The sequence below is a fragment of the Streptomyces sp. 11-1-2 genome, from assembly GCF_003595545.1.
GTDB lineage: Bacteria > Actinomycetota > Actinomycetes > Streptomycetales > Streptomycetaceae > Streptomyces > Streptomyces hygroscopicus_B.
The window spans coordinates 2644240-2701910 of sequence record NZ_CP022545.1 but is presented as its reverse complement, the minus strand read 5'-3'; the positions used below and the strand labels follow the sequence as shown (position 1 = coordinate 2701910).

At 67.0% G+C, this 57671-nt stretch carries 44 protein-coding genes and 6 pseudogenes (1 of these 50 running past the window's edge); 19 read left to right on the top strand and 31 right to left on the bottom strand.

Annotated features, from left to right (window positions below):
• Genes CGL27_RS11210 through CGL27_RS11190 form a run of 5 tightly spaced genes read right to left on the bottom strand, consistent with a single transcriptional unit; the run spans position 1 to position 5167 of the window.
• Positions 1-1830, bottom strand: coding sequence for an AMP-binding protein (locus CGL27_RS11210; RefSeq protein ID WP_119986318.1), 1830 nt, complete (start codon positions 1828-1830; stop codon positions 1-3).
• Between the two features lie 46 nt (positions 1831-1876).
• Positions 1877-2377: a flavin reductase family protein gene (locus tag CGL27_RS11205; RefSeq protein WP_119986316.1), complete on the bottom strand. Its 501-nt coding sequence runs from the start codon at positions 2375-2377 to the stop codon at positions 1877-1879.
• The gene (locus CGL27_RS11200; protein WP_119986314.1) at positions 2370-3158 is read right to left on the bottom strand and encodes an enoyl-CoA hydratase/isomerase family protein; all 789 of its coding nucleotides are present in this window, start codon (positions 3156-3158) and stop codon (positions 2370-2372) included. The genes CGL27_RS11205 and CGL27_RS11200 overlap by 8 nt, the downstream gene beginning before the upstream one ends.
• A gap of 12 nt (positions 3159-3170) precedes the next feature.
• A complete protein-coding gene (locus tag CGL27_RS11195) occupies positions 3171-3989 on the bottom strand; it encodes an enoyl-CoA hydratase/isomerase family protein (protein WP_119986312.1) in 819 nt (272 codons plus the stop codon).
• Positions 3986-5167 (bottom strand): LLM class flavin-dependent oxidoreductase, encoded by a 1182-nt coding sequence (locus tag CGL27_RS11190; protein WP_119986303.1) that lies wholly within the window; start codon positions 5165-5167, stop codon positions 3986-3988. Before CGL27_RS11190 ends, CGL27_RS11195 begins: the two co-directional genes overlap by 4 nt.
• Positions 5168-5365: 198 nt before the next feature.
• Here CGL27_RS11190 and CGL27_RS11185 point away from each other — a divergent pair, with 198 nt between their 5' ends.
• Both CGL27_RS11185 and CGL27_RS11180 read left to right on the top strand, forming a co-directional pair.
• The gene (locus CGL27_RS11185) at positions 5366-6133 is read left to right on the top strand and encodes a creatininase family protein (RefSeq protein ID WP_205587670.1); all 768 of its coding nucleotides are present in this window, start codon (positions 5366-5368) and stop codon (positions 6131-6133) included.
• Positions 6134-6201: 68 nt separating this feature from the next.
• Entirely contained in the window at positions 6202-6750 is a 549-nt protein-coding gene (locus tag CGL27_RS11180; protein ID WP_205587669.1) for a TetR/AcrR family transcriptional regulator, read from the top strand.
• Positions 6751-7088: 338 nt separating this feature from the next.
• Here CGL27_RS11180 and CGL27_RS53105 read toward each other — a convergent pair whose 3' ends face one another.
• The gene (locus CGL27_RS53105) at positions 7089-7220 is read right to left on the bottom strand and encodes a hypothetical protein (protein ID WP_276147830.1); all 132 of its coding nucleotides are present in this window, start codon (positions 7218-7220) and stop codon (positions 7089-7091) included.
• Positions 7221-7293: 73 nt separating this feature from the next.
• Here CGL27_RS53105 and CGL27_RS11175 point away from each other — a divergent pair, with 73 nt between their 5' ends.
• Positions 7294-9111 carry an AMP-binding protein gene (locus CGL27_RS11175; RefSeq protein WP_162952957.1) on the top strand — a complete coding sequence of 606 codons (1818 nt, stop codon included), beginning with the start codon at positions 7294-7296 and terminating at the stop codon, positions 9109-9111.
• 756 nt (positions 9112-9867) lie between these two features.
• Positions 9868-11166 carry an MFS transporter gene (locus CGL27_RS11170; RefSeq protein ID WP_119986308.1) on the top strand — a complete coding sequence of 433 codons (1299 nt, stop codon included), beginning with the start codon at positions 9868-9870 and terminating at the stop codon, positions 11164-11166.
• 93 nt (positions 11167-11259) lie between these two features.
• On the opposite strand, the gene CGL27_RS11165 is transcribed toward CGL27_RS11170, so the two are convergent.
• The 4 genes from CGL27_RS11165 to CGL27_RS49965 all read right to left on the bottom strand — a co-directional run bounded on the left by CGL27_RS11165 (position 11260) and on the right by CGL27_RS49965 (position 14641).
• Positions 11260-12903, bottom strand: coding sequence for a transporter (locus tag CGL27_RS11165; protein WP_240450464.1), 1644 nt, complete (start codon positions 12901-12903; stop codon positions 11260-11262).
• Positions 12904-13500: 597 nt separating this feature from the next.
• Positions 13501-13839: a VOC family protein gene (locus CGL27_RS11155; RefSeq protein ID WP_037648814.1), complete on the bottom strand. Its 339-nt coding sequence runs from the start codon at positions 13837-13839 to the stop codon at positions 13501-13503.
• A gap of 138 nt (positions 13840-13977) precedes the next feature.
• Positions 13978-14478: a flavin reductase family protein gene (locus CGL27_RS11150; protein WP_078646672.1), complete on the bottom strand. Its 501-nt coding sequence runs from the start codon at positions 14476-14478 to the stop codon at positions 13978-13980.
• Positions 14471-14641, bottom strand: coding sequence for a hypothetical protein (locus CGL27_RS49965; protein ID WP_162952956.1), 171 nt, complete (start codon positions 14639-14641; stop codon positions 14471-14473). The genes CGL27_RS11150 and CGL27_RS49965 overlap by 8 nt, the downstream gene beginning before the upstream one ends.
• 308 nt (positions 14642-14949) lie before the next feature.
• On the opposite strand from CGL27_RS49965, the gene CGL27_RS11145 reads away from it, so the two are divergent.
• The 4 genes from CGL27_RS11145 to CGL27_RS11125 all read left to right on the top strand — a co-directional run bounded on the left by CGL27_RS11145 (position 14950) and on the right by CGL27_RS11125 (position 22321).
• The gene (locus CGL27_RS11145; protein WP_119986303.1) at positions 14950-16131 is read left to right on the top strand and encodes an LLM class flavin-dependent oxidoreductase; all 1182 of its coding nucleotides are present in this window, start codon (positions 14950-14952) and stop codon (positions 16129-16131) included.
• A gap of 100 nt (positions 16132-16231) precedes the next feature.
• On the top strand, positions 16232-17797 hold the full coding sequence (locus tag CGL27_RS11140) for an AMP-binding protein (RefSeq protein ID WP_119986301.1): 1566 nt from the start codon (positions 16232-16234) through the stop codon (positions 17795-17797).
• 891 nt (positions 17798-18688) lie between these two features.
• Positions 18689-21031, top strand: a complete 2343-nt coding sequence (locus CGL27_RS11130; protein ID WP_119986296.1) for a pyruvate dehydrogenase — start codon at positions 18689-18691, stop codon at positions 21029-21031.
• Positions 21032-21658: 627 nt separating this feature from the next.
• On the top strand, positions 21659-22321 hold the full coding sequence (locus CGL27_RS11125; RefSeq protein ID WP_119986294.1) for an adenylate kinase: 663 nt from the start codon (positions 21659-21661) through the stop codon (positions 22319-22321).
• Positions 22322-22519: 198 nt separating this feature from the next.
• Here the strand turns inward: CGL27_RS11125 and CGL27_RS11120 are convergent.
• The 4 genes and pseudogenes from CGL27_RS11120 to CGL27_RS51875 all read right to left on the bottom strand — a co-directional run.
• Positions 22520-22978 (bottom strand): annotated as a pseudogene (locus tag CGL27_RS11120) (acyl-CoA dehydrogenase family protein); the annotation flags it as partial.
• A 372-nt stretch (positions 22979-23350) separates the two neighbouring features.
• Complete coding sequence (locus CGL27_RS11115) at positions 23351-24625, bottom strand: MFS transporter (protein WP_240450462.1); 1275 nt, start codon at positions 24623-24625, stop codon at positions 23351-23353.
• On the bottom strand, positions 24622-25314 hold the full coding sequence (locus CGL27_RS11110; RefSeq protein WP_119986293.1) for a FadR/GntR family transcriptional regulator: 693 nt from the start codon (positions 25312-25314) through the stop codon (positions 24622-24624). Before CGL27_RS11110 ends, CGL27_RS11115 begins: the two co-directional genes overlap by 4 nt.
• Before the next feature lie 726 nt (positions 25315-26040).
• Complete coding sequence (locus CGL27_RS51875) at positions 26041-26208, bottom strand: hypothetical protein (RefSeq protein WP_240451080.1); 168 nt, start codon at positions 26206-26208, stop codon at positions 26041-26043.
• On the opposite strand from CGL27_RS51875, the gene CGL27_RS11105 reads away from it, so the two are divergent.
• Positions 26140-26436 carry an ATP-binding protein gene (locus CGL27_RS11105; RefSeq protein ID WP_240450965.1) on the top strand — a complete coding sequence of 99 codons (297 nt, stop codon included), beginning with the start codon at positions 26140-26142 and terminating at the stop codon, positions 26434-26436. The two genes, CGL27_RS51875 and CGL27_RS11105, sit on opposite strands and share 69 nt — an antisense overlap.
• 256 nt (positions 26437-26692) lie before the next feature.
• Here CGL27_RS11105 and CGL27_RS11100 read toward each other — a convergent pair whose 3' ends face one another.
• From CGL27_RS11100 to CGL27_RS11085, 4 genes and pseudogenes are all read right to left on the bottom strand, one after another.
• Entirely contained in the window at positions 26693-28441 is a 1749-nt protein-coding gene (locus CGL27_RS11100; RefSeq protein WP_119994347.1) for a biotin carboxylase N-terminal domain-containing protein, read from the bottom strand.
• A gap of 53 nt (positions 28442-28494) precedes the next feature.
• Positions 28495-28698 (bottom strand): annotated as a pseudogene (locus CGL27_RS11095) (cobalamin-dependent protein); the annotation flags it as partial.
• A gap of 159 nt (positions 28699-28857) precedes the next feature.
• Entirely contained in the window at positions 28858-29067 is a 210-nt protein-coding gene (locus CGL27_RS11090) for an acyl-CoA carboxylase subunit epsilon (RefSeq protein WP_119986288.1), read from the bottom strand.
• A gap of 36 nt (positions 29068-29103) precedes the next feature.
• Positions 29104-30699: an acyl-CoA carboxylase subunit beta gene (locus CGL27_RS11085; RefSeq protein ID WP_119986286.1), complete on the bottom strand. Its 1596-nt coding sequence runs from the start codon at positions 30697-30699 to the stop codon at positions 29104-29106.
• Between the two features lie 1132 nt (positions 30700-31831).
• Between CGL27_RS11085 and CGL27_RS11075 the strand changes: the two genes are divergently transcribed.
• From CGL27_RS11075 to CGL27_RS11065, 3 genes and pseudogenes are all read left to right on the top strand, one after another.
• A complete protein-coding gene (locus CGL27_RS11075; protein WP_078640389.1) occupies positions 31832-32515 on the top strand; it encodes a TetR/AcrR family transcriptional regulator in 684 nt (227 codons plus the stop codon).
• A 150-nt stretch (positions 32516-32665) separates the two neighbouring features.
• The gene (locus tag CGL27_RS11070) at positions 32666-33901 is read left to right on the top strand and encodes a cytochrome P450 (protein WP_240450461.1); all 1236 of its coding nucleotides are present in this window, start codon (positions 32666-32668) and stop codon (positions 33899-33901) included.
• Between the two features lie 69 nt (positions 33902-33970).
• Positions 33971-34658: pseudogene (locus CGL27_RS11065) on the top strand (integrase core domain-containing protein); the annotation flags it as partial.
• A 101-nt stretch (positions 34659-34759) separates the two neighbouring features.
• Here the strand turns inward: CGL27_RS11065 and CGL27_RS11060 are convergent.
• A complete protein-coding gene (locus tag CGL27_RS11060) occupies positions 34760-35704 on the bottom strand; it encodes a LysR substrate-binding domain-containing protein (protein WP_119986282.1) in 945 nt (314 codons plus the stop codon).
• 52 nt (positions 35705-35756) lie between these two features.
• Here CGL27_RS11060 and CGL27_RS51870 point away from each other — a divergent pair.
• Positions 35757-35882: pseudogene (locus tag CGL27_RS51870) on the top strand (IS3 family transposase); the annotation flags it as partial.
• Positions 35883-35909: 27 nt separating this feature from the next.
• Here CGL27_RS51870 and CGL27_RS11055 read toward each other — a convergent pair.
• The 3 genes from CGL27_RS11055 to CGL27_RS11045 all read right to left on the bottom strand — a co-directional run bounded on the left by CGL27_RS11055 (position 35910) and on the right by CGL27_RS11045 (position 39909).
• Positions 35910-36767 carry a 3-hydroxybutyryl-CoA dehydrogenase gene (locus CGL27_RS11055; RefSeq protein ID WP_119986281.1) on the bottom strand — a complete coding sequence of 286 codons (858 nt, stop codon included), beginning with the start codon at positions 36765-36767 and terminating at the stop codon, positions 35910-35912.
• Between the two features lie 55 nt (positions 36768-36822).
• Entirely contained in the window at positions 36823-38451 is a 1629-nt protein-coding gene (locus tag CGL27_RS11050; protein ID WP_119986279.1) for an acyl--CoA ligase family protein, read from the bottom strand.
• Positions 38452-38667: 216 nt separating this feature from the next.
• On the bottom strand, positions 38668-39909 hold the full coding sequence (locus CGL27_RS11045) for a helix-turn-helix domain-containing protein (RefSeq protein ID WP_119986277.1): 1242 nt from the start codon (positions 39907-39909) through the stop codon (positions 38668-38670).
• A gap of 114 nt (positions 39910-40023) precedes the next feature.
• Here CGL27_RS11045 and CGL27_RS11040 point away from each other — a divergent pair.
• A pseudogene (locus tag CGL27_RS11040) lies at positions 40024-40350 on the top strand (DUF3291 domain-containing protein); the annotation flags it as partial.
• Here CGL27_RS11040 and CGL27_RS11035 read toward each other — a convergent pair.
• Positions 40345-41166, bottom strand: a complete 822-nt coding sequence (locus CGL27_RS11035; protein WP_119986274.1) for a DDE-type integrase/transposase/recombinase — start codon at positions 41164-41166, stop codon at positions 40345-40347. The pseudogene CGL27_RS11040 and the gene CGL27_RS11035 sit on opposite strands and share 6 nt — an antisense overlap.
• Positions 41114-41569, bottom strand: a complete 456-nt coding sequence (locus CGL27_RS11030) for a transposase (RefSeq protein ID WP_205587668.1) — start codon at positions 41567-41569, stop codon at positions 41114-41116. The genes CGL27_RS11035 and CGL27_RS11030 overlap by 53 nt, the downstream gene beginning before the upstream one ends.
• 359 nt (positions 41570-41928) lie before the next feature.
• On the opposite strand from CGL27_RS11030, the gene CGL27_RS11025 reads away from it, so the two are divergent.
• The 4 genes from CGL27_RS11025 (at position 41929) to CGL27_RS11010 (ending at position 47753) form a co-directional block, all read left to right on the top strand.
• On the top strand, positions 41929-43152 hold the full coding sequence (locus CGL27_RS11025) for an ATP-NAD kinase family protein (RefSeq protein WP_119986272.1): 1224 nt from the start codon (positions 41929-41931) through the stop codon (positions 43150-43152).
• Positions 43153-43247: 95 nt separating this feature from the next.
• Positions 43248-44624: an aminomethyl-transferring glycine dehydrogenase subunit GcvPA gene (gene gcvPA, locus CGL27_RS11020; RefSeq protein WP_205587667.1), complete on the top strand. Its 1377-nt coding sequence runs from the start codon at positions 43248-43250 to the stop codon at positions 44622-44624.
• Positions 44621-46177 (top strand): aminomethyl-transferring glycine dehydrogenase subunit GcvPB, encoded by a 1557-nt coding sequence (gcvPB, locus tag CGL27_RS11015; RefSeq protein ID WP_119986268.1) that lies wholly within the window; start codon positions 44621-44623, stop codon positions 46175-46177. Before gcvPA ends, gcvPB begins: the two co-directional genes overlap by 4 nt.
• Positions 46178-46655: 478 nt before the next feature.
• Positions 46656-47753 (top strand): LLM class flavin-dependent oxidoreductase, encoded by a 1098-nt coding sequence (locus tag CGL27_RS11010; protein ID WP_119986266.1) that lies wholly within the window; start codon positions 46656-46658, stop codon positions 47751-47753.
• Positions 47754-47893: 140 nt separating this feature from the next.
• On the opposite strand, the gene CGL27_RS11005 is transcribed toward CGL27_RS11010, so the two are convergent.
• Both CGL27_RS11005 and CGL27_RS11000 read right to left on the bottom strand, forming a co-directional pair.
• Positions 47894-48865: an integrase core domain-containing protein gene (locus CGL27_RS11005; protein WP_240450460.1), complete on the bottom strand. Its 972-nt coding sequence runs from the start codon at positions 48863-48865 to the stop codon at positions 47894-47896.
• Positions 48862-49960: pseudogene (locus CGL27_RS11000) on the bottom strand (integrase core domain-containing protein). The gene CGL27_RS11005 and the pseudogene CGL27_RS11000 overlap by 4 nt, the downstream one beginning before the upstream one ends.
• A gap of 440 nt (positions 49961-50400) precedes the next feature.
• On the opposite strand from CGL27_RS11000, the gene CGL27_RS10995 reads away from it, so the two are divergent.
• A complete protein-coding gene (locus tag CGL27_RS10995) occupies positions 50401-51345 on the top strand; it encodes an integrase core domain-containing protein (RefSeq protein ID WP_119986264.1) in 945 nt (314 codons plus the stop codon).
• An 18-nt stretch (positions 51346-51363) separates the two neighbouring features.
• Here the strand turns inward: CGL27_RS10995 and CGL27_RS10990 are convergent, their stop codons facing one another.
• The 5 genes from CGL27_RS10990 to CGL27_RS10965 all read right to left on the bottom strand — a co-directional run.
• Positions 51364-51606 carry a hypothetical protein gene (locus tag CGL27_RS10990; protein WP_119986262.1) on the bottom strand — a complete coding sequence of 81 codons (243 nt, stop codon included), beginning with the start codon at positions 51604-51606 and terminating at the stop codon, positions 51364-51366.
• A gap of 14 nt (positions 51607-51620) precedes the next feature.
• Positions 51621-54272, bottom strand: coding sequence for a family 78 glycoside hydrolase catalytic domain (locus tag CGL27_RS10985; protein ID WP_119986260.1), 2652 nt, complete (start codon positions 54270-54272; stop codon positions 51621-51623).
• Positions 54273-54324: 52 nt separating this feature from the next.
• The gene (locus CGL27_RS10980) at positions 54325-56184 is read right to left on the bottom strand and encodes a hypothetical protein (protein ID WP_162952955.1); all 1860 of its coding nucleotides are present in this window, start codon (positions 56182-56184) and stop codon (positions 54325-54327) included.
• A gap of 76 nt (positions 56185-56260) precedes the next feature.
• A complete protein-coding gene (locus tag CGL27_RS10970; protein ID WP_162952954.1) occupies positions 56261-57154 on the bottom strand; it encodes a carbohydrate ABC transporter permease in 894 nt (297 codons plus the stop codon).
• A 2-nt stretch (positions 57155-57156) separates the two neighbouring features.
• Positions 57157-57671, bottom strand: partial view of a sugar ABC transporter permease gene (locus CGL27_RS10965; protein WP_162952953.1) — the 3' portion only. Its footprint extends 391 nt past the window's final position; the window shows 515 of its 906 coding nt (coding positions 392-906); the start codon falls outside the window, past its right edge; it ends in the stop codon at positions 57157-57159.

Here is a 57671-nt window from a genome sequence, read left to right as displayed (position 1 = left end):
CTAGTTCGACCTTGAGCGCACGTGGTTCGCGATCGCCGCGTCGTCGTTCGCTCCGTACATGTCGTCGATCAACGTTGCGAACGAGTTCACGATGGCATTGCGCTTGATCTTGCCGTTCGCGGTCCGTTCGCCGCGCTCGACTTCCAGCGGCCGCGGCAGAACGCGGAAGTCCTTCAACTGCTCTACGCGCGCGAGGTCCGCGTTGACCCGAGCGACCTCCGCTCGCAGGCGTTCGGCCAGCACCTCTGCCGACCGGGCGTCTGCGGTTGTGCTCGGTTCGAGCAGGACGGTGAGGTATTTGCGGGCATCGCCGACGATGATCGCTTCGTTGATCAGCGAGCTCTCCTTCAACCGATTTTCGATGGGCTGAGGATTGATCGTTTTGCCGCCTCGGGTGATGATCACGTCCTTCTTCCGGCCGATGAGTCGGATGTCGCCGTGGGTTGTGCGCTCCATCAGGTCACCAGTGCGGAACCAGCCATCCTGGAAAACAGCCTCGGTCTCCGCCGGGTTGCGCCAGTATCCGTCGAAGAGCAACGGCGCGCGGAGCAGCATTTCGCCATCGTCCGCGACCTTCACCTGGAACCGCGGGTCCGGGAATTCCCTGCCGATGAAGCCCGGACGGGGGAACGGCTGGTTGAAATGAGCTATGGGACACCCGGCGGTCTCGGTGAGACCGTAGTTTTCGCGGAGATCGAGCCCCCAGATCTGCCAAATCGCGATGACGCTTTCGGGCATCGAGGCAGATGCGGTGTAGGCAACCCGGATACGATCCATTCCGACGGTTGCCCGCAGTGGCAAGAACACCCAACGAAGTGCGGCAGCGTACGCGATCCGCAACAGTACCGAGGGCCGGCGATGGGACCATCGGCGTTCGGCTACCCTGCGGCCGGCCCACATGGCGGCGTCATAGGCGTAGCGACGAAGGCGCGGCCAGACCTCCGTCTGTGCGATCAGTTCGCCGGCGATCTTCTCGTAGAACCGCGGCGGCCAGAGCACTGCCGTCGGCCGCACCGAGCGCAACACGTCTTGGTAGTCACCAATGGGGCAGTATGTGACCACCAGCCGTGAGAGCAGCGGCGCGAATACCGACACCACCGCCGGCGCTACGTGGGCCAACGGCAGGAAGCCCACGACATCGTGCTCGTGACTGAGGATCTGCGGGTAGAGGCCGACGAAGGTCTGAACCGAGTGCTGAAGCGTGCGGTGCGAGTGTGTGACGCCTTTCGGAACTCCCGTGGATCCCGACGTGTAAAACAGCACGGCGGCATCGTCGAGGGATCCGCCGGCGACCAACTCGGACAGAGGATCGGCGCTGTCGTCGGCGTACTGTGTTCCTTCTTCGCACAGAGCTTCCCACGTCGTCCTTTTGATCACCTCGGGTAGCTCCGGCGGAGTGGCGTCGATTCCGACCACGAGCCGCAGCTTCGGTGTGTGTACGGCGACCTCCGCCACCTTGATGAGCTCCGTCGTCGTCTCGCCGATGAAGGCGACGGCCTCGCTGTGTGCGAGGAGTTGCTTGATCTCGGCAGGTGAGTTGGTCGGATAGACGCCGATCACGGCGCCGCCGACACTCTGCACGGCCAGCGCGGCGAACACCCACTCCGGGCGTGCGCTGCTCATCACCGCGACGCGATCGCCGTGCTGCACACCTTGTGCGATAAGGCCGAGCGCGAGATCTTGCACGCGATCCCGGTACGTCCGCCACGTGATCGCCTGCATGACCCCATCACGCCAGTAACGCAGCGCGACGGCGTCGGGTTCCCTGTTCGCGCGATCGAGCAGCAGCCCCGGTAGCGTCCGGGTTGGCTCGAAATTGGTCAGATCCATGACACGGCCTCTCTTCCAGAGCCGACAAGCCCGGGCCCGATGAGATTCATGCGGCACTCTCCCCGAGGTGCAGGAAGTCACCTCGGTACCACGTCACCGGCTTGCCGCTACCTGTCCGCGCGTCGTGTACACGGCCGATGAGGATTACGTGATCTCCGCCGGGTACGGCTTGCTCCAGTTCGCAACCGATGACTGCCGCTGCATCGGGCAGTAGCGGGTGACCCCTCTCATCGAATTCGAAGGCTCCGTACGCGAACTTGTTTTCACCTTTTGTCGCGAACTTGATCGCCAACTCGGCGTGTGCGGGTGTCACGATGTTGACGATGAACCGCTCAGCTGCCATGAAGACGGGAGAGCAGTCCGCTCCTTGGTCCAGGCACACAAGGACGAGCGGCGGATCGAGCGACAGCGCCGCGAAGGAACTCGCGGTGAACCCGTGGAGCGTGCCTGACGCGCTTCGCGTCGTCACGATCGTCACGCCTGAAGGGAAGCGGGCCAACGCCGAGCGGAAGGCGACCGGGTCCAGCCCTTGAAATTGATCAACCATGATATCCCTCGCGGGCAGCTCGGGCAGCTCGGGCAGCAGGGTCCTTGAAGACCGTGCGCGCGTCGGCAACCGTGACGCGGAGCTGCTCTTCGACCGGCCAACTGGAAGTCCCTGAGTGCAGGGCCCGTTTCAGTGCCGCGAACACGGCAGGTGGTTTCGCCGCTGCCGCCCGCGCGTACGCCATCGCGATCGCGAGCAGGTCGTCCTGCTCGACCACCTGGTCGACGATGCCCATCCGCTCCGCATCGAACGCGTCGACGGGCTCTCCGCCCAGCAGGAGGCGCCGGGCCGCGCGGTCGCCCAGGACCCCGCGCGCTCGAGTGATCCCCTTCACGGCCGGCAGCATCCCGTGGTTGATCTCGGGGAAGACGAAACGCGCCTCAGTCGACGCGTACACCATGTCAGCGAACAGTGCCATTTCGATGCCACCACCGACGCACCAGCCGTTGACCGCGCACACCAGCGGCCGGGCAAAGTCCTCCAGTGCGCAGAGCAGCGCGTGAAACGACGCCATCCGCTCGACCATCGAATCGGCGCCGAAGTCGATGGCTTCCTTGATGTCGCCACCCGCGCAGAAGAAGCGCTCACCAGCTCCCGTCAAGACCACTGCGGGGGTGTCAGGGCCGCTGGCGAGGGTTTCCAGCGTCGTTGTCAGCTCGCTGAGGAGCGAGTTGCTGAGCGCGTTCGCCGGCGGGTGGTTCAGAGTGAGTACAACCACGCCGTCCACTTCGTCGGACGCGTGGACAGCGCTGGGCGCTGTGTTGTGCGAGGCAATGCTCATGCTCGTCTTCCCTCAGTTCGCCGGTCCGCCAGCGGTGCGAGCGGAGGGGAAGTCCACGGGGCGCTTCTCCCGGAAGGCCTGGCGTGCTTCGGCGTAGTCGGCACCGGCGAAGTCGAGGATCTCGAGTGCCGAGGACAGCTCGTGCTGAGGCACCGCGTTGGTGAGCCAGGCGTTGAGCGCGCGCTTGGTGAAACGGAGTGCCTGCTGGGAACCGCGTGCCAGTTGGGACGCGACCTCGAGGGCGCGGGGCAGTACCTGCTCGCGGGGAACGGACAGGCTCACGAGCCCGATCCGCTCGGCCTCGGTGCCCGTCAGCTTCTCGGAGGTGAGCACGTAGTACTTGGTCTTGGCCATGCCGACAAGCAACGGCCAGATGAGTGCGGCGTGGTCGCCGGCGGTCACGCCGACCTTGGTGTGGCCCTCCATCAGCACCGCGTCGTCCGCGGCGATGCTGATGTCGGCGAGGAGCGCGGTCGACAGCCCGTAGCCGACCGCGGGGCCGTTGATCGCAGAGATGATCGGCTTCTCGATGCGCAGCACCGTCGCAACCCGCTTGCGTTCGGTCTCCAGCATCGCGAGCGCTTCCTCGGGCGTGGGATCGGGCTGAGCGACGTCCATCCCGGTACAGAAGGCTTTGCCGGCCCCGGTGATGACGACGACCCGGGTCTGTTCATCGCGCTCGACGTCGGCCCAGATCCGGTTCATCTCCTCGAACATCGGCATAGTGAGCGCGTTGTACCGGTCGGGTCGATTGATCGTGATCAGGAGGGTGCCGTTGTCGTGGCGTTCGGTGAGGATGTCGCCGGTGCCGTGGTTGTAGAGGTCGGTCATCGGCTGGTCTCCTTGTGGTGTGTGGGGTTGTGCTGGGAGTGGAACTGGCGGAGTGCTTCTTGGTGGGCGGGGCGTGCGGCTCGGATGTCGGCGAGTACGTCGTCGGCCGGGCGGATGACGTTGCGGGGGTTTTTGAAGTGGGGGATCACGTATTTGCCGAAGAGTTCGATCGAGCGCAGTAGCTGGTTGTGGGGGAGGCTGTCGACGCGTAGGACGAGTGCGTCGACGCCCATGTCGGCGTATCGCTGTACGTGTTCGATGCAGTGGTCCGGGTCGCCGACCATGAAGCCTTGGGAGCGCTCGAACATGTACTCCTCGTCGTCGAAGTCGATGTCTTTGACGGCGCCCATGTAGGCGTAGTCCTGTGAGAGCTTGGACAGCCGTTCGTAGGCGTCGGTGGAGAGTTTGGCCATCTCGAAGAGGGGTTTGGCCTCGGTGCGGGCCTGTGCTGTTGTCTCGGCGCAGTGCATGCCGCCTGAGATCGCGACCATCTTGCGTGGTGTGATCGGGTGGGGGTGGTCGGTGGCGGCGAGTGTCTTGTCGTAGAGCTTCACCATGTTCTCGACGAGGTCGAACCCGAGGTAGAGGCCGCCCATGATGGCGCCGATGCCCATGGTGGCCGCGGTCTCGACGGAGCTGGGGCTGCCGGCGGCGGCTGAGATGGGCGGGTAGGGCGTTTGGAGGGGCTTGGGGACCAGGCTGCGGGGCGGGATCTTGTAGTGCTCGCCCACGTAGGAGAACGGGTCGTCCAGGAAGGCGCGGCGGATGAGTTCGACGCCTTCTCGCCACTGGGACTTGTTCTCGGACGGGTCGACTTCGAACGCGCGCAGGGCGAGGGTGGTGTTGCCGCGTCCGGTGCCGAGTTCGACGCGGCCGTTGGAGAGGATGTCCTCGGTCGCGACGCGCTCGGCCACGCGCAGTGCGTGGTTCATCCGTGTCGGCAGCAGTGTCACGAGGTGGATGAAGCGGATCCGGCTGGTGAGAGCCATCAGGTACGGGTAGAGCACCTCCGGAGCGGAGACCGAGGCCGTCCCGAGGGCGACGTGCTGCTCGGAACTGCCGAAGGCGTCGAAGCCGACGCGCTCGGCGAGCAGTACCTCCTCGACCAGTTCCCGGTAGCGGTGCTCATGCGTGAGCCCGACCGGGGTGTCCCCCTCGGTCATGAGGATGAAGTCCATACCGACCCTTCCGTCGAATGTTATTCGCCGATAACGTAGGACGTAGCTCAGCCCAGGTCAAGGCCCCCAGAAAGAGCGACAGGTGTTAGTTCTGATTAACGTGCGCGGGCCTGGACTGCGGGCCTCTCCCCATCCGTCGAGTAGTGGCGCATCCGTGAGGTACTGGCCGAGCGGGCGCAGAAGGAGGAGTGACCACACGTGAGCGAGTTGCGGATTGAGCGTTTGACCTCGCCCGACATCGCGAGCGCCATCGCGAGCGGTATGCGTACGGCGGTCTTGCCGCTGGGCGCCACGGAGCAGCACGGCGCGCACCTGCCGATGTCGGTCGACAGTGATCACGCCGATCGACTAGGTGTTCTTGTCGCCGAGCGGCTTGGCGACGCGCTCGTGCTACCGACGGTGCGGATCGGCTGCTCGCCGCACCACCTCGGCTTCGCCGGAACGCTCTCGGTGCAGGCCGAGACGCTCGAGGCGATCTGCGCCGACTGCTGCGCGAGCCTTGCTGTGCACGGCTTCCGCCGGGTGCTGATCTTTTCGGCGCATATCGGCAACTATCCGGTGCTCAGTGACATCGAGCCGAAGATCGCCGCGCGGCTCCCCTCCGACCTGGATGTCATCGCGTTCGCGGACTCGGCAGCGGTCCTCCGCGCGTGGCGCGATACTGCTCAACGCGTCGCCGGCCTCGCCGACCACGTCGGAGGACATGCCGACGTCGCCGAAAGTTCGATCATGCTGGCCGTGCGGCCGGACGCGGTGAGGAACGATCGCGCCGCCGCGGGTTTCACCGGGTCCATGGATGACGCGTTGCTGGCCCGCGTATTCACTGACGGTGTCAAGGCAGTCGCCCCCAGCGGGGTGCTCGGTGATCCACGCGGCATGTCGTCTGAGCTGGGCTTCGCCTGTCTGACCGCGGTGGCCGACCTGCTCGCGGAACACGCAATGGCACGTTATCGGCCGCTCACCTAGACTAGACTTTCTGTGTGTCGAGCTCACCTACCCCCCGTACCGCGTCTCCCCGCGCCACCCGTCGGCAGGTGCTGATCAAGGTCGCCGGAGAGTTGTTCAACGAGCGTGCCTTCGATGCGGTCACCACTGAGATGATCGGCGCGCGTGCCGGTGTGACCGGCCCCGCGCTCTACCGGCACTTCCCGAGCAAGCAGGCGTTGCTGATCGCCGTGCTCGAGGATCCGCTGGACGAACTGCTGGCTCATGCCCGCAAGACGGCAGCCGAGGTGACGGATCCACGCAAGGCACTTGAGGAGATGATCGATTACCACGTCAAACGCAGTCTCCAGAACGTTCCGTCCACGCTGGTGTTCCTGAAGAACGAACACAACGTCCCCGAGGACGAACGCCATCGCATGCGACGCATGATGCGCCTCTACGCCGAAGAGTGGAGCGGACTGGTCACCCGGCTGCGGCCCGACCTGTCAGACGCGCAGACCCGCGTTCTCACACACGCCGTCTTCTCGATGATCAACGCGCTACCCCAGTTCAACAGCGGCCTTGATCCCGACATCGTCGCGACGACCATCCGCACCGCCGCGGTCAACGCGCTGCTCGTCCCCGCGGACGCGAGCTGACAAGAAGAGCGGTCTTCAAGGGCGCGGCTCGTAGCCGCTGACCTGATCCAGGCCGGGGCCGGTGACCGGGAGGTGACCCGGCGCTTCGGGGTGGCCCGGATGCCGGCGCGCCACTGGCGGCGAGCGTTGGCACCGCGTCGTCGGCGGCGGTCCAGGGTGGACCGCGTGCCGACGCGGGGAGAAGTTGTCCAGGACCGCGAACAGCATCTCCCCAAGCCAACGCTCGCGCAGTGTCGTGGTTGAGGTGATGTCCGTGACCGTCTAGGCCTGGGCAGACTCGGCCGGATGTCGAAGGATCCGGTGCGCTGCGGAGGGCGATCGAGCCACTACTCTTCTTGTCAGCTCGCGTCCGCGGGGATGAGCAGCGCGTTGATCGCGGCGGTGCGGATGGTCGTCGCGACGATGTCAGGATCAAGGCCGTTGTTGAACTCTGCGAGCCGATGACGTGGTACCGCGGTGATTTCCTCCACCTTGGCAGGGTGTTACATGGATGACGTCGGGCCCGGCTCGTCAGCTCTCGTGGATCCGCGGAGAGGCCGTGTGATGGATCTGATGAATTTTGAACCGATCCGGACGCATCCGCAGCTGTTGCTTGATCGTGCGCGCTCCGAGCCCAACATCGTTGCGCTGCGTCACTGGCGCGATGGGGTTGTGCACGCGATCACGTGGCGGACGTACCGAGACCGAGTACGCGAGATCGCGCTCGGCCTTGTCGAGCACGGCGTGCGGCACGGCGATCGCGTCGCGGTGATGAGCAGCGCACGCCCGGAATGGGCCTTCGTCGCACTGGCCGTGCAGAGTGTCGGCGGCGTGGTGGTCGGCGTCTACCCGACCAACTCGCCCGCCGAGATCGAGCAGATCCTGGCGCACAGCGAGGCAGTGGCCTTTATGGGCGAGACAGCCACGGAGCTCAACAAGGTGGCGGAGATCGCAGCCCGCGCACCGAAGCTGCGGCTCGTCGTCGGCATGGACACCGCCCCGCCGGCGCTACCTGAGGCAACCACCGGGACAACGTGGGAGGAGCTGCGCACAGAAGGCGCGCGGCATCCAAGCGTCGTATCCGACCGTCTGGTCGAGATGGTCGCTGCCACGACACTCGACGACCCCGCCGTTCTCTTCTACACGTCGGGCTCCACAGGAGCTCCGAAAGGCGTCACGCACTCGCACCGTACGCTTCAGCACTCGGTCCAGACCGTCGTCGGCCTCTATCCGGAACTCGACAGCCGTGAGCACGACATCGTCGGCTTCCTGCCGCTGGCCCACGTGGCGCCGGCGCTGCTGCTGATCTTCACTCCGCTGCTCTCACGTCTCGTGGTGACGTACTGCCGCATCGAGGACTACGAGGACGCGTTGCGCACCGTGCGACCGACGGCACTGCTGTGGCCCCCGCGCTTCTACGAGAAGGTCGCCGGCGAGCTGATCGCACGAGCGCGGGCTTGGCCCCGGGTGCGCCGGTACGCCTACAAAGGCGCGATGTGGGTCGGTCGCCGAATGGCCGAGCGCCGTTGGTCCAGTGGTCAGCCCTCGGTGTTCTTGCGGATCGCATACACCACTGTGCTCCACCGCGTCTTCCTGCCGTTGCGGGCAAGCGTCGGATTGGACCGCCTTCGCGTCGCTTTCACCGCCTCTGCCGCGACGCCCGAGAACGTCATTGCGCTGTGGCAGATCTGGGGGCTGGATCTACGCGAAAGCTACGGCCTCACCGAAACAGCCGGCTGCCCCGTCGCTCATTTCGACCAGACGTTTCCTCGCCCGGGATATATTGGTCGCGAATTCTCGGACCCACGCTTCCAGGTCGAGGTCGCACATGATGGTGAGATGCTGGTCCGCGCACCACTGCTGTTCCGCGAATACTGGCGCGACCCGGAAGAGACTGATGCCGTTCTGCGGGACGGTTGGTTCCGTACCGGCGACCTGATCGAGCGTACCGCGCACGGTGAGATCCGCCTCATCGGCCGAAAGAAGGACGTGATCATCACCAGCGGCGGCAAAACGATCAATCCGCAGCCGATCGAAACCCGGCTGACGGAGAGCTCGCTGATCAGCGAAGCGATCGTCGTGGGCGACGCGCGCAGGTGCCTCACCGTGCTACTCGAGCCGAGCGCACAGGCCAAGGCGCTGACTACGACGGCGCTGTCCGAACGCCTGCGAGCTGAGCTCGGGCGAGTCAACACGGACCTCGCACGCGCCCAACAGCTGAAGGACTTCCGTGTGCTGCCTCGGCCCCTCGAGGCCGAACGCGGCGAGCGGACCGCGAACGGCAAGGTCAAGCGGAACGCGGTAGTGAACTCATTCGCCACGTTGATCGATGAAATGTACGGCGGGAATGACGACACAGTGATCGCGAACCACCTACGGTAGCGGTCGCATGAGCGAAGAACCTTGATGGGTTGGCCATGGCTCCTACGTCTGCTGACGCGTGTACAGCAATGGGTGGACTCATGCAGCTCCCGACCTGACACGGCAACAGATCCGAGCAGCGCAAGGCGGCGCCGCGACGCAGACTCGGTGAGCGCGCTACAGGCGCGACGACCACAGATCATCTCGGGCTTCCGCCCTGGGTCGATTCCCCGGACCGCCCTGCGGCTTGAGTCGTTCGGCAATGCTGACTTGATTCCATTCCTGCGCGCCACTCCCGGACCATGTCTCTTCTGCATCCATGCTTGTGGAATTTGAATTAGTCCAGTCGTATCAGTGCATTGCGCGTCTGTGCACGACGGGTCAGAGTCAGCACATGAGAAGTGCAGCGAGTGTGCGCGTACGCAGTTCTTGCTGACCCATGAGGTATGGCATGCGATCGACGGCGCTCCATCAATGCGCCCCCTCATCCGATGGCCATCCCGCAGTCGTCGAATCAGCAGTCACCGACGAGGTAGCCCTGACGCCTGCGCCGCTCGAACCCAGAGAGGTGGGGCTTCAGCCCCCTGAGGCAGCACCGGGCACCGGCAACCATCGGCCTCGCCATAGTGCCTCGGAGCCTGACCCGACGGACGGGTTCCAGTCAGTACCCACCTTCTGAACCCTCTGATCGCGCCGAACAACGTGACGGCGCCGACCTCGCGCGGCGAGGGCGGCCGAACGGCGCACCTCCCATCCTTGGTGTGACAAGGAGAGTCAATGACGACGGCACAACACTCCGAAAAGACGATCAGCTTGAGGTCCGCCCGGCGCGCATCGCTGGCCGGCGGCGTCGGGACACTGATCGAGTACTACGACTTCAGCGTCTATGGGTTTCTGACGCTCACTATCGGACCGTTGTTCTTCCCCAGCGAGAATCCGACGGTCTCAACCCTGTCCGCGCTCGCGGTGTTCGCGTCGTCCTACCTCATCCGTCCGCTCGGTGGCTGGTTCTTCAGTCGCCTCGGCGACCGCCGCGGCCGCCGGACAGCCCTCGTCGCGACGATTGTGATGATGGGGGCGGCGTGCGGCGTGATGGGTCTGCTGCCCACCTACGGACAGATGGGAGTCGCCGCGACGATCGCTATCATCGTCGTGCGACTCGCCCAAGGGTTCGCTGCCGGTGGTGAGATCGGTGGCGCTGCCACCTACATCGCCGAGCTGGCGCCACCCGGCAAGCGGGGTTTCTACGGATCGACGGTTTCCATGGGGTCCACTCTCGGGTTCGCCGTGGCCGCCGGCGTCGTAGGGCTGGTCCGTCTGCTGGTTCCGGCCGACCAGATGGCAACGTGGGGCTGGCGGATCCCGTTCCTCCTCTCGCTGGTCCTCACTGTGGTGTGTCTGCAGGCTCGGCTGCGGGTCGAGGAGTCGCCTCAATTCCAAGAGCTGAAGGAGAAGGCCGCGATCGTACGCAGTCCGATGCTGGCCGCTCTGCGTAGCCACCCGCTGTCGGTTGCCCGCGTGGCGGGCCTGGCTATCGCGTTCAACGGCACCGGCTACTTCGGCGTTGCCTACTTCGCCATCTTCCTGCAGGAGGAAGGATTCTCCGCCACAGGAGTCGCCTGGACCTCAGCGTTGTGCATCGCCCTGGCCACCTTTACCTATCCCTGGGCGGGCAAGTTGACGGATCGCTACGACCGCAAGCCCATCCTGCTGGCGTCCTACATCATCTTCGCCGTCATCGCTTGGCCGGTCTTCGCACTCCTCATCGCGGCAACCAACCTCTGGGCTGTCGGGGCCGTCTATCTGGTCTTCATGTTCTTCACCGGGTGGGCGCAGGTACCTACGTGGCCGTTGGCCACGGAGCTGTTTCCGGCAAGCGTGCGCTACTCAGGCATCGCGATCGGTTACAACCTGGGCGTGATCATCGGCGGCATCACGCCACTCGTCGCCGCTGCCCTCGTGGCCGGCACCGGAAGCAGAACCAGCCCCGTCTACTGGATCCTCGCCGTAGCGCTCATCGGAGTGATCACCGTCGCGCGACTGCCGAAGACCGCGTCGAAGCCGCTACCCGCCTAAGCGGACGGCCAGGTCCACGATCTCCTGCACCCGCGCGGAAGCCGCCCGGGTGCAGGAGATCGTCGAGCCTGCGGATACCACAACCGTGGCGAATCAGCCTGCATGTCGACCGTGCGCTGTCCGCGGGCGGGCTGTGCTCCTCCGTCCGACTTCCCTTCCCGTCGTATTCACTGCACCGGCAACCGGTTGAGAACTCTTTGGTGAGGTGAGGCTGCCGATCCACCCGAGGAAGAGTGCCGCTGGCACGGACACCATGCCCGCGTTGTAGTACGGATACCAGTTGAAACTCAATTCCGGCCATAGTGAGTTCTTGGTACCGGTGACGACGGGTGAGGAGACCGTGAGCACGAGGGACAGCAGCAGCCCCCCATAGACGGACCAGAGAAGCCCCCGGCGATTGAACTTGGGCCAGAAGAAAGTGTAGATCAGCGCCGGGAATATACTCGACGCCGCAACGCAGAGAGCGAAGATGACCAGGGACTCGACCGGATACCGGCTGATGGCTGTGGACAGCGACAGGCTCACGGCGACCAGGACGACGAGGGCCAGACGCAGTACTCGCGCTTCTCCGGTTCGGGTGCGCGGGCCCTTGCCCTGAGCGAACACATCACGCGCGAAGGTGACAGCGGCAGCGAAGGCCACACTTGACACGGTCGTGAGTGCGGCGAGGAAGGCCACGGACGCCATGGCCGTGATGAGCGCGACGCGCGCCACTGAGCCGTGCGGGAGTACTTCCGAAGCCAGCAGAATCGGGGACCCCTGTCCAACGTCGTCAACCGCTCGAATGACGTCGCCTCCCACCACGGCCGCGGCCGCGAAGCCCGCCGCGCTCAGGAGGACGACAAAGGCAGCGCCCAGTCCCGAGGCAATGCTCATGGATCGTCGTGCCGAGCGCCCGCTGCGGGAGGCACTGACACGCAGGATCAGATTCGGCAGCACGGCCGTACCGAGGATAACGACGATGTGTTCGCCGATCACGTTGAGCGATCCGAGGTTCGCGGTGCGCGGCCAGAGCCCGGGGCGCAGATATCCGTTCGGCGACGTACTCTTCTCCGCCGCCGCGGAGAGCAGATATCCGGGGTTCCACTCGAATCTGCTGAGGGCCAGCAGCGTGATCAGCGTAAGCGTGATCAGGGTGACGACCACCTTGACGACCTGCATGAAGCTGGTGCCTCGCAGATCTGCCACGACTGCGAAAAAGCCGACGAGAAGCCCCATCAGCACCGTGCAGACCACTTGGGTTCCATGGGTCGACCGGCCGATCAGGAGGGCCACGCTGATGCCGGTAGCCCGTAGTTGGACCATGAGAAGGGGAATGGTGATCGCAAGTGTCACCAGGGCCGCGGCAGTCCGCGACGTGCGCCCCGCGGCACGCAGGGAGAAGAGGTCACCGAGAGTGTAAAGTCCGCTCTCGCGTATTTTTTGAGCAAGGAGCAGCAGTACGCCGAGGGCGAGCATGAGGTCGATGGCGATGCTGAACCCGTCGTAGCCGTACAGAGCGATAAACCCGGACGTCACCAACAGGGTGACGACCGTGATCTGCTCGCCCGCCATGGCGAACCCGTTGAAGACCGGAGAGAGTGACCGGTCCGCGATGTAGAGCCTTTCCGGCTCGTGTTCCTGACTCGAGGCAAGCGTGAAAAGCCACAGGAGAGACAGTCCGATGAATACCAGGAAGGCGACGATCACGGGGCCTCTGGCGTCTGAACCGATCGGGTCGAGTACAGCTGCGCTCACGATGGGCACGGTCACCGCTTCCGCCAGGAATCATCGACAGTGGACGCACCCGACGTCTCGGCCTGGGGCATGCCGGAGGTCCGGGCCCGCTCGACGGGATCGCAGGCTGTGCATCGCGCCTCGTACATCCACACGGTGGCGACGAAGAGGCCGCATTGAAGGATGCCCCAGACAAGGCCGAAGGTGATGTGCCCGTACACATGAACTGCGGGAACGGCGGTCAGCAAGGACAGCGCGATGCCGACGGCAAGAGGGACGGTGTTGGCGGCAACGAATGCACGCCGGGCACGACGCGTGGTTTCGCGGAGACTTTCACCGTGTCGCAGTCGGAGGGCATCGAGCGATGGGTCCGGTGCCGGCGGGCGATCGGGTGAGGGTGAGGGTGAGGGGAAGACGAGGTGCACGGAAACCTTCCGGGCTTGGAGGGCGGGTGACGCGGTCGGCGAGCGTTGGTGCCTCGGACGCGCAGGTCGTTCCGGCGCGCAAAAGATCTGGGATCTGGCCGACGGCCGGGGAGGGACACGAACAGGAATGTCCATGGCATCCGACGTCTCGGTCTGGGGCACGGCGGAGGCCGATCCGCTACCGGACTGACCGCTACCGCGGCCCGTAGATCACTACGGTGTTGCCCCATGGGTCCCGGGCCACGGCTCGGACCTCGTGCGGGCCCTGCTCGGGCTCCCGGACTACGGATCCGCCGCCTTGTACGAGGGCGGTGAGCGCCGAGGTCACGTCGGGGACCTTGAACGACGCCGCGGGCACCCCACCGGTGACGTCCTCGGCCGGGCCGGTCAGGGCCAACGTGGTGCTGCCGGCGTCGAGGGCGGCGTAGCGGTCGCCGTCGACGAACTTCGTGGCCAGGCCGAAGGTGTCGGTGTAGAAGCGCACGGCGGCGTCGATGTCGGCCACCGGGTGCAGCACGTTCCCGATCTTCACGCGGTCGAACTCCACGGAATCACCCACCGGACGGCCCCGCAGCACGGCCCGAGCGGAGGGTTCCACCACACCGCGCGCCGCGCGTGGATGAACCACTCGTGCGATCCACCGGAGCTGACGAGCCGGGCCCGATGTCATTCATGTGACGCTCTGCCCGAGGTGGAGGAAATCACCGCGGTACCACATCACCGGCTTGCCGCTACCTATGCGTGCGTCGTGCACACGACCGATGAGAATGACGTGATCTCCGCCGGGTACGGCTTGCTCCAGCTCGCAGCGGATGACCGCTGCGGCGTCGGGCAGTATCGGGTGTCCGCCCTCGTCGGACTCGAAGCTCCCGTGTGCGAACTTGTCCTCGCCCTTGGTGGCGAACCTCATGGCCAACTTCGCATGCGCGGGCGTCACGATGTTCACGACGAACTGCTCAGCCGCTATGAAAGCTGAGAAGCAGTCCGCTCCTTGGTCCAGACAAACGAGAACAAGTGGTGGATCAAGCGACAGCGCCGCGAAGGAACTCGCGGTGAACCCATGCGACGTGCCCCCGGCGCTTCGGGTCGTCACGATCGTCACGCCGGAAGGGAAGCGGGCCAACGCCGAACGGAAGGCAGCCGCGTCCAGTCCTTGGACTTGGTCAGCCATTCCACACCTCGCGGGCAGCTCGGGCGGCAAGGTCGTGGCAGCTACCGAAGGCATCAACGTCGACATGCTCTGCGAGTAGCGCCTCCTCGACCGGCTCTCGGTAGCGGTGCTCCCGTGCGAGCCCCGTCGGGATGTCCCCCTCAGCCATGACGATGACGTCCATACTGATCCTCCCTCAAATGTTATTGACGAATAACGTAAGGCTTGGCTTAGATGCGGTCAAGTACCCGAATGGAGAGGCGATGCCGTTAGTGCACAGTAACGAACTGGGTGCCACGTCAGTCCGCTGCCGCCTGTGCGGCCGTCGGTCGCGGTGCGACCGGGGTCGCCCTGGCTGCGACCCCTCCCGTGCGCGCCTGGCGACCTTCGTTGTTATCGCAAGGTAACGCCTGTCGCTCTTTCTGGGGGCCTTGACCTGGGCTGAGCTACGTCCTACGTTATCGGCGAATAACATTCGACGGAAGGGTCGGTATGGACTTCATCCTCATGACCGAGGGGGACACCCCGGTCGGGCTCACGCATGAGCACCGCTACCGGGAACTGGTCGAGGAGGTACTGCTCGCCGAGCGCGTCGGCTTCGACGCCTTCGGCAGTTCCGAGCAGCACGTCGCCCTCGGGACGGCCTCGGTCTCCGCTCCGGAGGTGCTCTACCCGTACCTGATGGCTCTCACCAGCCGGATCCGCTTCATCCACCTCGTGACACTGCTGCCGACACGGATGAACCACGCACTGCGCGTGGCCGAGCGCGTCGCGACCGAGGACATCCTCTCCAACGGCCGCGTCGAACTCGGCACCGGACGCGGCAACACCACCCTCGCCCTGCGCGCGTTCGAAGTCGACCCGTCCGAGAACAAGTCCCAGTGGCGAGAAGGCGTCGAACTCATCCGCCGCGCCTTCCTCGACGACCCGTTCTCCTACGTGGGCGAGCACTACAAGATCCCGCCCCGCAGCCTGGTCCCCAAGCCCCTCCAAACGCCCTACCCGCCCATCTCAGCCGCCGCCGGCAGCCCCAGCTCCGTCGAGACCGCGGCCACCATGGGCATCGGCGCCATCATGGGCGGCCTCTACCTCGGGTTCGACCTCGTCGAGAACATGGTGAAGCTCTACGACAAGACACTCGCCGCCACCGACCACCCCCACCCGATCACACCACGCAAGATGGTCGCGATCTCAGGCGGCATGCACTGCGCCGAGACAACAGCACAGGCCCGCACCGAGGCCAAACCCCTCTTCGAGATGGCCAAACTCTCCACCGACGCCTACGAACGGCTGTCCAAGCTCTCACAGGACTACGCCTACATGGGCGCCGTCAAAGACATCGACTTCGACGACGAGGAGTACATGTTCGAGCGCTCCCAAGGCTTCATGGTCGGCGACCCGGACCACTGCATCGAACACGTACAGCGATACGCCGACATGGGCGTCGACGCACTCGTCCTACGCGTCGACAGCCTCCCCCACAACCAGCTACTGCGCTCGATCGAACTCTTCGGCAAATACGTGATCCCCCACTTCAAAAACCCCCGCAACGTCATCCGCCCGGCCGACGACGTACTCGCCGACATCCGAGCCGCACGCCCCGCCCACCAAGAAGCACTCCGCCAGTTCCACTCCCAGCACAACCCCACACACCACAAGGAGACCAGCCGATGACCGACCTCTACAACCACGGCACCGGCGACATCCTCACCGAACGCCACGACAACGGCACCCTCCTGATCACGACCGGCGTCCCGGTGCCCGGAGCGGTGCGATGACCCGCGACCCGGGCTCCCTGTCCTTCGAGCCGTTGACCCCGACGTCGTATCTGGATCGTGCCGCGGCGGCGCACGGGGATCGGGTCGCGGTGGTGGATGGGCGGTCCCGGTGGACCTATGCGGAGCTGCGTGATCGGTGTCAGCGGTTGGCGGGCGGGCTGGCCTCGTTGGCCGGGGGGCGTCCGGTGGCGGTGCTGGCGCCGAACACGCATGTGCCGCTGGAGGCGCACTACGGGGTGCCGTGGGCGGGGGTGCCGCTGGTCGCGGTGAACACCCGGCTGTCGGTGGGCGAGGTCGCCTACATCCTGGAGCACTCCAAGGCGTCCGTGCTGATCCACGACCCGTCGTTCGACGCGTTGGTGGACGAGGCCCTGGCCCGGCTGGCCGCCCCACCGCACCGGATCAGGGCGGGGCGGGAATACGAGGATCTGCTGGCCGCGGCGGAGCCGCTGCATCTGACCCCTACCGACGAACGGGCGCTGCTGTCGATCAACTACACCTCGGGGACCACGGGCCGCCCGAAGGGCGTGATGTACCACCACCGGGGCGCGTTCCTCCAGGCCGTGGCGATGGTGGGGCACACCGGACTGACGCCGTCGAGCGTGCACCTGTGGACGCTGCCGATGTTCCACTGCAACGGATGGACGTTCCCGTGGGCGGTGACCGCGGCGGCCGGGACGCACGTCTGCCTGCCGAAGGTGAATCCGGCGGAGATCTGGCGACTGCTCCGGGAGGAGGGCGTCACGCACCTCAACGGGGCGCCGACGGTGCTGTCGATGATCGCCTACGCCCAGGAAGCCGCACCACTGGACCGCACGGTGCGGATCGCCACCGGTGGGGCGCCGCCGTCACCGGCGATCCTGCGGCGGACGGCGGAGCTGGGGTTCGAGGTCACGCACCTGTACGGGCTGACCGAGACTTACGGCCCAGCGATGCTGTGCGACTGGCGCCCGGAGTGGAACGACCGCGACGCCGCGGCACAAGCGCGGCTCAAGGCGCGCCAGGGCGTCGGGAACATGATCTCGTGCGTGCCGCGGGTGATCGCGGACGACGGCACGGACGTCCCCGCGGACGGTGTCACCACGGGGCAGATCGCGTTGCGCGGCAACAACCTCATGCTCGGCTACCTCGACGATCCGGAGGCCACCTTGGCAGCGGTGCCGGACGGATGGTTCCGGACCGGGGACATCGGCATCCTGCACCCCGACGGGTACGTGGAGCTGCGTGACCGCTCGAAGGACGTGATCATCTCGGGTGGGGAGAACATCGCGTCGGTCGAGGTGGAGCAGGCGATCATGGATCATCCGGCGGTACTGGAGGTGGCGGTGATCGCGGTGCCGGACGAGCGCTGGGGTGAGGTCCCTGCCGCCTATGTGAGCCTGCGGGAAGGCGCTACAGCCACCGAGGCGGAGATCATCGAGCATGTGCGGGGCAGGCTGGCCTGGTTCAAAGCGCCGAAGACGGTCACGTTCACCGAGTTGCCGAGGACCTCCACCGGAAAGATTCAGAAGTTTGTGTTGCGGGACAAGGCGTGGGCCGGGAGCGAGAGCCGCATCCGGTGAACGATGTGAACGGACCGGTGGCGCGCGAGGTCGTCGTCAGGGAGTGTCAAACCTCGTGCTTCCGCGCGGCAGGACGTCCGGTAGGTGATCAGAAACGCGAAGAGCTCCTGCCCGCAAGGGGACTTTTCCTGGGCCAGGCCGTCGCATGAAGGAGGCACCAGATGAAGCGCGTCGGGTCCTCCCCGGGTGTCCGTGCCGAAGGCGGTGGTCGCGGGGTGGTCTCCCAGGCTTCAGCAGGGGCACAGTCCCTGAATGAGTCCGGTCGCCCCAGGTCTCAGGGCCCGCGGCAGGTAGTCGCTGTCATCCTCATGTGGCGAGGGCGCATCGGGTTGTTCAAGCGCAGTGGATCTGTCCAGCATGATGCAGGCTTGTGGCACTGCATCACCGGATATCTGGACGCTGACAGCGACCCGGTACGGCAAGCCATCCAGGAGATCTGGGAGGAGACTCTGCTCCCCGCCCGCGCTCTGGAGCGGCTGACTGCGGGCCCCATGCTGCGTCTGGCCGACCCTCGTGGCGGGCCGGACTGGACCGTGCACACTTTTTTGGCCTGTACCAGTCAACGCCGGCTCACTCTCAACTGGGAGCACAAGGCATACCGGTGGGTACGGCCTGGGAAGCTGTCACAGTTCGACGGGCAGGTCGCATGGCTGACAGATGTCCTGCGAGCAGTCGACTCTCTGCCGTCAGCCAAGGCGCGTGATGGGGGCGCGTCTTAAGGCCGGTGCGAACCGGTCCAGCGCCCCGGGCCGGCCGATCAGGTGGCCCGAATCCGAGCAGAATGCTCGATCTATAAGAGAAACATTTGTGCAGTCGCAGAGTTACCCGTCTTCTGGCGGAGCATAACGCGAAATTCCTAAGGCATGGTGCCGAATGCGGAGGTGGTCTGTGATGGTCGCGGAACTGAGGTCGGCCGGCGGCGACGGCGGTCCTGCCCGGGCGGAGGAGCTTGCCGCGCTGGAGTCGGTCGAACAGCGGGTGCTGTGGCTGTCCACCGCGATCATCGACCACGCCAACCGGGTGCGGCCGAACCCTTCGGGGCTGAAGGTGGGCGGTCACCAGGCGTCCAGTGCCTCGATGACCTCGATCATGACGGCGCTGTGGTTTCATGCACTGACTGCCGAGGACCGGGTGTCGGTCAAGCCTCACGCCTCACCGGTGTTGCATGCGATCAACTACTTGCTGGGCGAGCTGGACGAGTCCTATCTGACCACGCTGCGTGCCTTCGGCGGTCTGCAGAGCTACCCCAGTCGCTCCAAGGACCCCGACCCGGTCGACTACTCCACCGGTTCGGTCGGTATCGGCGCCACCGCTCCCCTGTGGGGCGCTCTCGCCCGGCGCTACGTGGAGGGGCGCTTCGGCGGTGCCGGGAGGGGGCGCCAGTACTCCCTGCTCGGCGACGCCGAGCTGGACGAAGGCGCGATCTGGGAAGCCATCCAGGATCCGATGGTGCCGGGTCTGGGCGAAGTGGTGTGGGTCGTCGACCTCAACCGGCAGTCTCTCGACCGAGTCATCCCCGGCATCGCCGCGGACAAGCTGCAGGGCATGTTCGCCGCGGCCGGCTGGCAGGTGATCTCCCTCAAGTACGGGCATCTCCTACAGGAGTTGTTCACCCGGCCCGGCGGCGAGGCCCTGCGCGCTCGTATCGATGCCATGGGCAACCCCGAATACCAGCGCCTGCTGCGCTGTTCCGCCGACGAGCTGCGCGAGCGCCTGCCCGGCACCGGCTCGACCGCCGGGCCGATCGCCGACCTCATCGCCCCCCTGGACGACGCCTCGCTCCTGGCGGCGCTGCGCAACCTGGGCGGCCACGACATCGGCGCGCTGACGGATGCGTTCGCCGGTGTCGACGACACCCGCCCGACCGTCATCTTCGCCTACACGGTCAAGGGCTACGGGCTCCCCACCGAGGGCCACCCGCAAAACCACTCCTCGCTCCTGGCGGCCGAGCAGATGAGTGCGCTGGCCGACCGCCTGGGAACCGATCTCGACCACCCGTGGACGCGTTTCGGCGAGGGTTCGGCGGAAGCGGCCCTGTGCGCGGCGGCCGCCCAGCGGCTGGACCGCCCCGAACAGGCGCCCCCCAAGCCCCCTGCGGTCCCCGCCGACCTAGCGCGCCCGGCCCCCACCGGCATCGGGAACACTCAGCAGGCTCTCGGCCGCGTCCTGCTGGATCTCACCCGGCGGGCGCCGGAGGCGGCCGCCCGGATCGTCACCGTCAGCCCGGACGTCAGCTCCACCACCAACCTCGGCGGCTGGCTCAACAAGGTCGGTGTGTGGTCGCCGACCGAGCGCCCCAACTGGTTCGCCGATGACGCCGAGACGATCCTGCACTGGCGGGAGCGGCCCACCGGCCAGCATGTCGAGCTGGGCATCGCGGAGACCAACCTGGTCGGTCTCCTCGGCGAGCTGGGCGCCACCTGGAGCCGGTGGGGCCAGCCGCTGCTGCCGATCGGCGTCGTCTACGATCCCTTCGTCAACCGGGCACTGGAGCCTTGGTCGTTCGGCATCTATGCCGGTGGCCAGTCGATCCTGGTCGGCACCCCCTCCGGTGTCACCCTCGCCCCGGAAGGCGGTGCACATCAGTCGATCACCACCCCCTCGCTGGGCATTGAGCAGCCCGGCTGCGTCACCTATGAGCCGGCGTTTGCGATCGACACCGAATGGTGCCTGCTCGCCGCACTCGGCAACTTGGCCAGTCCAGAGGGCAGGTCGGCCTATCTGCGGCTGTCGACCCGACCCATCGACCAGTCGACAGCCGCCGTGCCCAGCGACCCGGCCGCTCGCGAACGCCGTCGCCGACATGCGACCGCCGGGGCCTACCGGCTGCGGCAGCACGAGAAGCCCGTGGTGACACTCGCCGCGATGGGCGCTTTGGTCCCGGAGGCCCTGGCCGCCGCCGACCGGCTCGCCGCCCTCGGGCATGGCGCCGACGTTGTGTGCGTGACCAGCCCGGACCTACTCTTCCGCGCGCTCCAGGCCCGTCGCGGCCTGTCGGACGACCCGGCCTGGATCCTCGACCAGGTCTTCCCCCTCGACCGGGCCACCCCGCTGGTCACCGTCCTGGACGGGCATCCCCACACCTTGGCTTTCCTGAGCACGATCCAGAACGTTCCCGTCAGCACTCTCGGCGTGACCCGGTTCGGCCAGTCCGGGGCGATCGAGGACGTCTACCGCTACCACCGCATCGACACAGACAGCATCGTCACCACCGCCCTCGACCTCATCGATTGAGCGAGAACTCGGCAGCCTCTGCGTGCAGGGGCCGGTACAAAAGAGCAAACCGCACTCACCGTCCGCGCCGGCCGCGTCCCACATCATCGACGTCGCCCCTCGACAACACCGTGCTGGGTCACACCAGGAGTTGACCGCGGCAGCCACCATGCACAACCGGTCCGCCGCACCGTCCCCTCGCCGGGGATTCGCCTCTCATACCCCGTCCGGCGGCACGCCCCTGTCTTGCCGAAAAGACGTACCGCCGGACGGTCCCGGCGCAGCCGACCCGTACCACCACCCCATGGGGCAACAGCTCCCCACCCACTCCGTCCGGCGGCACGGCGCGGCACCCGCCCTGACAAGCCGCGCCGTGCCGCTGGACGGTCGCAACCAACCTGTCCGCCCTTCCCACGGCGAGCCGAGCAGACGCACCACCCAGACGATTGGACATGTGATGAAGGCTCTGAGCGGAATCGAACGAAAGTGGTCCGGGGCTCCGGCCGTTCCCCGACCAGCCGCGCCGTCAGCCAGTCGTCCGTATCCGGCCGTGGGTGGCAGGATCGGCGAGGTCGTCTCCAAGCCGTCGGCAAGCGCCTCCGCCGCCGATGAGCTCCAGCAGCGCAAGGACGAAGGGTTCCTCCGCTGATGCGCATCGTCCTCGTCGGGCCGCCGGGTGCTGGAAAGGGCACTCAGGCCACACGCCTGGCCGGGAAGCTGTCGATCCCGCACATCTCTACGGGCGATCTGTTCCGGGCCAACATCAGTCGGCGGACCGAGCTCGGGAAACTCGCGAAGGTCTCCATGGACGCCGGCAACCTCGTCCCGGACGAGCTCACCATCGCGATGGCGAAGGACCGCATGCAACAGCCGGATGCCGAGAACGGCTTCCTGCTCGACGGTTTCCCGCGCAACGTCTCGCAGGCCGAGGCGCTCGACGAGCTGCTGAAGACCGAGGCCATCAAGCTGGACGCGGTTCTTGACCTCGAAGTCCCCGAGGGAGAGGTCATCGAGCGCATCGCCGGCCGGCGCATCTGCCGCAGCCGGTCGGCACACGTGTTCCACGTGTCGTACAGCCCGCCGAAGAAGCAGGGCGTGTGCGACGTCTGCGGCGGTGAGCTCTACCAGCGCGACGACGACTCCGAGGAGACCGTCCGCAAGCGGCTCGAGGTCTACCACACGCAGACCGAGCCGATCATCGAGTACTACAAGACGCAGGGCCTGGCGGTCACGATCTCCTCCCTGGGCCCGGTGGACGAGGTCACGCGGCGGGCGCTGGAAGCCCTCGAGCGCGAGGACGACGGCAAGTAGCCGCCAGCACGTCTTCCACCACCACAAATGGCGGCGGCGGGCGTATGCCCAGAGTGGAGTGCCCTTTGACGTCCGAGGAGACCTGACCGGCAAGAACGTCGCAAAGCATCCATCGAGGGATGGCTGGGCGCACCAGGCTCCGCCAACGGCATCTGGGCCTTCCGGCAAGTCTCACCAGGGAGCAGACCGGTTCCACCAGATTGAGGAACGGGTGTGGTTCAGCGTCTTCATCGCGACGGCGAAGCCGGTGCCCTCCTCACCGATCATGCGGTCCGCGGGGATGCGGACGTTGTCCAGGTAGACCTCGTACGTCGGGGAGCCCTTGATGCCGAGCTTCTTCTCCGGGGCACCGAAGGAGACGCCCTCGTCGGACTTCTCGACGACGAATGCGCTGATGCCCTTGGAGCGCATGGTGGGGTCGGTGACGGCCATCACCGTGTAGTACTCGTAGACGCCCGCGTAGGTGATCCAGCGCTTGACGCCGTTGAGCACCCAGTGGTCGCCGTCGCGGACCGCCTTGGTCTTCATGCCGGCCGTGTCGGAGCCGGCGTCCACGATCACGGTGGCGAGCGAGGGCGTCCGCGCACCCCCGCCGTACTCCTCGGGCACGTGCACCGCGTGCAGGTCATTCGCGACGAGGGCCTCGAGGGCCTCCTCGTCCACCGCGGCGGCGTCTGAGACCCGTCCACCGCACCTGGGGTGATACGGGGGAATCGCTCACCCTGGTCGGCAGGGCCACCGATGTGGCAGATCGTCCAACGCATCGAAGATGCCTGGGTGGAAGCGCCTACCGATGGTCTCTAGGAGGGAACTGAGTTCCCTGGTATCTGATAATCAGTACCCTCCCAGGACGTGCTTCCTTCGAGTGCCTCGCCATCACGGACTGTCCGCACGGGTGATGATGGCTCGCTAGTCGCTTCGGTCGCTGACGGGGGAGGAGGGTGCCTGCTGAGCTGCAGTTTTCCCGCAGCGGCTCAGGGAGGCTGACTCCGCGTTCTCTGCATCCGGTCCGATGCGTTCTGGATGGCGTTAGTCTGTCTCGCGGTCGGGCCGGGTGCGAACGTGGCGGTCGCGTCCAGCGCCATAACCGGCAGCGGCCATGACCAGGCTCAATGCGGTGAGGAGAAGGAGAGCACCAGTCCAGCTGCCGGTGGTGTCGTGGAGGACGCCCAGAAGAAGGGGTCCGGCCGCGGCGACGAGATAGCCGATGGACTGAGCCATCCCGGCCAGGGCTGTGGTCTCGCTGGGACCAGTGGCACGTTGGCTTTGGAAGCTCAGGGCGAGCACGAGACAGACACCGGCGCCCAACCCGAGAAGAGTGCACGCCGCGAGTGCGAGCGCTGGAAAGAGGAGCAGAAGCGCGAAGCCTGCGGCGACGATCGCTGAGCCCGCGGCCGCAGCGAAGCGCTGGTCGTGGCGGCCTCGAGTGATCAAAGGCAGCAACATGCTCGTGACCAGTGCGACGAGCTGGTAGTAGAACAGCATCCAGCCGGCAGCTGTGGTGCTCATGCCCTGCTGACTGAGGATGCTGGGCAGCCAAGCGACGGCGGTGTAGAAGGCAAGGGATTGCAGGCCCATGAAGAAGGACACCTGCCACGCCAGCCAGGATCGCCATGGGGTTCGAGCGTGTGTCCCACGAGACCGTACGCCGCCGTCCGGCCGGGATCCGCGTAGCCGAGGCAGCCACACGGCGAGAGCGGCGACGGCGACGACTACTCCCCAGGCCAGGGCGGAATGCCAGGTTCCGGGCAGGGCCCCGGCAAGCGGGACGGAGATGCCGGACGACAGAGCAGCGACCACTCCCATAGCGGTGACGTAGAGAGCGCTGACGGTATGAACCCGCGAGCCGGGCACGTGGGTGCGAATCACCGTAGGCAGCAGGACGTTGCCAACTGCGATCGCCACCGAGAGGATCACGGTTCCGACGAACAAACAGGCAAGCGAAGGCAAGGACCGGATCACGGTGCCCGCTGCCAGCACTGCGAGGGCGGCCACGAGGAGGCGGGTGGTGCCGACCCGGTGCGAGGTGCGCCCGACAAAGGGCGAAGTCACAGCAAACACAAACAGCGGCAGGGTGCTCAGTACGCCACCCTCTGACGCAGTCAACCCGGTGTCGTGCTCGATGGCCGGCAGCAGTGTGCCCACACCCGTCAAGGTCACGCGTAGGTTGGCCGCCACCAAAAGGATCGCGATCAAGAGGCCCGCCGAAAGGGCGGGCGTAGTAACCGGCGTCTTCGGGGTTGCGATCCGGTCGGCCTTCGTAGCCGTGGTGAGGCCGGCGCGGGAGTTCCTCGAGGTGGTCACTTCTGTCGTTCCGTTCCGGTCTCGGTGAGCTTCACGATCTCGGTGGCGCAGTAGCGTGCACCGACCTCGTCCTGGGCGGCGATCGCCTCAACGAGACGCCTGTGCAGAAGGCTGTGCTCCGCGGCCGTCGCGCTGGGCCAGAGTGTGCCGCCGATCTGTTCGGTGACCGCAGTGCTGAGGACGTCGTACACCTCGGTAAGAAGGGTGTTCCCGCTGGCGCTCACCACAGCCTGGTGGAAGCGGGTATCGATCTCCGCGATGGCGGCCATCTCCGGTGAATCCGCTGTCGCCGCGGCCTCGTCGAGGAGGTGCCGCAGGTGATTCAGGTCGTCTTCGGTACGCCGCAACGCGGCCAAGCCCGAGGCGTACTCTTCCAGCACTGCGCGCAGTTCCAGCACGTCGCTCCACCTCGAGGTGTTGGCACGTCTCATCAGTACCGAGTGCATTTCGCTTGATGTCCGGACGTACGTCCCGTCACCCTTCCGAGCCTCCAGCAGGCCCAGATGCACCAGCGCGCCGAGCGCCTCGCGCACCGTCGTACGCCCGACACCGAGTTGCTCGACCAGATCATGTTCGGGCGGAATCCGCGTCCCTACAGGCCATGCGCCGGATGTGATCTGCTCACGAAGGGTGTCCACCAGTTGCGCCGACAAGCTCGCGACGCGGCGCGGCGCACGAAGATCTTTCATAAGGCGACCCTAACACCGAATGTCTGACATCTGTACGTGATGTAGATCGCCACCCGCCTTGGTCCTCTCGTCGTGCATGGATCCTGGACGCAGCGAATGCGTTGATCGCGGTGGCGCGGACGGGCGTCTTGACGACTCGGCCTAGGTGAGCAGCCGATAACATGCCGTTGCGTGTTCCGCGAGTAGGTCGGCTGCGGCGTTCAGACAGGCGAAGCCCAGCTCAGATGACATGCCATGTGGGTCGCCGAGCACTCCACGGGATGCGACTGCCTTGACGCCGTCAGTGAATACGCGGGCCAGTGGTTCGTCGTCCATGGGCGTGGTCGCATCCTCCCCGGCACTTGATCAGCCGGTACGTCCTCCCTGTTGTGCCGCCGGCTGGCAGCCGCGCGCATAGGTGGCAGACCGAAGCCTGACACCACGGCCACATTACTGCGCATTAACCTGTTCCCCTTTCGCTCATGCCTTGACGCCGCCTATATCAGGACATACGTTGAATGTGAATCATCCATAACGTTATCCGTCAATAACGACAGAAGGGTCGGTACGGACGTCATCCTCATGACTGAGGGGCCACCCCCGCCGGATCCCCGGTGGCCTGGCGCCGCCACACCGCGCCCGAGACGTTTCTCTCCGGCCTCGTCGTCCCCCGCCCCACCGGGCCCCCAGGACAGCACCATGAATCACAACCTGCCAGTGAGGCTCAGCAACAGCCTTGAGACAGTCTCATCCGCTCGGACAGATGTGGTCTTCCCTCTGCCTCACATTCCAGAAGGTCTTGCCGCCGTCCGCCGACGCGCCGCCCGCGCTATGCAACAGTGGCGCATCCCCTCGGACCTTGTGGACGATGCGCTTCTGGTCGTCTCCGAACTGATCACCAATGCGGTCGTTCACGCCCTTCCCCCTGCGTCGCTGTGCTTGTCCCGGCAGGGTGGCCGGGCTGCGTGCGCTGTCCGCATCGAGGTCACTGACGCGGGTCCGGCGCTGCTGCGCCACCACGGCGGCAGCCCTCGGCAGCCCGAGGAGAGCGGCCGCGGGAGCGCCATCGTCGCCGCACTGTCCGCCCGCTCCGGAACCACGACTTACCAAGGCGGGACCACTCGATGGGCGGAAATCCAATAGCCCACGCCCTGACCAGGCCCCCGGCGTCCACCCCGCACGGCACCGTGCGGTCGCGCGGCAGGCGTGTCACCTGCGGCTGGTGGAGGCGGTCAGGGGGAGCTCGCGAGCTCTGGCGGCACGTACTCGGAAGTCACAGATGCCTGACCGGCGACGCGTTGTGGCCCCGCCGGGCGGTCGGCTAATCCTGCCGAGGACAGCGGAAGCGCCAGTCAATCCTGGGACTTACCTCCGAGTGGAGCCACAGCGATCATTCCTGTCAGTCCTTGATCTCGCAGATGACCGCGCCCGAGGTGATGGACGCGCCGACCTCGGCGGCCAGGCCCTTGACGGTGCCCGCGCGGTGGGCGTTGAGGGGCTGTTCCATCTTCATGGCTTCCAGGACGACGATGAGGTCGCCCTCGGCCACGGTGTCGCCCTCGTTGACGGCGACCTTGACGATGGTGCCCTGCATGGGGGAGGCCAGGGCGTCGCCGGAGGCGGCGGAGCCGGACTTCTTGACCGCCTTGCGCTTGGGCTTCTTCGAGCCGCCCGCCGGGGCGGTGGCCATGCCCAGGGAGGCGGGCAGCGAGACCTCGAGCCGCTTGCCGCCGACCTCGACCACGACCGTCTCGCGGCCGGTGGGCTCCTCGTCCTCGTCGGGGCTGACGGGGGCGAAGGGGGTGATGGTGTTGTTGAACTCGGTCTCGATCCAGCGGGTGTGGATCGTGAACGGCTCGCTGGTGAACGCCGGGTCCACCACTACCGCCTGGTGGAACGGGATCGCGGTGGCCATGCCCTCGACCTGGAACTCGGCCAGCGCGCGGGCCGCCCGTTGGAGGGCCTGGGTGCGGGTGGCGCCGGTGACGATCAGCTTGGCCAGCAGCGAGTCCCACGCCGGGCCGATGACGCTGCCGGACTCCACGCCCGCGTCCAGCCGGACACCGGGCCCGGCGGGCGGGACGAAGGAGGTCACCGTGCCGGGGGCGGGCAGGAAGTTGCGGCCCGGGTCCTCGCCGTTGATGCGGAACTCGAAGGAGTGGCCCCGCATCTGCGGGTCGTCGTAGCCGATGGCCTCGCCGTCGGCGATGCGGAACATCTCGCGGACCAGGTCGATGCCGGTGACCTCTTCGGTGACCGGGTGCTCGACCTGGAGACGGGTGTTGACCTCGAGGAAGGAGATGGTGCCGTCGTTGCCGACCAGGAACTCGACGGTGCCGGCGCCCACGTAGCCGGCTTCCTTGAGGATGGCTTTGGAGGCGGCGTAGAGCTGGTCGTTCTGTTCCTGGGTCAGGAAGGGGGCCGGGGCCTCTTCGACCAGCTTCTGGTGGCGGCGCTGGAGGGAGCAGTCACGGGTGGAGACGACCACGACGTTGCCGTGGGTGTCGGCCAGGCACTGGGTCTCCACATGGCGGGGCTTGTCGAGGTAGCGCTCGACGAAGCACTCTCCGCGCCCGAAGGCCGCGACGGCCTCGCGGACGGCGGAGTCGTAGAGCTCGGGGACTTCTTCCATGGTGCGGGCGACCTTCAGGCCGCGGCCGCCGCCGCCGAAGGCGGCTTTGATGGCGATGGGCAGGCCGTGCTGTTCGGCGAAGGCCACGACCTCGTTCGCGCCGGAGACCGGGTCGGGGGTGCCGGCGACCAGGGGGGCGCCGGCGCGCTGGGCGATGTGGCGGGCGGCGACCTTGTCGCCCAGGTCGCGGATGGCGTGCGGCGGGGGGCCGATCCAGGTCAGGCCCGCGTCCAGGACGGCCTGGGCGAATTCGGCGTTCTCGGAGAGGAATCCGTAGCCGGGGTGGATGGCGTCGGCGCCGGATTCGGCGGCCGCGGCCAGGACTTTGGCCTGGTCGAGATAGCTGGCCGCCGGGGTGTCACCGCCCAGCGCATAGGCTTCATCGGCCGCGCGCACATGACATGCGTCCCGGTCCGGATCGGCGTAGACGGCTACGCTCGCGATCCCGGCATCCCGGCAGGCACGGGCAACACGGACAGCGATCTCGCCACGGTTGGCGATGAGCACCTTCGTCAGCATGTCGGCTCCAGGGTCTGGTTCGGGGCGGCGTCGAGCTGGTCGATGGTTTCGAGCGTCAGGTGGCCGCCTGAAAGTACGGAGAGACCCGGGAGTGCCGCATCCTCGGCGAAGACGGTGGCGACGATCTGTTCCGGGGTTTGGTGCGGGCGGGTGTCGAGGACCTCGTAGCCGGTGTCGCGCAGGCCCCGGGCGATGACGTTGGCGCCGCGGTCGTGGCCCTCAAGCCCGGGCTCGGCGATACGGGTGCCCGGCACCGGCGCGGCACTGGCACCGGCACGAGCTGTCCGCTGTTGCGGAGTCTTCATGGTCTCTCCGTTCGAATGGTCAGCGGGGCGGGAGGGCTTCACCGGCCGCCGGGGCCAGGGAGCGCGGTGCTTGTGCGACGACGTCGCGGATGCGGCCCCGTGGCTTCCTCAGCGTGGCCGGTAGGAGCTGCGCCACGCTGTCGGGCCCGGCTGGGGCGGGGCGCTGCACGAGATGTTGCGGGTTTTGACCGTCCACTCGTCCAGTCGCTGCGGCGTCGCAAGGACGGCTGAGGCCGCCGCGGCGCGGGTTTGGATCACCGCGAGCGCGGCGGCCAGCTCTTCGTGAGTGGGGTTGCCCCGTACGACCGTGAACACCATTGGCCGCCCTTTCCGAAGTCCGTGAGGTCAGTGGGGTCAGAGGGGGATGTTGCCGTGCTTCTTGGGGGGCAGCGCTTCGCGCTTGTTCCGCAGGGTCCTCAGTCCGCGGACGATGTGGCGGCGGGTCTCGGAGGGCATGATCACCGCGTCGACGTAGCCTCGCTCGGCCGCGATATACGGATTCAGCAGGGTGTCCTCGTAGTCCGCGATCAGCTCGGTGCGGGTCGTCTCCGGGTCGTCGGAGGCGGCGATGGTGCGCCGGTGGAGGATGTTGACCGCGCCCTGGGCGCCCATGACCGCGATCTGTGCGGTGGGCCAGGCCAGGTTGAGGTCCGCGCCCAGATGCTTGGAGCCCATGACGTCGTAGGCGCCGCCGAATGCCTTGCGGGTGATGACCGTGATCAGCGGGACGGTGGCCTCCGCGTAGGCGAAGATCAGCTTGGCGCCGCGGCGGATGATGCCGTTGTACTCCTGGTCGGTGCCGGGCAGGAAGCCGGGCACGTCCACGAAGGTCAGCACGGGCACGTTGAACGCGTCGCAGGTGCGCACGAAGCGTGCGGCCTTCTCGGAGGCGTCGATGTCCAGACAGCCGGCGAGCTGCATGGGCTGGTTGGCCACGATGCCCACCGGATGGCCCTCGACCCGGCCGAAGCCGGTGATGATGTTGGGCGCGAAGAGCGCCTGCGTCTCCAGGAACTCGTTGTCGTCCAGGACGTGCTCGATGGCCTTGTGCACGTCGTACGGCTGGTTCGCGGAGTCCGGGATGAGCGTGTCCATCTCCCGGTCCTCGTCCGAGACCTCCAGATCGGCCTCGTCGGCGAAGGCCGGGGGCTCGGAGAGGTTGTTGGAGGGGAGGTAGGCCAGCAGGGCCTTGACGTATTCGATGCCGTCCTTCTCGTCCCCGGCCAGGTAGTGCGCGACACCGGAGGTGGTGTTGTGCGTCCGGGCGCCGCCCAGCTCCTCGAAGCCGACGTCCTCACCGGTGACCGTCTTGATCACGTCGGGGCCGGTGATGAACATGTGCGAGGTCTGGTCGATCATCACCGTGAAGTCGGTGATCGCCGGGGAGTAGACCGCCCCGCCCGCGCACGGCCCCACGACCAGGCTGATCTGCGGGATCACTCCGGAGGCATGGGTGTTGCGGCGGAAGATCTCGCCGTACATGCCGAGTGAGACCACGCCTTCCTGGATACGGGCGCCGCCGGAGTCGTTGATGCCGATGACCGGGCAGCCGGTCTTCAGCGCGAAGTCCATGACCTTGACGATCTTCTCGCCGAACACCTCCCCGAGCGCCCCGCCGAAGACCGTGAAGTCCTGGGAGAACACGGCCACCGGGCGGCCGTCGACCGTGCCGTAGCCGGTGACGACCCCGTCGCCGTAGGGGCGGTTCTGCTCGATGCCGAAGTTGGTCGAACGGTGCCGGGCGAACTCGTCGAGCTCGGTGAAGGACCCCTCGTCCAGGAGGAGGCCGATGCGCTCGCGCGCGGTCAGCTTGCCCTTGGCGTGCTGCTTCTCCACCGCGCGCGCGGACCCCGCATGGGTCGCCTCTGCGATACGGCGCTGCAGATCCGCGAGCTTCCCCGCGGTGGTGTGGATATCGATGTCGGCCGGCTGCGCGGGCTCGGTGCTCACTGCTTGGCTCCCTTCTGAGCGTTGGCGCTGGTGGCGTGCCAGGTGGTGAGCAAGAGCCCGGTTGCCGAGGCAGCTGTGAATGAGTTTCCGAGCGGGAACGGCACTGCCATCCGCACCGGGGAAGCCGGAACGGGGGTGTCCGGTTGGTGAGGCGGGGACGTCGGACCGGCGCCTGGGGGCACCGTTGCGTCGTTGCGTCTCAGCGTTCTTGGCAGGAACGAATCGGTCGGCATTGGGGGGCGGCGTGGTAGGTGGCAGCCCGGAGGGATCAATGGAGGCACTCCAGAGGTGATGGGCAATGGCCTGCGGGGCCGAACTCAAGGTCAGAAGGTGTCGTGGGGGACGTACGCCCCCCAGACATCGCTGGAGCAAGTGGGGGTGCTGCCTCGACGTTCATCGCCACGGAGGCCACGGAGGCCGCGGAGGCTCGCAGAGGCGGAAGAGGAGTGCCTGAGGGCCGGACTCGATGCCTTCTGTCAGACACACCGGGGCCCCGATCCGCACGGTGAGCGGCGGCACGCCGATGACCCTGGAGCACAGCCAGAATCCCTCATTCATGTTGATGGTGGCGAGTGCGCACTGTCTGCCGGGGCTCCGGCCCGTGGCCAGGACATGGCGGATGACCCCGGTGCCGCAACTGAGTTCCCAGGCGAGATCGGTGGAGGCGCAGACGGGACACAACAGACGGCGGAAGACTGCGGTTTGACACCAGCGGCAGCGCTGGAAGTACAGCTCTCCGCCCCCCACTCCACCCAGCGGCACCTGCGTGGGGCAGTCCGCCTCCGGGAGTGGGCTCGCGCTGGGATCGACCTCCCGTTCGTCGGGGGCGCTATCCGTGGTTTCGATCGCTGTATGGAGCACGGTGTTCCTCTCCGTCTCCGTCCGAAATGACCCGCGACGGGAGGCGAGAGCTCACCGATCACGGCTGTAGCACGTCGGCACCGCTGTGGCGGCGTGCTTCACAAGCTATGGTACCCAGTCCCGAAAGTGAAGTACTGAGTTCCAAAATGTGCTCTGTGATGGAAGCCTCGCCGCGTCACTCGGCGCCCGATGCCCGAAGAATTCGGTACTCAGTCCCATCGAGACGAGGCAAGTGGCGTCCACGCGGTAAGGCGGGGAAGGATGGGCGGTCATGAGCAAGCTACCTGCACGGATCCGACTGGCAGATGCCGCATTCGCGCTCTTCGACGAGCGCGGATACGAGCAGACGACCGTCGACGACATCGCTGAGCGAGCGGGGCTCGGGCGCACGACGTTCTTCCGGAACTACCGTTCCAAGGAAGACGTCATCTTTCCGGACCACGATCGGCTCCTGGAGTTGATCAGAGATCGGCTGGCGACCTCGAGCCACAGCACCGCTCTGGTCGCCGTGTCGGACGCGGTTCGACTCGTGCTGCTGCACTACGTGGAGGAGGGCGACCTGGCGAGGCGGCGATACGCCCTCACGAGCAAGGTGGCTGCCCTGCGTGACCGGGAGATCGCCAGTGTGGGCCGCTATCAGCGACTGTTCCGGGAGTTCATCGCGGACTGGCTGGGGGGTCCGGCGGAATCGGCGTCGCTGAGGGCCGAACTCATGGCCGCCGCGGTCGTCGCCGCTCACAACCATGTGCTGCGTCGATGGCTTCGGGGTGAGTCGTCCGACCCGGTCGCCGAGGTGGACGAGGCGATGCGTGAGGTGCTCGCCCTCTTTCCGGCGCCCGGCTCCTCACCGGAGCCCGGCGGTGGTACCACTGTCGTCGCCTTCAGGACCGGGCAGGACATCGACGCCCTGCTTCCCTCGCTGCGACGTCTCGTCGAGGACGGCGCCGAGCGCTGAAGCCCGCTCCGTTTGATCGAGTGATGCCGCGCACAGCGGAGACAGGGGCGCGCTTGGGCGTGTTAGCTTCCGGCTGTGGCTTCCCCGGTCCCGAACACATTCCCCTTCCCTGGCGGAACCGCCGGGACCAGCCGAGCAGGCTGCCCGGCGGTGCTCGGCGCCCGTGCCCCGCTCGACCTCTTCGGCGACGGCTTCGTCCGAGACCCGTACCCCTGGCTCGACCGGCTCCGGGCCGAGGACCCCGTGCACTACGACCCCGGCACCGGGTTGTGGCTGGTCAGCCGATACGACGATGTGCGCCGCGTACTGCTCGACCCGACCCTGTTCCGTCCCGACAACGCTCTGCACGCAGTCACCCCCCTACCGGTGGCGGCGCTGCGGATTCTCGCCCGGGCCGGCTTCACGCTCCCACCCGCGCTCGCCAACAACGGCACTCCCAGTCACCCTGGACTGCGCCGCGTGGTGACCCGATTCTTCAACGCCGAGCGCGTCGCTGCGGCCATACCGGTCATCGAGCGCGTCGCCGAGGACTTGCTCGACGCCGTGCGGTCGGAGATCGAGGCCACCGGTCGGTGCGAGCTGTTCAGTTCTTTCGCGCAGGTGCTGCCCTGCCGGGTACTGATGGAGCTTCTCGGCATTCGGGGAGTCACTCCGGCCACCTTGATTCGCTGGAGCGATGCCTCGCTGGAGCTGTTCTGGGGCAGGCCCACTTTCGACAGGCAGCTGGAACTGGCGGAGCTCGTCGGCGAGTTCCATCAGTGGCTGACCGACACGGTGCGCGGCGATGCCGCCCCGCCCACCTCATTCGTCGGTGCGTTGGCTTCTCACCGGTTGCCCGACGGCGAGCCGCTGGACATCGGGACAGCGGTGGCCGCGTGCTTCTTCGTGTTCATCGCGGGACAGTCCACCACCGGGCAGCTCATCGCCACGGTGCTGCGCCGAGCGCTCACCGAGCCGGGTCTGTGGCTGCACTTGCCGGGGCGGACGGGTCTGGCCGAGGCATGGGTGGAGGAGGTGCTACGCCACGAACCGCCGGTCACTACGTGGCGCCGGGTCACCGTTCGCTCCGCCGAACTGGGCGGGGTGAGCATCCCTGACGGCGCGCAGTTGCTGCTGATGCTGTTGGGCAGCGGATCCGACCCGAAGGTCTTCCTCCACCCGGAGCGGATGCGCCCGTATCGGACGAACGTCCGTCATCACCTCGCATTCGGCGTCGGCCGCCATCGCTGCCCGGGCGCGTCCCTGGCGCGCACAGAAGCGGCGGTGGCCTTGCGCGTAGCGGCCAGTCGCCTGTCCGGAGTGCGGCTGGAGGAAGGTGGGACCGAGCCCCCGATGCTGGGTCTGCTGTCCTTCCGGGCTCCCCTCGGCGTCACCGTCAGTCGATGAACCGGTGACCTGCCGTGTGACCATCGACGGGGATGACGTGGACGGCTTGCTCTCCGAGCGCGACGACCGCTCGCCCGGCTGGGCCACAGGATCGGAGCCTCCACAGTCTGGAAGATCTTGACGGCAGCCGGTGTCGACCCGGCTCCCCGCCGCGGCGGGCCGACATGGCACGAGTTCCTGACATCCCAGTCCGAGGCCATCATTGCCTGCGACTTCCTGCACATCGACCTGGCAAGCCTTCGCCGGGTCTACGCGCTGGTCTTCCTCGAGCACGGCACGCGCCGCCTCCACATCGCCGGCGTCACCGCTCATCCGACTGCGCAGTGGACGGCCCAGCAGGCCCGCAACCTCGCTCTTGAGGTGAGCGTGCGCCTCGAGTCGCTGCGCTTTGTGATCCGCGACCGGGACAGCAAAGTACACCGAATCCTTCGACGCGGTCTTCGAAGCCGAGGGAATCGAAACCCTGAAGACCGCCCCGCGGTCCCCGCGGATGAACGCGCACTGCGAGAGAGTCATCGGGACACTGCGGCGTGAACTCCTCGATCACGTGCTGATCTGGAACGACACCCACGCTCGCCACGTCCTCGACGTCTACGCCCGGCACTACAACGACCATCGCCCCCATCAGGCCCGAGAGCAACATCCGCCCCTCACCGACAGCCGGACCGCACCATTGACCGACTCGAGCACTCCGCGACGACTACTCCGGACTCGCGTCCTCGGCGGCCTGATCAACGAGTACAGACACACGGCCTGACTAGCCGCGACGGGTTTCCGAACGGCACAGCCTCGGACCCCGAGGTGCCTGATAGCGGGATACGTCAGGAGTCGTGCGCGACGGGTCGACTGAGTGGGTGCTCAGAACTCCTCGGGCCTACCAGTTGCCGTCTCGATGCGCGACACCAGGTCACTTTCCCGATCCCGTACCTCGACCGCTGTGGCGCGGAACGCGTCGATCAGGGGTGTCGCAGGCCCGCGCCATGCCAGAACCAACTCGGATCCGGCGACATCGGTGATGGGTCGGAACACGACCGATGGACGAGGGGCGAATCGGGACATGCTGATCGCGGTGACCGTGATCGCTTCTCCGGACGTGACTTTCTCCAGCTCTCCCTCCATCGAGCCGACCATGGGCCCGATCCGAGGAAGCAACTGTTCATCCAGTTCGGTGTCGCGCAGCGTCCAAAATCTCGACCATGCCCTGTCGTCGGTACGCGGCGCGAGAATCCGCTCACCGACAAGATCGTTCAGGGTCACAGCTCGAGCGGCTGCCAGAGGATGACTCTGGTCGACACCAATAGCGCGGGGTTCGACGAACATGGGCTCGACGTGGAGGTCGGGGCATTCGATCGGCATCCGCACAAATGCGATGTCGGTGGTGTTCGAGCACAGGCCGCAAGACGGGTCGGCCCATTGGAACGTCTCCAGCTCGATCGCGACAGAAGGATGGCTCGCACGAAAGGCGCGGAGGATCGGCGAATCGAGTTCGAGCAGTGAGGACACGCTGAAACCGATGCGGAGCGGTGCGTCGATTCTGTCGCGGGTGGCGCGGGCGGCCAGTGTGCCCTCTTCCAGGGCGTTGAGTGCCGTGCGAACGCTGCTGAGGAACAGTTCCCCGGCTTCGGTCAGGGCGACCGAGCGGGTGGTGCGCATCAGGAGCGGGACCCCGACCTGCTCTTCCAGCTCGGCGACGCTGCGGCTGAGTCCTTGCTGCGAAATGTGAAGGATCGCGGCCGCGCGCGTGAAGTGCAGCTCTTCGGCGAGGGTCGCGAAATGACACAGTCGGCGTGTGTTGACGTCCACCTCACCAAAGGTAAGGCGTGTGCAAGTGTTCGATAACCGGACGCCGTCCAGCGCGACGTTCAAACGCGAGACGCTCCAGGGCCGCAAGCAGTGGTCCAGCGGGCGCGAGGCCCGCCTCGACACGTTCCGCTGGCTGCACTGCTACAACGCCGGACGCTGTCACTCCCGCCTCGGGCAACGCAGGAAGCGCTGGGGGAGCAGCTCGTCAGTACTGGTAGAACCCCTGCCCAGACTTGCTGCCCAGTTGGCCCGCCTCGACCATGCGCTGAAGTACCGGAGGCGGGAAGTAGAGGGGTTCCTTGAACTCGTCGTACATGGCCTCCGCGGCGGCCTGCACTGTGTCCAGGCCCACCAGGTCGGCCAGCCGCAGGGGACCCATGGGGTGTGCGCATCCCAGCTGCATGCCGGTATCGATGTCCTTGGCGCTGGCGAAGCCTGACTCCATCATGCGGATCGCGGACAGCAGGTAGGGGATCAGCAGTGCGTTGACCACGAAGCCGGCGCGGTCCCCTGCGGTGATGGCCTGCTTCCCGAGCGCCTCGACCGCGAACCGCTCGGCCCGCTCCCGGGTCCGTGCCGCGGTGAGCAGCGAGGGCACCAGCTCCACCAGGCGCAGCACCGGTACCGGGTTGAAGAAATGGATGCCGATCACCTGCTGGGGGCGGTTCGTCGCCATGGCGAGCTTCATGATGGGGATCGAGGAGGTGTTGGATGCGAGCAGTGCGTCGGGCTGCTCGACGACCTTGTCCAGTCTGGCAAAGATCTCGGTCTTCAGTTCCTCGTGCTCCGCTACGGCCTCGACCACCAGCTCACGGTCGGCGAACTCGTCCAGGTCGGTGGTGAAACGGAGTCGTGCGAGGGCGAGGCCAGCCGACTCCGCGTCGACTTTGCCGGTCGTCACAGCACGGCTCAGCGACTCGCGGACCCGGACTCTGCCGCGTTCGACGCCCGCCCCGTCCGCGTCGGCCACCACCACGTCGAGGCCCGCGCGGGCACACACCTCGGCGATGCCCGCCCCCATCAGGCCACAGCCGACGACTCCGATCCGCTGTGGGTCGGTCATGATTCCGCCTCTCTTCGTACGTGGCTCTCGGTCTTCTCCTCGGGGCGCTCCCCTGTCAGCCACGGATCCGGCGCTCCTGATCGGACCACTCCTTGGCTCGTAGCTCGAACTTCTGAATCTTGCCGGTGGCGGTCTTGGGCAGTTCGGTGACGAACTCCACGATGGCTGGGGCCTTGTAGCGGGCGATCAGCGTACGGACGTGCGCGATCAGGCTGTCGCCGTCAAGGGCAGCGCCGTCCTTGAGGATGACAAAGGCCTTGGGGCGTTCACCCCATCGCTCGTCCGGGATGCCGACGACCGCCGCTTCCTGGACCTCGCGGTGGGAGAGCAGCGCCTGCTCGACCTCTATGGTCGAGATGTTCTCCCCGCCCGAGACGATGACGTCCTTGGCGCGGTCGGTCAGTTCGATGTAGCCGTCGTCGTGCCAGACGCCCAGATCGCCGGAGTGGAACCAGCCGCCCGTGAACGCCTCCGCGGTGGCCTCGGGGTCGTCCAGGTAGCCCTTCATCACCGTGTTGCCGCGCATCACGATCTCGCCGACCGTTCGCCCGTCTCTCGGTACGTCCTTCATGTCAGTGTCGACGACCCGCACCGGATCGGCCTGGAACATGGCCACACCTTGGCGGGCCAGCAGTCGGGCGCGCTCGTCCGGGGTGACGTCGCGCCAGGCGTCCTTCGGCTCGCAGACCGTGTAGGGGCCGTAAGTCTCGGTGAGTCCGTAGACGTGGACGATGGAGGCGCCCAGCTCCTCCATACGTCCGATGATGGCGGGGCTCGGTGCCGCTCCCGCCGTCGTCACGACCAGCGGCTTGGAGAGAGTCTTGGCCGCGGGGGAGTTCGCCAGCATGACCAGAACCGTCGGCGCGCCGTTGAGATGGGTGACGCCCTCGCTCTCGAGCAGATGCCAGATGTTCTCCGGATGCACGGTGCGCAGACAGACGTGCGTGCCGCCGACCGCGGTGACGGCCCAGGCTGTGCACCATCCGTTGCAGTGGAACATCGGCATGGTCCACAGGTAGACGCTGTCAGGGGTGTGCCGTGAGTGGATCACCTCGCCGAGGGCATTGAGGTACGCGCCCCGGTGGCTGTACATCACCCCTTTGGGTCGTCCGGTGGTGCCGGAGGTGTAGTTGACCGAGATGGTGTCGAGTTCGTCGTCCACGGTCCATTCCGCGTACGGGGCATTGTCACCGCGGCTCAACAACTGCTCGTAGTTGGGTCCGGACAACAGCGGACGGGCACCGGCGCCCAGGCCCGTGCCGGTGAGATCCACGAGGGAGACGATTTCGCGAACGGAGGCCAGCCGGTCTGCGATCGGCAGGACCATCTCCTGCAGTCCCGTGTCCACCACGAGGAGCTTCGCGCCGGAATGGTCGCAGATGTAACGCACCTCCTCCGGCGACAGGCGAGTGTTGACGGCGACCAGGGAGGCTCCGGCCAGCGGCACCGCGAAATGCGCGATCAGCAGCTCGGGCGTGTTCGGACACAGGTAGGCCACCCGGTCGCCCGCTTCCACGCCGGACGCGCGCAGCGCGGCGGCGAGCCGAATGGTGTGGTCGGCGAACTCGGCATAACTCAGGCTGCGGTCCCCGTAGCGGATCGCGGTCTTGTCCGGATGGACGGCGGCAGCGCGCTCGAGATAGGCCAGCGGGGTGAGCGGGGTGATGTATGGCGGCTGGGTCATCACTGTCTCCGGAAGGCGAGTGGGCTGCGGCGTAGGGCGCGGGACGGACAGGCAGCCCACCCGGTTCGGGCGGAAAGGGACAGCGCGCCATTAGATGCCAGCAGCGGAGATCGACGTGGGATGGTGGGTACCGATGGCTGAACGGGGTGACACCAGGATGCGAGACCGGTGCCAGCCCTCGTTAGTGGCAGGATCACAAATGCGGTTGTGACTGACTCACGAACCGTGGGTCCGGCCTCGCCGACCGCCCAGCAGTCGTACCGCGACCAGGATCTCCAGCACGTCCGCGAAGCGCCTCAGGTCGCAGCCGGTGCGCTCGGCGATCCGCTCCAGCCGGTAGTAGGCCGTGTTCGGATGCACGTGCAGGCGCTGCGCCGTGGTGCGGGCGTTCAGGTCGCTCGCGACGTACTCGAGGAAGGTGGCGACCAGATTGCTCCCGTTCACGAGGTCCTCCGTCACGAACCTGGAGATATCCGGATGGATGAGGCGTCGTGCCGTGTCGCCGTGGCGGAGGAACAGGTAGTCCAGGCTGGACAGCAGCGGCAGCGCGATCACCCCGGCCTCGTTACCGAGTCCCTCTCGCGCGGCGCACGCCTCGGCGTATGCCTCAGGGATCTTGCCGAGGCCGGCGTGGTACGTACTGATGCCCACCGAAAGTCCCTGACGCCGCAGTTCCGGGAGCAGATGCCCGAGGGTTTGAGTGAACGCCGCCGCGCCGCCTGTCTGGGCCGGTGCGACGCCCACGACTTCGTCCTGGCGGGCGACCGCGAAGCCCTGCGGCGCGAGTCTGCGTAGCGTGGCGACGACATCTTGGAGCGTCTGCTGGGCCGATCCGCCGGCCGGAGTCAGGACCGGAGTGGCCGAGAGCACGACCAGGCGAGCGTCAGCTTCGAGTCCCACCATCCGCAGCAGTGCCTGTTTCGGACCGGCGGAGATGTCCCGCGCGGTCAACAGGTCCTCCAGCAAGTCGCGGCGGATCCGGTCGCCTTCCGCGAGATCGTGCTGCTGGGCGGTCAGGTAGGCCTCGGCGGCCAGCGAGCTTCCCACCTCGATGACGCGCATGACCTGCCCGACGAGGGCGAGCGCCGCGTCGCGCGAGTCCGGGTCTTCCCCGCCCATCTCGAGCAAGGTCTCCCAGAGGGTCAGCTGCGCGACCCGGAAGGCGTGCAGGAAGTCGGAGAGGGAGATGCCCTGCCGGACTCTGCGCCCGGCCTGCGTCTCGGTGGGCGGAAAGTCTTCCCGCCGCGCAGGTCTGCCGAGCCGCACACTGGTGAGCAGTGCCCGGAAAATGGCTTCGACGTGTACCGTCACGTCGCTGCGAAGTTCCGGCGCTGTACAGGCCGCGTACGCCGGAACCTGGTCCCAGATAGCCTCGACGGCGCTGGTGACCACACGGTCGAGGGACGCCTCGACCGTGTCGACGACACCTTCTACCGCGTCATGGTCCGCCGTGGTCATGTCTGTTCCCGTCGGCCGATCGGGTCGCGCAGACAGGCGCTGCGCGCTCCTGCCAGGTTAACGCGGGCTTGTGAGATGGTCACACATGACCTCACTCCGGGAAGGTGGGAGGAGCAGGGGCGCAGCACTGTGGAAACCGCCGCCCTGATAGCGACCCTCTCACTCTGGACCGACCTGCCATCCGCCTTCGACTCCATCTGTACCGGTCTGCACCGCGCGGCGCTCAACAGGCGTTACGACTGGTTCGAGAGGGCGGGGCACCCGGGTTACGTGTTCTGGTGGGTTACCGACGACACGATACCCACCTGGCAGGACGGGGTTACCAGGCTGGAACACCTCCACGATCACGGCTACGCACCGTACGCCTTCACCTTCCACCACTCGTTCGATCCAGCCGGAACGGTAGTTGTCAAGTCAAATGAGACGTTCGTGGCGCTATGAACCTTGTGGTTCGGGTTCCCTGCGTTTCGTCGGGTTGTTGATCCAGACCTGGTCGGGTATCTCGGGTGGCTTCGGTCGGTGGGCGAAGCGTTCGGGGTGGCGTTCGTATGCCTCGACGAGAGCGACGGCCCGCTGGTCGCGGACCTCCTCTGCAGTGCCGAAGTGCACGGAGGCGGGGGTGTGCAGGCCGATCCCGGAGTGTCTGTGGTCGTGGTTGCGGTAGGTGATGAAGGCGTCCATCCACTCCCGGGCATGGGCCAGCGAATCGAACCGTTGCGGGTAGTCGGCGGCGTACTTCGTGGTCCTGAACTGGCTTTCCGAGTACGGATTGTCGTTGCTGACCCTGGTGCGCGAGTGACTCCTGGTGATGCCGAGGTCGATCAGCAGTTGGGAGACCTTCTTGCTGGTCATCGAGGTGCCGCGGTCCGCGTGCACCGTCTCGGGCACGATGCCGTTGCGCTCGATCGTCTCGCGGATCAGCTCCTCGGCCCGCTCAGCCGTTTCGGCCCGCCCGACGGTGTGGCCGACGATGTAGCGGCTGAAGATGTCGATGATGACGTAGGCGTGGTACCAGATGCCCTTGTCCGGGCCGGGCAGCTTGGTGATGTCCCAGGTGAAGACCTGTGACGGGCCCCTCGCCACCAGCTCGGGGACCGTCCTGGCCGGGTGGGTGGCCTGGCGGCGGCGTTCGCCGTTCTGCCCGGCGGCGGACAGGATCCGGTACATCGTCCGCTCCGAGCACCAGTAGTTCCCCGCGTCCAGCTCACGGGCCCAGACCTGGGCGGGCGGCAGGTCGGCGTACTCCGGTCGGTTCAACAACGCCAGGATCTCCGCCCGTTCGGCCGGCGAGAGGGCCGAGGCGGGCGCGGGTCTCGGGGATGGTGCGGGCTTCGGCCCGGGGTTGATGCGGCGGTAGTGGGTGGCGCGTGAGCGCCCGGTCGGCGAAATACCGGGCCGCCTTGTCCCGCTCCTCCTCCAGCTCGCGGATCCTCTTCCTCGCGGCGGCCAGCTCTGCCTGAACCGCGTCACCGCCAGGCTGCGGTGCCGCAGCAGGTGTGGAGTGAGTACCGGACCGGCGTCCGTTGGCGGCCCGGATCCAGTTCCGCAGCGTCTCGGTGTTCACTCCGAGGCCGGTGGCGACCGACTTGATCGTCGCTCCCGGACGGGACCGGTACAGCGCGACCGCGTCAGCCTTGAACTCGGCGGGGTAGTGCTTCATCCCCACAGGGACTCCGTTCTCCTGGACCATCGAGATCCAAGTCTTTCCGGTGTCCAACATGCGAGGTCAGGTCCCCGGTCCTCGGAGGAATGTTCACCCTGCCGTGCACGGTCTCACCGACGCGGCCACCTCCGACTCACCGGCCTCGCGCTCGACTGCGTTCTTCCTGCCATGCGAACCAGTAATGGAACGACTCACAGCTGCGTGAGAAGCCTATTAACAACTACACGGCGTAGGTGCGGCCGAAGTTTTGTTTCTCTTTGTCGCTCAGGGGTGTTTGGCTCTCGTCCTGAGTCCTTGCGGTGATGCTCCGCCGCTTTAAGAAGACCCTCTTGATCTACAAGTAGGAGTTCAGCCCTATGTCGGATAACCCGGACCGAGATGATGCGACGCTCGGTGCTGCTGGGGCAGCGACGGCGGAACCGGAGCGTCCCCTCGCTGGCGAGGTCGAGGGGCGTCGGACGGGCAGGAAACTGGGCCTGATCGTCAATCCGCTCGCGGGCATGGGCGGCAGCGTGGGCCTCAAGGGGACCGACGGACCGGACATCCTGGAAGAGGCGAAGCGGCGGGGCGCGCGTCCGCTGTCGGGCGAACGAACTGTCCGCGCACTCACCCGGCTCACCGCCTCGAAGACGCCGTTCCGCCTCGTGACGGCATCCGGTGACCTGGGCGAGCACAGCGCGCTGGCCGCCGGACTGGACCCTGTCGTCGTGCACCGGACAGAGCCGGGTGCCAGCGGGCCTGCCGACACCAAGGCGGCCGCCGAGGCCATGGCACTCTCGGCGGTCGACCTTCTCCTGTTCGCAGGCGGTGACGGCACGGCGCGTGACATCCTCAGCGTGGTCGGCGACCGCGTGCCGGTGCTCGGCATCCCGGCGGGGGTGAAGATGCACTCGGCGGTGTTCGGCGCGAGCCCCGAAGGCGCAGGCGGTCTCGCGGCCCTGTTCCTCGACGGCAGTCCTACGGCCCGACTACGAGACGCTGAGGTCATGGACCTCGACGAGACCGCCTTCCGCGAGGACCGGCTCTCGGCACGCCTGTACGGCTACGCCCGCAGTCCCTACGAGCGCCATCTCGCGCAGAACGCCAAAGCGGGATCCCGAGCGGACGACAACGCGGTGCTGGAAGCGGCTTGCCAGCGCGTCGCGGCACGGATGCGGGAGGGGGGCCTCTACCTCGTGGGGCCCGGCACCACCATGCGACGCGTCATGAAGTCGCTCGGCCTGCCCTCCACGCTGCTCGGCGTCGACGCCGTACTGGACGGTGCGCTCGTCGGATCCGATCTCGACGAGCGGGCGCTGCTCGGCCTCATGGAGGGGCGTGACACCCGCATCGTAGTAGGCGTGCTGGGCGGCCAGGGCTACCTGTTCGGGCGCGGCAACCAGCAGATCAGCGCCAAGGTCATCCGGAAGGTCGGCCGCGAGGGCATCGTCGTGGTCACCCCGTTGGACAAGCTCGTCGCTCTTGAGGCGGCAAGTCTGCGCGTCGATACCGGCGACGCCGAGGTCGACGCGCTACTTGCCGGCTACATGCGGCTCCACACGGGCCCGGACCGCAGCGTTTTCTACAAGGTGAGCGCCTGACCCCGACCGGCCGATCCGGCGCAGGGCAGAGCCGGAAGCCCAACGGTTATCTATACAAGGAGAATCTAATGAAAGAACATGTAGCCCACCGGTACATGGCCAACTCCGTGCCGGCGATCAAGCAGGAAATGCTGGACTCGATCGGTGCCGGTTCCGTGGAGGAGCTGTTCAGTCAGGTCCCGGTCGAGCACCGCCTCTCGCGCCCGCTCGACCTTCCCCCCGCGCTGACCGAGAGTGAGCTTCAACGCCATCTCATCAGTACGCTGTCGAAGAATCAGACCACCGAGCAGAACCTGAATTTCCTCGGCGCCGGCTGCTGGCAGCACCACGTGCCGGCGGCCGTCGACGAGGTGGTGCGCCGCAATGAGTGGCTCACCTCGGTGTTCGGTGAACCGAGTTCCGATCACGGACGCAACCAGGCCTGGTTCGAGTTCTGCAGTCAGCTCGGTGAACTCCTCAAGATGGATCTGGTCGGCATGCCGGTCCGCAGCTGGGGAGTCGCGGCGGGGCACGCGATCCGCATGGCCTCACGCATCACCGGGCGGGACGAGGTGGCGGTGGTTCGGGCGATCGACCCGGAGCGGCTCTCCGTCATCCGTAACTACTGCGAACCGGTCGAGATGCCGAGCCACATCACGGTCCGCCTCATCGAATTCGACCCCGCGACAGGTCTGATGGACCTCGACGACCTGCGTCAGGTCGTCGGCGAGAGGACGGCCGCAGTTTACTTCGAGACCCCCTCCTACCTCGGCGTGATCGAGCACCAGGGGGCTGAGATCGCCGCCATCGCCCACGCCGCCGGGGCCGAGACGATCGTCGGCGTCGATCCAATCTCCCTCGGCGTGCTGGCTGCGCCCATCGACTACGGGGCCGACATCGTCATCGGCACCACCCAGCCGCTCGGCGTGCACATGAACACGGGCGGTGGAGTGGGCGGCTTCATCGCCTCGCGCGACGAGGAACGCTACGCCCGCCAGTACCCGACCTTGTTCATCAGCATCACGGACACGACGAAGGAAGGCGAATACGGCTTCGGCCTCAGCCTCTTCGAGCAGAGCTCCTACGGTCTGCGGGAGAGGGGCAAGGACTGGACCGGTCACTCGGTCTACATGTGGGCCATCGCCAACGCCGTCTACATGGCGCTGATGGGCCCCGAGGGCTTCAAGGACGTGGGCGAGTTGATCCTGCAGCGCGCCCACTACGCCGCGCGGCGCATCGCCTCCATTGAAGGCGTACGGGTGGCCTTCCCGTCGGGTTTCTTCAAGGAGTTCGTCGTGGACTTCAGCGGCACGGGTCACAGGGTCGCGGACATCAACAAGGCGCTGCGGGCGCACGGCATATTCGGGGGCAAGGACCTGTCGCGCGACTTCCCCGAGCTCGGGCAGAGTGCCCTCTTCTGCGTCACCGAAGTACACACCCAAGCCGACCTACTGCGTCTCGCCGACGCACTCTCGGAGGTAGTAGCACGATGAGCGCCAAGCTTCGCGAATACCACGCCCCGGTGTGGAACGAGCCGGTCATCCTGGAGATGGGCTATCCGGGCCGCCGCGGCCTCGCCGTACCTGAAGCCGAGGAGGCGGTGCGAGACGAGGTGGGGGACGCCGCTGACCTGATCCCCGCCGCTCTGCGACGACATGACAGACCGTCACTGCCCGAGGTATCGGAGCCGGAGGTGCTCTACCACTACCTGCGGCTGTCGCAGCAGACTCTCGGCATGATGGGCGTCAGCCTCTTCGGCACTTGCACGATGAAGTACAACCCGCAGGTGAACGAGGCGATCGCATGGCGCCCCGAGGTCACTGAGGCACATCCCTACCAGGACGACGACACCCTGCAGGGAACTCTCGAGATCGTGCACAGGTTCGACGCCATTCTGCGCGAGCTGTCCGGCATGGACCAGTTCATCTTCCAGGCCGGTGGCGGCGCCGACGCCGCGTACACCAGCTGCGCCGTGACACGTGCCTACCACGCGTCCCGCGGCGAACTGGAACAGCGCGACGAGATCATCACCACGATCCAGACCCACCCTTCGAACGCCGCGACCGCCGGCGCCGCGGGCTTCAAGGTCATCACCCTGATGCTCGACGAGAACGGTTACCCCTCGCTGGACGCTCTGAAGGCCGCGGTGTCCGACCGTACGGCCGCTCTCATGGTCAACAACCCGGACGACATGGGTGTGTACAACCCGGAGATGCGCGAGTGGGTGCGGGTGGTGCACGAAGCGGGTGGCCTGTGCTTCTACGACAGCGCCAACTTCAACGGCATGATGAGCAAGATCCGTGCCCGCGAGATCGGCTTCGACGCCTGCATGTTCATGCTTCACAAGACCTTCGGCGCTCCCAAGAGCGGGGTGGGGGGACCGGCTGTCGGCGCCTACGGCTGCTCGGCGGAACTGGCACCCTTCGTGCCGACTCCGGTTGTCGCCCACGACGGCGACCGGTACTACCTCGATCACGACCGGCCGGAGAGCTGCGGCAAGATCCGCGAGTTCTGGGGAAACGTGCCCGTGGTACTGAAGGCCTACGCTTGGATCCGCGCCATGGGGGCGGAGGGTGTGGCCGAGGCCTCCGACATCTCCGTCCTCGCCAACAACTACATGGAGCGGGGCCTGCTCGCCATCCGCGGCGTCACCCGTTCGCACCCCGACGCGACCAGCCCGCGCCTGGAAATGACGCGCTACAGCCTGGCTCAGATGAAGGAGGAAACCGGGGTGGACGTCCATGACGTCCAGAACCGCATGACCGACTTCGGCGTGGATGCCATGTGGACCAGCCACGAACCATGGCTCATCCCCGAGCCGTTCACGCCCGAGGCCGGCGAGATGTACGGCAAGGAAGCACTCGACACCTGGATCGCGGTTCTCGCCCGGATCTCCGATGAGGCGTACTCCGATCCTGAGATCGTCAAGACCGCGCCTCACAACCAGGCGGTACACCGCCTCGATCACGACGCGATGGAGGACCCCGCACGCTGGGCCATGACCTGGCGGGCCTACCTGCGCAAGAGGGCGAACACCGGCGCCTAGAGCTGAGCGGGCTGTGAGTCGGTCCGTCGCGGCAGGGCGACCAATGCCCTGCAGCGGCGGATCGTGCACCGTCGCGGCGCAGAACTGCACCGGTGGGCGGTTGGGCGCCGATGCGAGAGGGATGACGCACCCCGCCGGCGCGGACGCGGTTGTGGCGGCGATCTCAATGCCTGTGCGCTGCACCCGATTGGCGCCACGCCCGCATCTTCCGAATAGCTCGACCAACGTCGGCCGAGTGAACCCGGACTAACCGTCACTCGGGCAGCACGGTGACGGCCCGTACGTACCGTGAGCAGGTGTAGGAGCCGGATCCCTCATCTCCCGCCGACGCCGCCGGCGTTTCCTGCCCACCCGTGAGCTCAGACCAAACCCTCCGTGCAGCCGACCTGCCCGACGGCATCACGATCCACCTCTCAAATAGCCGGAAACACCCTCCGGGTTACAGCGGCAAACGACAGGAAACAAGGAGGCATCCATCATGACTGTCGACTCCACAGAGGAGATCCGGGGCACCACTCACGGCACCGCGCCCGTACCGCTCTCCGTTCTGGACCTGCTGACCGTCGGCGCCGGACGGACCTCCGTCGGCGCTCTGCGCACCGGCGTGGACATCGCTCGCCTCGCCGAAAGCCGTGGCTTTCACCGGTACTGGGTCGCCGAGCACCACTCGATGCCCGGCGTCGCCTCCTCCTCGCCCGCAGTGCTCCTCGCCCACATCGCGGCCCACACCAACCGCATCCGGCTCGGCTCGGGCGGCGTCATGCTGCCGAACCACGCCCCGCTCGTGATCGCGGAACAGTTCGGGACGCTGGAGGCCATGGCTCCGGGACGGGTGGACCTCGGGCTCGGCCGCGCGCCCGGCACCGACGGCGCCACCGCCGCCGCCCTGCGCCGCACCGACCTGCCAGGCGACGGCGACGACTTCCCGCAGCAGCTCACCGAGCTGATCGGGTTCCTGGACGACGACTTCCCCAAGGGACATCCTTACCGCAGTGTTCACGCCGTTCCCGGCCCCGTGCAGTCGACCTCCCCCGGTGGCGTCCAGTCCCCGCACCGGCCGCCGGTGTGGCTGCTCGGCTCCTCCGGCTTCAGCGCACAGCTGGCCGGCGCCCTCGGGCTGCCCTTCGCCTTCGCGCACCACTTCGCGGCGCAGAACACCGTCCCGGCGCTGGACCTGTACCGGAAGTCGTTCCGGCCCTCTGCGGCCCTGAACGAGCCGTACACACTCATCGGCGTCTCCGCGCTGGCGACCGACGACGAGGAGGAGGCCCGCCGCCAGGTGCTGGCCTACGCGCTGAGCATGATTCGGCTGCGTTCGGGACGCCCCGGACTCATCCCTACACCGAAGGAGGCCGAGACCTACCCCTACAGCTCGATGGAGCGGGACTTCGTGCGGTCATGGAACTCCGACGTCATTCACGGCACCGCGGACGAGGTACGCTCCGGGCTCGACGACCTGCAGAAGCGCACCGGCGCCGACGAGCTGATGCTCACCACCTACGCCCATGACGATGACATCCGCCTACGCTCCTACGAGCTGATCGCGGACGCCTACGGACTGCCGGCGCCCGCCTGATCCTCGGCGCCGGGAACGCGGAGCGCCGCACGGCGCGGCGGTGGCACACGGGTAGGGCTCGTGGGCGGCGGACTGTAGCGACGGGCCCCGTAGCGCTTCACAAAGGCTTCATCGGTTGTGAGCTGGGATTTTTCCTATGGTCAGCTGGCTCGGTGGTACTCGTTGGTGAGGCTGGCGACGGCTTGTCGGCGTTTGATCCGGGCTGCGGGCAGGGGGATGACGTTCGGGTTGTCGGTGGGCGCGAGTTGGTCTCGGCCTTGGTGGGGTCGGTGGTTGTTGAGGTGGTGTGCGTAGTCGTGGAGGATCTTCTCGGCGTGGCCACGGTCGAAGAGCAGGACACGGTCGGTGCACTCTTCCCGTGCTGAGCGGATGAAGCGTTCTGCGTGTGGGTTGCAGTTGGGGCTGCGTGGGGGGATCTTGGTCACAGTGATGTCCTCGCTGGCGAACACGGCGTCGAAGGCGGCGGTGAATTTCGCGTCCTGGTCGCGGATGATGTGAGTGAATTCGGCGGCCCGATCGCCGAGTTGCCTCAGGAACTGCCGGGCCTGCTGAGTGGCCCATGCGGTGGTGGGGTGGGCGGTGACGCCGAGGATGTGGACGGTGCGGGTGCGCACCTCCATGACGAACAGTGCGTAGAGTCGCTGCAGGCTGATGGTGTCGATATGGAAGAGATCGGTGGCGAGCGGGCCGCTGGCCTGGGCTTTGAGGAAGGCAGCCCACTCACCGCGCGTCGGCTGGCGGCGCGGCGCGGGACCGAGACCGGCAGCACGCAGCACCCGACGGACGGTGGCGGGGCTGACTTTGTACCCGTGGCGGCGCAGTTCGCCGTGCACACGTCGGAAGCCCCATCGGGGGTTCTCGGCGCCGAGCCGGGTGATCAGGTCGCGGATCTCCTCGGGCAGCGGCGGCCGCCCGGTGGACGGCGACTGCGTCCACTTCTGCTTCACCAGACGCTGGTGCCAGGCCAGCAGGGTGCGCGGTGAGACGATCCGGTGTTCACGCAAGGCGCGGGGGAGCAGTCGGGACAGAGCAGCGAGCAGTGCACGGTGCGGCCATCCGAGCTTGGGCGAGGTGACCTTGTCCCTGCCGAATACTTCATCCGTGCAGGTCATGCTGCATGTTGGTATTCGTGGAGGATGCCGCCGAGGTGGTCGTGGCGGCGTATGTCCAGGCGGCTCAACTTGTCCGGATCGTTGATCGGTGTGGGCAGTGGGTGCAGCGGTCGGGCGTTGGCGATGCCCTGGTGGGGTCGGTGGGCGTTGTAGAACTGCCCGTACTTGTGCAGGGCGTGCAGGAGGTGGCGCTGGTTCCAGATCAAGGTCCGGTCCAGGAGCTCACGTCTGCAGGTCTGTACCCACCGTTCGATGAGCGAGTTCATTCTCGGCATCTGGATGCCGCTGAGTACGACTGTGATCCCCGCGTCCGCGAGGACGCCATCGAACAGGGCGGGGAACTTCCCGTCCCTGTCTCGGATCATGAATCGTGCCCGGCAGTCGACGTCTTCGAGGTCCATGACCAGGTTCTTCGCCGCTTGTGTTACCCAGGAGGTGGTCGGGTGTGCGGTGGCGCCCAGGATCCGGATGCGGCGACTGCTGTGTTCGATCACCACGAGTATGTACATTCGCGCGCCGGATAACGTGGCCGTCTCAAGGAAGTTGCAGGCCAGGAGGGCGTCGGCTTGCGAGCGCAGGAAGTCGGCCCACGTGCTGGAGCTCCGGTCGGGCGCCGGATCGATGCCGGCATCCTTCAGGATCTTCCAGACGGTCGACGCGGCCACCTTCACACCCAGCACGAGCAGCTCACCGTGCAGCCGTCTGTACCCCCACTGCGGGTTCTCCCTCGCCAGACGCAGCACCAGAATCCGGATGGAGCGCACCGTACGAGGTCGACCAGGTCGCTGGGGTCGCGATAACGCGGCATGGTGGCGTGTGACGAGGTCGCGATGCCAGCGCAGCACCGTTGTCAGGACGCACGAGCAGCCGCACACGCCGCAGGGTGGGTAGCGGAAGCCGGTGCAGCAGCGCCGCCAGGAACGCCCGGTCGCTTGAGCTGAACCGGACCTTTCTCTTGCCGAGTTGGCGTTCCAGGACCGCGATCTGATGGCGCAGGGCGAGAATCTCTGCATCTTTGTCCTGGTCGCTCATCGGCAGCAGACGCAGCACCGCGAACGCATTCGTCACACCGAGGTAGGCCAGTCGTAGCAGCACGATCGGTCATCATGACGCGTGGACCACCGGCTACGCGAGAGCGCCGGCTCGAGCGACCGCGGCCGACGACTGTGAGGTCCAGTGCGGGCCTCCGACCAGGGAGGATGAATTCTCGGCAAGCACAGGGTCTGCGCGACCAGCCCGGTCAGCAGAACGCAGAACGTGCGGAACGTCGGAGCGGTGAAGCAGGAACGGCAGACAGCCAGCAAAGCGGATAAGGACGGCGGTATCGTGCCCACTGGAAGCATCGGCGGATCACTCTCAACTGGGTGAAACAGACACCGCCGATGCTTCTGTCTACCTGTCACATCCCAAGAGCAGTCTGGTCTCGCGCCATCCGATCGAGCGCATCAACACACACCCATTCACCGCCCCGGTGATCCAAAAAGTGCGAAACACGAGAGGTCGAGCAGCCGCGGTTTTCGTGGGCTGATCGTGCCGTGCTCTCCGCTCTCGCACGGCACCTTCCCTCCGTCTTACGTCGCCATCGACTGGTCACCCCGGGCACACTGCTGACCTGGCACCGGCGTCTGGTGCGCTGGAAGTGGCGCCAGACGGCGGTCGGCCCCGGTCGGCCGTCATTGCCGGAAGAGACGGTCGCGCTCATCCAGCGCTTGGCGAGAGAGAACCCGACCTGGGGGTACGTCAGGATTCAAGGTGAGCTGCGGCGGCTCGGGCATCGGGCTGCGGTCGCCACGATCTGGCGCGTTCTGCGCTGCTTCGGTCTACCGCCCGCACCGCAGCGCGCCTCCAAGCATACCTGGCGTTCCTTCCTGCGCTCACAGGCCCACACGCTGCTCGCCTGCGATTTCATGCACGTGGAGACCGTCTTCCTCAAGCGCCTCTATGTCTTCTTCGTCATGGAGATCGCCACCCGGCGCGTTCACGTCCTGGGCGTCACCGCCCACCCGACCGGCACATGGGTCGCCCAGCTCGCCCGCAACCTGCTCATGGACCTTGAGGAGAGGACTGGGTGCTTCCGGTTCCTCATCCGCGACCGGGACAGCAAGTTCACCGCCGCGTTCGACGCCGTCTTCGCTGACAACGGCACAGCCGTCATCCCGACTCCGCCGCAAAATCCCCGGTCCAACGCGTTCGCTGAACGATGGATACGCACAGTCCGTACCGAGTGCACCGACCGCATCCTGATCACCGGTGAACGGCACCTGCGTACTGTCCTTCACCAGTACGCCGAGCACTACAACGCGGGACGGGCCCACCGCAGCCTCGGCCTACGGGCACCCGACGACGACCCGAACGTCATCCCCCTAGCCGCTGCCACGGTCAGGCGCCGCCAAGTACTTGGCGGACTGCTCAACGAGTACCACGCCATGTCACCCCGAGTGCCTCCCCATCCACAGGAAACGCCCAGCTCAGCAGCCTGATCGGAATATTGACACCCTTCACGAGCGCAGGCTGTCCGCATCGTGGCCGAGGAACCACGCCATCGCGAGATGGCCCACTCCGTGCGGCCGCAACCCGGCCAGCTTGCTCGGGTCGATCTCCGGCCCCGCGCCTTCCGGTATGGGCTTCTTGCGGTCGGTCAGGTGCATGACGCTGAGGCCGGTCCGCTGGGCGACCTTCTGCTCCAGCGTCAGTCGGGACACCAGCTTTCCGACCGAGTCTTCGCTGTGCAGGACGGACATGTGAACTCCCTGGCTCAAAGGATGGTGCGCCAGGCGCTGCGGCCCGGGCCCGCCGTCGCTTCCTTGCCGTCGGGCAGGACGACGGTGGCGGTGGACGTGGGCGGGACATCGACGCTGATGTCCAACTCCCCGCCCTGGATGCACCATTCGACGACGATGGTGCCGCGCGGGCTGTCGAAGGTGCCGCGTGCCCAGCCGACCGACGGATGGGGTACGGGCGCGACGACGAACCGCTCCCAGGCCACGGAGCCTTCGGCTTGGCGTAGGCCGAGGGTGTGGGTGTGCAGGAACTGGATGACGGCACCCTTGCTGTAGTGATTGAGCGATTCGTGCGCGTCACCGTTCTCGTCGACGCCGTCCCACTCCTCCCAGATGGTGGTGGCGCCACGGTCGAGCATGCCGAGCCAGGACGGCGACGTGCGTTGGAGCAGCACCTCGTACGCCAGGTCGGTGTGCCCGGTGTCGGCGAGGGCGGGCAGCAGGTCGGCGGTGGAGAGGAAGCCGGTGCCGAGGTGTGTCCCCGCCTCCCGGATCAGAGTGGCCAGGCGCGCGGCGACCGCGTCGCGCAGCTCCTCGGGGGCGAGGCCGAGCGACAGGGCACGTACGTAACTCGCCTGGGTGTCGACGCTGGTGCGGCCGGTGTCGTCGAGGAACTCCGTGCGCCAGGCCTCCTTGATCCGTTCAGCGAGACGTGCGTACCGGGCGGCAGCGTCCTCGCGCCCCAGGACACCGGTGACGGCGGCGAGTGTGGAGGTGGAGCGGTACAGGAAGGCGGTGCCGACCTCGCCCTTGTCCGTGGTCGTCCAGTCCTGCAGCGACTCGATGATGGAGCCGTCGGCGGCACGGGGTTTCGGCTCGCACCACTCGCCCCAGTGGAAGGAGCCGTCCCAAATGAACTCCTCGTGCGGCAACGGCTCTTGAGAGCGCTCGACGCGGGAGGGGTGACGCTTCGTGCGGGCCGCGCCCAGCGCGAACTCCACCCAGCGGACCATCGCGTCCCAGTTCTCGTCGAGCGCCCGGCGGTCGCCGTACGTCTCGTACAGCAGCCACGGTACGAGGACGATGGCGTCGCCCCAGCCTGCGGAGCCCGTCATGCCGTCGAGGCGCTGGTCGGTGTGGAGCTTGATGCGGCGCCCGTCCGGGGAGAAGTTGGCGATGCGTCCGTCGTCGAGCTGGTCGTCACGGACCGAGCGGAGCCATTTGCGGCTGAATCCGTGGATGTCGTAGAGGCGGGCGGCGGTGGGGGCGAAGACCTGGTAGTCGCCGGTCCAGCCGATGCGTTCGCGGGTCGGGCAGTCGGTGGGTACGTCGACGGCGTTGCCCCGGAAGCTCCTACGGGCCACGTCGTAGAGGCGGTTGAGGTCGTCGTTGCCGCAGGCGAAGGTGCCGGTCGGGCGCAGGTCGGTGTGGACGACCTTCATGGTGAGGCTCAGTGTGTTCAGCGGTGCGTCGCCGCGCTGCAGGCGTGCGTAGCGGAATCCGTGCACGGTGTGCCGGGGTTCGAAGACCTCGCCTTCGGCTCCGGAGGAGATGACCTCGTCGTGCTGGACGAAGACGGTGACCGGGTCGCCGGGTCGCTGGCAGTCGAGGTGGGTGGTGGTCAGGTCGCCGGTAGCGGGGTCGACGTGCTCCCCGTAGTCGATCACGGTGCGGGTGTCGGCCGGGCCGAGGTCGGTGAGGGCGAGCCAGCCCGAGGCGTTCTGGCCGAAGTCGGCGACCCAGGACCCGCTCTGCAGCCGGGTCAGCGAGACGCAGGGGCGGTCCTCGATGCGGCGCACGGGGGGAGCCGGGGACCAGGTGATCGGGGGTGCGCTCACGGCGTCGACGAGGACGGGAGCTCGCTCGGCGACCGGGGCGAGAAAGTCGGTGATCTGGCCGTCCATCAGGTCGGCTTGGGTGATCGAACCGGAGGCGGATGTCCAGTGCTCGTCGGTGCGGACCACCTGGCGTGTCCCGTCGGCGAGGCCGAGATGCAATTCTGCGCGGGCGGCGAGGAGTTGTCCCCACCCGGCGGGTTTGCGGAAGGCGCCGACCTGGCCGCGGTACCAGCCGTCGGACAGCACGATCTCGAGGGTGTTGTCGCCTGAGCGGACGGACGAGGTGACGTCGGCCGCCTGGGCGTACAGGGTGCGGTCGTACGAGGTCGAGCCGGGCGCGAGTTCGACGGTGCCCGCTCGTTCGCCGTTCACGAACGCCTCGTACACACCGAGGGCGGTGGAGTAGAGGCGTGCTCGTACCACCTCGGAGGTGTGGAACGTGGTGTACAGGGTGTGCGCGGGCCGCTTGCCGGGCGGGAGTTGCGAGGCGCGTGGCTCGTCGGCCGGTGTGATCCAGGAGGCCGTCCAGTCGGCGTCGAGCAGCCCGGCCTCGAAGGTGTGCCAGGAGCTCCACGCCGAGGGCTCGGCGCGACGTCGCACCCGCCAGCGCACTCGCTCGCCGCTGCGCAGCGCACGCACCGGCCAGTCGACGAGCAAGTAGCCGACGGCGAAGGCCCGTTGCTCGGGATGCCCGTCGATGGTGATCTGCAGTTCGTACTCGTCTCCCGCCGCCCCGGCATCGTAGGCGGGTTTCCAGGAGAGGCGGGGGCGGCAGCCGGACACCGGAAACCGGTCGCCGCCGCTGTCGATCGCCAACTCGTACGGTGTTTCAGGGGTGTTGAGCGTCATCCGGTCTCTTTCCTCCGATGTCCGGATCTGGATCCGCTGGGGTCCGCCTCGGTCAGTGGCCGTTGGCCGGCTGCGTGTAGGTGGTCCCGTCGATGGTGGTGGTGAGCGTGCCGACGGACTGGAAGTCGTTGCGGAGCACCACGGACGGGCCGAGAGTGAAGCCGTCGGGTCCGGTGCGCTTCGTGCCGGTGTGCCGCCCGGACAGCTTCAGGTCCTCTGTCCAGGTGAGGCAGGCGAACTCCGAGGCGGTGCCCGCCGTGCAGCCGAGCGTCGTGTTGGCGCCCCGTGCGACCTTCTCGGTGCCGTTGATGATGTTCGCGCCGTCATCGCTGAAGTTGCTGTAGGAGACGGCGACGCTGAGCGGCATGGCGCCGGCGCTGTTATTGGTGATCTGCACGGTCGCCGAGCCCTGGGCCTTGCCGCGCATGGTGTATGTGCCCGTCGGGATCGGCTTCGCCGCAGCCGGAGTCGTGGACGGGTCGTACGGGACGCCCCAGGTCTTGTCGGAGACCGGTACGGGCGTCACGGGCGCGGTGGGCCTGAAGTCCGGGAAGCGGGCGATCATCAACCGGCTGTTGCGGCCGCCGGGTTCGGTCGAGTCGACGCAGCGGTGCGGTGTCGGGTTGGCGCCGCAGGCCAGGTTCTCGGTGTAGACGACGGCCGTACTGTCGGCGAGCCACGCCGGGTCGGCGGCCGCGTTCCAGTTCCGGTCGGACCCGGCGTTGATCTGGAACCCGTTGCCGGTCTTCGGGTCGACGAGCCACGGCGAGAAGTAGCGGCGGTTGCCCTCGTTGCGGATCCCGGCGACGAACGGGGCGGTGCCGCCGTGCGCGGTGAGCGCGGGGATGCCGGGCATCCCGGAGATGAAGTCCAGGCGGCCCGAGCCGGTCACCTCGTCGGCGACCAGCCACTTGCCGTCGGGGGACGCCGCCATCGGGTCCGTGTAGTGGGCGTTGCGGGTCACCGGCCGGGAGGCGCCGGTGGCGAGGTCGGTGGCCCAGCCGTCCATGCTGTCGGACTTGAGGCTCTGGATGCCGAGGGTCGCACCGCCGTCCGCGGTGAATCCGCGCGGTTCACCGACCATGCCGGCGTAGCTGGCCCGCAGTTCGTTGCCGTTCTCGACGACCAGCGGCTGGAACGCGGCCGAGGAGTTGGTGAGGACGGAGACGCCCGCGAGTTCGTAGCGGCTGTTCGCCTTGTCGTACGTGATCCGGCCGACGTACGGGATCTCCGAGAGTGACCTGTAGTCGAGGACGTCCCACACCAGGTGCGTGCCGTCGGGGCTGAGCCGCCACTCACGGCCGTTGTTGATGCCGACGCCGTCGGGCTTGAAGAGCGGCTTGCCGTTCCAATAGATGGGCGTGATATGGGTGTTGGCGGCGGTGCAGCGGTCGTCGGTGACCGCGTACTGGGTGGTGTCGGTGCCGCACGACAGGATGCCGTTGCCGACCAGGACGCGCTTGCGGTCAGGCAGTTCGTTCGCGGGCGGGTAGGTGAACTGGCTGGTCTCGATGTCGGAGCTGTAGGACACCCCGCACGTGACGCACTTCCACGCCTCGCCGTTCGGGAAGGTGGTGCCGTCGGTGCGGACCACCAGGACCTGCGGGCCGGTGTAGATGCTCGCGGGCCCGGTGCTCGGTGCTCCCGCGTAGGTGATGCCCAGGAACACGTACTTCGCGTTCCTGGCGGGTCCCGGGGATCCGATGCCGCCCCAGTCGGCCGAGACGCAGCCGGTGGGGTGGGTGCAGACCCCGTCCGCGGGGACGGTCGGCGGGACCGGCAACTCGCTTATGCTTACTCGGGGTTGCGTGGTGCCCGACGCGTCGGCGGCCGTGGACGCGTGGGCGCTGGGCAGGGCCGCGGCGAGCGCCAGGACGGCGGCCGCGCTTCCTCTGACGAGGACGGAACGCACACTCCGAACTCTCATGATCTCGGCAGCTTCCTCACTGGTCGTTGCGTGGTCACTTGAGACGATCGATTGAGACGTTTCACTTGAGTGCTCCCGCCGACAGGCCGCTGATGATGTGGCGCTGCGCGATCGCGTAGAAGACGACGATCGGCAGGGCGGCGATGAGCGAGGCGGCGAGCAGGATCTGTTGTTGCGGGGTTTCGGCGGACATGAAGTTGGTGAGTCCGCGCTGTACGGGCATCAGGGAGCTGTCGTTGAACAGCACCAGGCCCATGAGGTACTCGTTCCAGACCTGCATGGCCTGGATGACGGCCACCGCGATCAGGCCGGGCTTGGCCAGCGGCAGGATGATCCGCCAGAAGGTGGTGAACAGGTTGGCGCCGTCGATGGCTGCGGCCTCCTCCAGCTCCTTGGGCTGGCTGGCGAAGAAGCCGCGCATGATCAGGATGGAGATGGGCAGGCCGCCCGCGATGAGCACGAGGATGTAGCCGATGCGGGTGTTGGCGAGCCCGAGCGTGATGAGCAGCTTGTACTGGGCGATGAACGACGCCGGCAGCGGGATGATCATGATGACGAGGATCGCGCCGACGACGGCGCCGCGGCCGGGGAACTCGATGCGGGCCAGGGCGTATCCCGCGAGGCTCGCGATGATCAGGATCCCGAGGACGGCGGCAGAGGTGTAGAGGAAGCTGTTGGGGAGGTACTGGCTTAAGCCGCCCTCGTTCCACGCGGTGGCGAAGTTGCCCCATTCGAAGGGGTGCGGGATCGGGTTCGTGCCCTTGTACAGTTGCTTGCCGCTCTGCAGGGATCCGCTGAGCACCCACAGCACCGGTACCAGAGCCTCGAGGGCTCCGGCGATCAGCAGGACGTACAGGGCGATGCGCGGCAGGCGGATGCGGCGGGGAGGCCGGCTGATCCGTGCCGGTGCAGGTGCGGTTTTCGTCTCCCGTGCCGGGTCGAGAAGCGTGTTCACGGTCAACGTCCCTTCTCCGTCCGGGAGTCGGTGAATCCGCCGAGCCTGCGGGAGACCCACAGCTGGACGCAGGCCAGAGCGACCAGGCACAGCCCGAAGATGACGGACATCGCGGCCGCACGGCCGTACTCGCTGTACTGGAAGGCCTGTTGGTAGATGTGCAGGGTCGGGACCTCGGTGTGCCCGGCGGGACCGCCGTTGGTCAGCACCTGGACCGTCCCGAAGATCTGCAGACCGGCCAGCAGGGTCAGCACGCTGACGATGCCGGTGACGTGGGACATCCCGGGCCAGGTGACGTAGCGGAACTGGGCCCAGCCGCGCGCCCCGTCGAGCGACGAGGCCTCGTACAACTCCTTGGGCACGTCCTGTCGGCCAGCCAGGAAGAGGATGAAGCCGAAGCCCCAGTGGTACCAGACGAACACGGCGGCGACCGCGATCACGGCCGTCTTGGGATCTCCCAGCCAGTTGTGCTGGAGGCCGTCGAGGCCGACCGTCTTGAGCGCCTGGTTGACGATCC

Coding starts and splice junctions, on each gene's coding strand:
- CGL27_RS11175 (WP_162952957.1), top strand. CDS start 7,294: ATGGATCTGATGAATTTTGAACCGATCCGGACGCATCCGCAGCTGTTG.
- CGL27_RS11200 (WP_119986314.1), bottom strand. CDS start 3,158: ATGAGCATTGCCTCGCACAACACAGCGCCCAGCGCTGTCCACGCGTCC.
- CGL27_RS11125 (WP_119986294.1), top strand. CDS start 21,659: ATGCGCATCGTCCTCGTCGGGCCGCCGGGTGCTGGAAAGGGCACTCAG.
- CGL27_RS49965 (WP_162952956.1), bottom strand. CDS start 14,641: ATGGACGTCATCGTCATGGCTGAGGGGGACATCCCGACGGGGCTCGCA.
- CGL27_RS11055 (WP_119986281.1), bottom strand. CDS start 36,767: ATGACCGACCCACAGCGGATCGGAGTCGTCGGCTGTGGCCTGATGGGG.
- CGL27_RS11190 (WP_119986303.1), bottom strand. CDS start 5,167: ATGGACTTCATCCTCATGACCGAGGGGGACACCCCGGTCGGGCTCACG.
- CGL27_RS11050 (WP_119986279.1), bottom strand. CDS start 38,451: ATGACCCAGCCGCCATACATCACCCCGCTCACCCCGCTGGCCTATCTC.
- CGL27_RS10985 (WP_119986260.1), bottom strand. CDS start 54,272: ATGACGCTCAACACCCCTGAAACACCGTACGAGTTGGCGATCGACAGC.
- CGL27_RS11045 (WP_119986277.1), bottom strand. CDS start 39,909: ATGACCACGGCGGACCATGACGCGGTAGAAGGTGTCGTCGACACGGTC.
- CGL27_RS11195 (WP_119986312.1), bottom strand. CDS start 3,989: ATGACCGACCTCTACAACCACGGCACCGGCGACATCCTCACCGAACGC.
- CGL27_RS11150 (WP_078646672.1), bottom strand. CDS start 14,478: ATGGCTGACCAAGTCCAAGGACTGGACGCGGCTGCCTTCCGTTCGGCG.
- CGL27_RS11145 (WP_119986303.1), top strand. CDS start 14,950: ATGGACTTCATCCTCATGACCGAGGGGGACACCCCGGTCGGGCTCACG.
- gcvPA (WP_205587667.1), top strand. CDS start 43,248: ATGGCCAACTCCGTGCCGGCGATCAAGCAGGAAATGCTGGACTCGATC.
- CGL27_RS11075 (WP_078640389.1), top strand. CDS start 31,832: ATGAGCAAGCTACCTGCACGGATCCGACTGGCAGATGCCGCATTCGCG.
- CGL27_RS11010 (WP_119986266.1), top strand. CDS start 46,656: ATGACTGTCGACTCCACAGAGGAGATCCGGGGCACCACTCACGGCACC.
- CGL27_RS11170 (WP_119986308.1), top strand. CDS start 9,868: ATGACGACGGCACAACACTCCGAAAAGACGATCAGCTTGAGGTCCGCC.
- CGL27_RS11140 (WP_119986301.1), top strand. CDS start 16,232: ATGACCCGCGACCCGGGCTCCCTGTCCTTCGAGCCGTTGACCCCGACG.
- CGL27_RS11130 (WP_119986296.1), top strand. CDS start 18,689: ATGGTCGCGGAACTGAGGTCGGCCGGCGGCGACGGCGGTCCTGCCCGG.
- CGL27_RS11205 (WP_119986316.1), bottom strand. CDS start 2,377: ATGGTTGATCAATTTCAAGGGCTGGACCCGGTCGCCTTCCGCTCGGCG.
- CGL27_RS10990 (WP_119986262.1), bottom strand. CDS start 51,606: ATGTCCGTCCTGCACAGCGAAGACTCGGTCGGAAAGCTGGTGTCCCGA.
- CGL27_RS11025 (WP_119986272.1), top strand. CDS start 41,929: ATGTCGGATAACCCGGACCGAGATGATGCGACGCTCGGTGCTGCTGGG.
- CGL27_RS11110 (WP_119986293.1), bottom strand. CDS start 25,314: ATGAAAGATCTTCGTGCGCCGCGCCGCGTCGCGAGCTTGTCGGCGCAA.
- gcvPB (WP_119986268.1), top strand. CDS start 44,621: ATGAGCGCCAAGCTTCGCGAATACCACGCCCCGGTGTGGAACGAGCCG.
- CGL27_RS11005 (WP_240450460.1), bottom strand. CDS start 48,865: ATGACCTGCACGGATGAAGTATTCGGCAGGGACAAGGTCACCTCGCCC.
- CGL27_RS11090 (WP_119986288.1), bottom strand. CDS start 29,067: ATGGTGTTCACGGTCGTACGGGGCAACCCCACTCACGAAGAGCTGGCC.
- CGL27_RS11030 (WP_205587668.1), bottom strand. CDS start 41,569: ATGAAGCACTACCCCGCCGAGTTCAAGGCTGACGCGGTCGCGCTGTAC.
- CGL27_RS11210 (WP_119986318.1), bottom strand. CDS start 1,830: ATGGATCTGACCAATTTCGAGCCAACCCGGACGCTACCGGGGCTGCTG.